This window comes from Nonomuraea sp. H19, assembly GCF_052068215.1.
In the GTDB taxonomy this organism is placed as follows: Bacteria; Actinomycetota; Actinomycetes; order Streptosporangiales; family Streptosporangiaceae; genus Nonomuraea.
On sequence record NZ_JBQHCV010000002.1, the window covers coordinates 114,272 to 170,511 of the forward strand.

Genomic DNA, 56,240 nt, shown 5'->3' on the forward strand with positions numbered 1-56,240 from the left:
ACCTTCCTCCTAGGCGGTCCCACCAAGGCCAACGCGGTGAAGCTCATCACCGCCACCACCGCCGGAACGGGATTCGGCGTGGCCGCCATTCTGCTGAACCGCGCGACGGGCGACATGTTCGGCACCGGGACGTTGGGCCGGACCGTGGCTCTGGGGCTGGTCATCTTCGTGGTCAACGGCACGTTGCTGGCGGCCGGCCGCATCGAGGCGCTCTCCCTCATACCCGGGATGTTCTTCGGCTTCGCGTCGCTGTTCGCCACCTACTTCGGCGGGTTCGGCTTCGCCTCCGACAACCTGGCCGCCTCTTTCGTCAGCTCTGCCGCGATGTGCGCCCTCGGCCCGCTCTGTGCCTTCCTCGGCCTGCGGCTGATGTTCGCCCCTCCCGCCCCGCAGGAAGAGCGCGAACCGCAGAGCGCACCGACCCCGGCCACGGAAGCCACCGCCGGCTGATCTCAAACGGCGAACGCCGCCAAAGCATCCAGGGAGCCGACTTCGGCCTCGGCATGAGCGGAAGCCGGAAGCTCAAACCACACGGCCTTGCCACGAGAGGTCCGCACACCGCCCCAGCAGCACGACAACACGTCGACCAAGAACAAACCGCGCCCGCCCTCGTCATCGACCTCGGCCCAGCCCATCCGCGGCAGCTCAGGATCCTCATCCTCAACCTCGCAACGCAGCAACCCGTCCTCAGCGACGAAACTCAGGCGAACCCGCCCGCAACCATGCTCAACCGCATTGCCGACCAGCTCACTGACCAGCAACTCCGCGACCTCCACCTGATCGCCGAAACCCCACGCCGTCAGCTTCCTCCGCGTCAACCGACGCGCCCTGCCCACCGAACTAAGCTCAGCCGAAAGCCACCACGAAGCCGTCCGGCGCGCCACACAACGCCCACCGGACACCGCCGCCACGATCCCGCTCCACGAAAATCTACTCATGCCACACTCTCCCCAGACCACAAGCATGCCTGCACAAGCCGCCACAAGGAGAGGTGAGAAATCCCCATATAGGTACCTATTCCACCTACTAGGTGCCTACGGGGAACGCCTGTGCGACGGCCCGGCTGTGGGGGTTGGGACGCCGGAGCCGCACTGGATAGGGGCAGGCCTGTACGGCTCCGGCGTCCCGGGGAGGGGGGTCAGAAAAGCTCAGAGATCAAACGGCGAACGCCGCCAAAGCATCCAGGGAGCCGACTTCGGCCTCGGCATGAGCGGAAGCCGGAAGCTCAAACCACACGGCCTTGCCACGAGAGGTCCGCACACCGCCCCAGCAGCACGACAACACGTCGACCAAGAACAAACCGCGCCCGCCCTCGTCATCGACCTCGGCCCAGCCCATCCGCGGCAGCTCAGGATCCTCATCCTCAACCTCGCAACGCAGCAACCCGTCCTCAGCGACGAAACTCAGGCGAACCCGCCCGCAACCATGCTCAACCGCATTGCCGACCAGCTCACTGACCAGCAACTCCGCGACCTCCACCTGATCGCCGAAACCCCACGCCGTCAGCTTCCTCCGCGTCAACCGACGCGCCCTGCCCACCGAACTAAGCTCAGCCGAAAGCCACCACGAAGCCGTCCGGCGCACCGCACAACGCCCACCGGACACCGCCGCCACGATCCCGCTCCACGAAAATCTACTCATGCCGCACTCCCCAGTGATCTCCCAAGGCCGGAACACCGCGCCCGGCCCGTGCAAGCTCACGTGCGTCGTCCAAAACACACCACCCCGTCGCGCAGCGAGCATGATGCGTCCCCTGATCTACCTTCCGGTGAGCCTTCACAACCCACGCCATGACAATGCCCGCACAAGCCACCACAAGGAGAGGTGAGAAATCCCCATATAGGTACCTATTCCGCATACCTAGGTACCGACCGTACCGTTGCCCGTGGCGGGAGGTCTGATCGTGGTCGAGGAGTTGGTCTCGTACGTGCGGGAGGCGTTCGGGTGGGATCAGGACGTCGTGGTCTCGCCTGGACCCCGGGGCGCGCTGGGGCAGATCTGGCGGCTGGACGTCGGCCCGGCACGCTACGCGCTCAAGGAGATCTTCGCTGAGCCCCCGTCGGAGGCGTTGATCGAGGCGGAGCTGGCGTTCGCGCGACAGGCGGCCGAAGCGGGGGTGCGGCTGCCGGCGAGCCACCCCGACCGCCAAGGGCGCCACTTGCTCACGGCGCCCGGCGGGATGTGGCTGCGCCTGTACGACTGGATCGACCTGCGACCGGTCGAGCTGACGGCGCCCGCCACGCCGCGCGAGCTCGGGGCGCTGCTGGCGCGCCTGCACCGGTGCGCCCCCGTCATGACCGCCGAGCCGGGCGGCGGGCCACCCGACCCCTGGTACGACCGGGTCCCCGACCCGCGCGCGTGGGCGCCGGCCGCCGCGTCGGGCGCGGCGTGGACCGCGCGACTCGCCGAGCGGCTGGCCACGCTGCCCGAGCTGTGCGCGGCGATCGCCCCCGCCGACCGCGCCGGGCTGATCGTCTGCCATCGCGACCTGCACCCGGAGAACGTCCTCGCCGAGCCCGCCGGTGCGCTGGTGGTCGTCGACTGGGACAACCTCGGACCGGCCGCACCGGGCCGGGAGCTGGCCCGGGCGCTGTTCGACTGGTTCTGCGACGGATCGGCCGACCTCGACGCCGTACGCGAGATGTACGCGGCGTACGTGGACGCGGGCGGGCCGGGGCGCATCACCGAGCCGGCGGACTTCTCGATGCTGATCGCGTCCCGGCTGAACTTCCTGCTGGTCCAGGCGCGCGTCGCGCTCGACCCGCGAGCCGAGCGGCGGCACCGCGAGTGGGCGGAACACGAGATCGACGAGGCGCTGCGCATCCTGCCGACGCCACGGCAACTGGCCGACGTGCTGGCGCTGACACGCGCCCGGCAGTGATCCGCTGCTCACAAGAGCACGGTGACGCGCCCGGCAGTGATCCGCTGCTCACAAGAGCACGGTGACGCCCCCGGAGGCGACTGCCAGATCGCCGGAGTACGACCGCGCCGCGGCGGCCAGCGCGGGCTCGGGCGGGGTGTCGGGCCACAGATGCGTGAGCAGCAGCCGCGCCACACCGGCCGCTGCCGCGGTCCGTCCCGCCCCGAGTGCGGTGGACAGGTATGGCGCGTCCTCTTCCGGCACCTCCTCCGGATAAGTCGCCTCGGCCAGCAGCAAGTCGGCATCTTTGGCGAGATCCACCAGCGCATCGGCCGGGCCGGTGTCACCGGTGTAGGCCATCACTTTGCCGCCGCCGGTCAGCCGCAGCCCGGCGTTCGGTACGTGGTGCGGCAACGCCCACGTGTCCACCCGGAACGGCCCGACCTCGAAGGCACGCGACGGCTCCAGGTCATGCGGCACGAAGCTGCCGGCCAGCATCCGTGCGTTGTCCAGCCGGAGAACGGCGTCCAGTGCCCCGGCCGGCGCGTAGACCGGCAGTGCGGGCGGCCGTACGTCCCCCAGAGCGCGGGCACGTAGCAGCGGGTTCAGATCGGCGCAGTGGTCGGGATGACCATGGCTCACGAGCACCGCATCGATCTCCGCGGCCGTGGCCAACTCCAGCAACCTGGGCAACGTGGCGTACCCCGGATCGATCAGCACCTTGAACCCGTCGGATTCGACCAGGTAACCGCTGCACGCCTGCCCCGCCGCGGGCCACGCCCCGCAGCCTCCCAACACCGTAACCCGCACACATCCTCCAAATCGAGCGCTGCGAACACTCAACCACAGCGTCTGATAGTGGAATGCGGCAAGCTGGGCAAGCCGACTCAGCTGAAGTCGCCGGCGTGGTCGGCCGCCCAGGTGGCGAACGTACGGGCGGGGTGGCCGGTCAGCCGCTCGACGGCGTCGGTGAGCTGGACGGGGCGGCCATCGGTGGACTGCCACCAGTCGAGCAGCCCGTCCGCGAACTGGGCTGGGATGTAGTCCGCCATTTCAGCCTTCCACTCCTCGCGGGTGACCGGCCGGGCCTCGATGGGGACGCCGGTCACTTCGGCGAGCACGGCGATCTGCTCGGCGAATGTGAGTGATTGAGGGCCGGTGAGCGTATACGGCTTGCCGGATATTTCATTGTTCGTCAGGACGGCCAGCGCGACATCGGCGACGTCCGCCTCGTGAATGGGGTCGGTGTGCGAACCGGGGTAGGGCAGGCTGATCGGCTTGCCCGACTTGATCGTCCAGGTCCAGGACAGGGCGTTGGACGCGAACGAGCCCGGGCGCAGCGTCGTGGCCTTGATCGAGCTCGCCCACAGGGCGTGCTCCACGTCGAGGTGGGACTTGGCCAGCGGCTGGGACTCCGCGTCGGGGGCGAGAACTGCCGACGACGACAGCAGCACGATGTGCTCGACGCCGGCCTCGGCGGCCTGCTTGACGAACGCGTCGATGTGGGCGGGGTCGGCGTACAGGAACACCGAGGTGGCACCCTTGAGCGCGGCCGGGAAGGTGCTGGCGTCGCCGAGGTCGCAGACGACGTCGGCGCCCGGGGATTTGGAGGCGGTGCGGATGTCGAGGCCGCGCTCGCGCAGGAGGGCGGCGAGGTGCTTGGCGACAGCGCCACGGGCGCCGGTGATGAGAATAGTCATGATTCCTACTAAAGTATATTCGTGGCGCATATATTGCGCCACGCACACAAGTTGGCAGACAGGGAGGGCTCATGTCAAACCGGCAGGAGCTGATGGAGCGGATCGTCGCCGAGAGTCAGCGGCACTATGCGGCGTACGTGCTGTTCAACCAGGCAATGGCCGATCATCTGCGGATGCATCCCACGGATCTGCAGTGCCTGTCCTTGCTCGACCGGGAGAGCGGGCCGGTCACCACGGGACGGATCGCCGAGATCACGGGGCTGACGCCGGGCTCGGCGTCACGGCTGGTGGACCGCCTGGAGAAGGCCGGGCTGGCGGTGCGGCAGGCCGATCCCAATGATCGCCGGCGGTCCCTGGTGGCGCTGACGCCGGAGGTGCGGGCGAGGGTTGCCGAGGCATGGGAACGCCCCGGCACGGCCTACGGCGAACTGCTGGCCGGCTACACCGACGACGAGCTGGAGCTCATCGCCGACTACCTGAACCGGGCCACCGGCGTGGCGCTCGGCAACGTCAAGCTGCTCGGCCCCGCCACGTCCTGACGCCGTCCCCGCGCTCCCGCAGCTCGAACGAGCAAATCGGTCGCAAAGATTGCCGCACCCTGCCGCGTCCTTATGACAGGTCAACGCCCGGCCACCGGGCCTGGCCGCCGTCCCGTAGGTCCGAACAAGTGGCAGGAAACATGCATCTACCTGATTGCCGACCTAATGCGTGATTTGTACTCGTTCGTCAAGAAGAGCGGAGCTCCGGCCGCGGTGAAACCCACGACATCCAAGCAGCGGCCATCGCTGTGGCGGAGCACTTGGCCGCTCGGCGGCGAGGTTTCCCGCTCCCGGACCGTTTTCAGCGGCATCGCTTCGGCGAGCGGCCAGAGGTGATCATGGATTCCGCGGACCAGCGAGAGTTCCACGAGTTCGTGTCGGCGCGCTCACCGGCGTTCATGCGTCTGGCGTACCTGCTGACTGCCGGCGATCAGCACGCGGCCGAAGACCTGCTGCAGACCAGCCTCGCCAAGACCGCCGTCAAGTGGAACCGGATCGACGATCCCGACAGATATCTCCGGCAGGTGATGTACCGCCAGCAGATTTCCTGGTGGCGACGCAGGAGGGAGTTCGCCGTCCCGGAGGTTCCCGACCGGCAGAGCGCGGACGGGACGCACGACGTCGAGCGCCGGATCATGGTCCAGCAGGCGCTCGGCAAACTCACCGCCAAACAACGGGCCGTGCTCGTGCTCCGCTATTTCGAAGACCATTCGGAGTCGACCGTGGCCGCCACGCTCGGCTGCAGCATCGGCACGGTTCGCAGCACCGCCCACCGGGCTCTGGCCCGGCTCCTGCAGCTGTGCCCCGAGCTCCACGACCTGTACAACCGCTCCAAGGCCGCACCGTGACCCCGCCCGGAAGGAACCACGACATGTCCCCTGACGAGCTGGTGAAAGACGCCCTCGGTACGGTGGCCGACCAGGCCAGGATGCCGGCCGGGATGGCGCATGCCGCGTGGCGGCAACGTACGCGCATGCGGATCAGGACGGCGACGACGGCCGCTGCGGCCTTGGTCGCCGCGGTCACCGTCGGCGTGCTCACGGTGCCCTCCCTCATCGGGCAGGATGCTCCACAGGTCGCGGACAGCGTGCTCCGCGACGTGCCCGGCGTGTCGGCCGATCCCGGCCGTCCCATCCCGCTGACCCGCGTCGCCGCCGGGCGTGCCACGCTCAGCGCGTACGCCTCCTGCGTTTCGGGCGACTGCTCCTGGAGCGTCATCGCCCCCGCCTCGGGCACCTACACGGCGACGCCGTGGGGATGGGTGGACGTGGCGCCCGGGGGCCGGACGGCCGCGGTGCTGGAAAAGGCATTGCCCGCGCGCCGGATCGGCCTGCTGGACACCGCCGACGGCACCGTACGGCGCTGGATCGACCTCGACGGGGCCGCCGCCGGGAGCGTCGTCTGGTCTCCGGACGGGCGGCGCCTGCTGGTCACCGCCTACGACAAGGTCCCCGGCCTCGACGCCGACCCCGGCGCGGAACCGGACGCGCGGGAGGTGAGAACCGGCTTCTACATCGTGGACACGGGCAGCGGCACGGCCACCTTCCACCGCCTGCCCGGCGGCCCGGACGCCGCCGGCCTGCGCGCCGATCTGTCCTGGAGCCGCGACGGCTCGCTGATCTGGGAGGACACCGGCGCCGCCCAGCAGCCCCGTAGCTATTACGACCTGACCGGGCAGCCCCGCACCGGCCCCGCCCAGGAGTCCTTCAGCGACCAGCCCGCAGGGCTGTCCCCCGACGGCCGGTGGCTGGCCGAGGGCGGCAAGAGCGGCTCGTCGCCCTTCGTCGTGGACGTCGTCTCCGGCGACACCACCCTGCTGAGGCCGTCCGGCGATCACCACATCATGCGGTCGCTGGCTTGGGCGGACGACACCCATCTGATCGCCTGGGCCAAGGACCGCGAAACAGGCGGCAAATCCCGGTACCGCCTGGTGCTGGTGAGTGTGGCAGGCAAGCAGGCGGTCACCCCGCTGACCGGCTGGACCGATGTACTCGACCGCCCGAACTGGATCCCGGCCTTCACCGCCGAGCCCTGACCCGGCCGCGGCAGTAAGGTCTCGCCATGGACTGGCAGGCGTGGCACGACGAATACGGGGCGGGCCGGGTTACGGGGCGTCCAAGCGCGCCTGGACGCCCGCCGACATCGTGAGACTCAGCCCGCCGCCAGTCGCTGCGCGATGTCCTCGCGCAGCGCCTTCTTGTCGACCTTGCCGATCTTGGTCAGGGGCAGCTCCGCGCAGTGCACGACCCGATCCGGCACCTTGTACGCGGCCACGCCCGCCTCGATCATGACCTCCCGCACGGCCTCCAGGCTCACCGGCTCCCCGACGACGTAGGCGCAGATCCGCTCGCCGAGCACGGGATCGGGCATGGCGACGACGGCGACCTGGGCGATGGCGTCCAGGCGGTAGAGGAAGTTCTCGACCTCCTCGGCGGAGATCTTCTCCCCACCCCGATTGATCATGTCCTTGTCGCGCCCCTCGACGATCAGATTGCCGTGCGGGTCGCGGCGGCAGATGTCGCCGCTGCGGTACCACCCGTCGGGGGTGAAGGCACGCGCGTTCTGCTCGGGCGCGCGGTAGTAGCCGCGCGGCGTGTACGGCCCGCGCGTGAGGAGCGAGCCCGGCTGCCCGTCGGGCACGGGCCTGTCGGATTCGTCCACGAGCAGCACCTCGTCGTCCGGACACATCGGCCGGCCCTGCGTGGTGCAGCAGATCTCCTCTGGATCGTCCAGCCGGGTGTAGTTGAGCAGGCCCTCGGCCATGCCGAACACCTGCTGCAGCGTGCACCCCAGCACCGGCCGCACCCGGAAGGCCAGCTCATCCGCCAGCCGCGCGCCGCCCACCTGCAGGACCCGCAGTGAGCCGGTCCACTCCCCCGGATGGTCGGAGGCGTATTCGAGCCAGCGCCCCGCCACCGCCGGCACGACCGAGGTGTGGGTGACGCCTTCGGCGGCCATGACGGGGAAGGCCTTGACCGGGTCCGGGGAGGGCGCGATCACCACGCGGCCGCCGGCGAACAGCGTGCCGAGCACGCCCGGGCAGGCCAGCGGGAAGTTGTGGCCCAGCGGGAGCGTCGCGAGGTAGACGGTGCCCGCGTCGATGCCGCTGACCTCGGCGCTGCGGGTGGCGTTGTAGGCGTAGTCGTCATGGGTGCGGGTGATGAGCTTGGGCAGCCCGGTGGTGCCCCCCGACAGCAGGAACACCGCCACGTCCGAGCCCTGAGGGGCCTGCGCGTCCCAGCGGGCCCGCTCGGCGTCCGGATCCGCGGCGGGCGCGCACAGCTCGATCAGGTCGATGCCGCCCTGCCCGAGCACGAGCACGTGCTCCAGCGAATCGACCTCGGCCATGAGCTCCTTGGCGAGCGGGCGGTGGTCGAAGCCGCGGTGCTGGTCGGGGATCGCGATGGCGACCGCCTCGGCGTGCCTGGCCAGGTGCAGCAGCTCATGGCGGCGGTGCGCGGGCAGCGCCATGACCGGCACGATGCCGCTGCGCAGGCAGGCCAGCGTGAGGACGACGAAGGGCCAGGCGTTGGGCAACTGCACGACGATGCGGTCGCCGCGGCGCAACCCCAGCGCGGCGAGCCTGGTGGCCGCACCGTCGGCGCGGGCGTGCAGGTCGGCGTACGTGAACCGGGTCGCACCGTCGACCAGAGCGACCTCGCCGGAGTCCGGGAGGTAAGAGGCGAGCGGGCGGCCACGCCAGTAACCCTTGGCCCGGTACGCGGCCGCGACCTCCTCGGGCCAGCCGACGACCCCGTCAGCGAGCGGATGAGGCATCGTTCGTCTCCTCAGCAGTCATGATCACGGCATCCAGGGCGACCAGGCCCCGGGATGTCAGTCGCAGCGGGTTGATCTCGATCTCCGCCAGCGCGGGCACGGCCAGCAGCAGGTCACCCAGGGTAGCCAGCACGTCGGCGAGCTCCGCCACGTCGAGGACCGGCCCGCCGCGCCACCCTCGCAGGAGCGCGCCGCCGGTCAGGTCGCCCAGCATGGCCTCGACGTCGGGGCGGCGCACCGGCGCGAGCCGTACGGAGACGTCGTCGAGCGCCTCGGCGACCACGCCGCCGAGGCCGGCCAGCACCACGGGACCGAAAACGGGATCCCGCCGGGCTCCGGCCACCAGATCGATGCCGTCGTCCGCCATCGATTCCACGAGGTAACGCGAGGCACCCACCCGATCGAGGGCGTCGAGCGCCGCACCCAGGGCCGCTTCGTCACGAACGCCCAGGTGCACCCCGCCGAGCTCCGTCTTGTGCTGCACGGCGGCGTCCAGCAGCTTGACCGCGACCGGCCCGGGCAGCTCGGCGAGCGCCTGGAAGGCCTCTTCCCTGGTACGGCACGCGCGCCGCGGCGGGGTGCGGACGCCGAGCGACTCCAACAGGCCCTTGGCCCGGTCCTCGTCCCACGGGCCCTCGTATTCGCCCGGGTATTCAGGGATTCGCGGCACCTCGCGCACGCCATGTCGCGCACGGGCGTCGGCGATCAGCGCGGTCACGGCGTTGGCCAGGCCGGTCACGTCGGCGTACGCGGGCACGCCGGCCTCGCGCAGCGCGGCCCGGGTGCGTGCGGGCTCCGCTCCCAGCCCGGCCGCGGCGGCGACCACCGGCATCGTGCCGGGCAGCCCCGCCTTGCGCAGGGCGGCAGCGAGATCGACGGCGTCCGGCTCGTCCAGCGCGTACACCGCGAGCAGGCCGAGCGACGGATCGCCGCCCAGTGCGGCGAGCACCTCGGGGAAGCTCTCGCCGGGGCGGCCGGTGTCGACCGGGTTGCCGAGGTAGGTCAGCGGCGGCAGCAGGCGGCGCAGCTCCCGGCCGGTCGGCTCGGCGAGCGGCGGCATGGGGATCCCGCGGGTCCGCAGCTCGTCCATGAGCATCAGCCCGGGGCCCGCCTGAGCGGTCACCACGCCGACCCCATCGGACGAGGCGGGCAGCCGGGTGATCGACAGCGCGCCTGCCGCGTCGACGAGCTCCCGCTCGCTGTCCACCACGACCGCGCCGGCCTGGGTGAGCGCCGCCCTGGTGGTCCGCCAGGAGGTCGCCAGGGCGCCGGTGTGCGAGCGTGCGAACTCGGTCACGTCGCCGCGGCCGACGACCAGCGCCACCACCGGCTTGACGGCGGCCAGCCGGGCCACGGACGCCACCAGGCGAGGGCCGTCGGCCACCGACTCGACGTGCAGCACCACGGCCGTGGTGCCGGGGTCGGCGGCCAGGTGGTCGAGCACGTCGGGCGCGCTCACGTCGACGGCGTTCCCGAGGCCGACCGCGAGGCTGACGCCGTGCCCCGCCTCGGCGAGCGCGAAGGCCAGCGCGTGGTTGACCCCGCCGCTGGCGGCCACGATCGCGATCTTCCCGACCGGCAGGCGGGCCGCGGCGGGCACGAAGCTGGCCCGCAGGTTCCTGCCCGGCACGACGAAGCCCGAGGTGTTCGGGCCGAGCAGGCGGATGCCGGTCTCGTCGGCGATGCGGCGCAGGGCCTCCTGCCTGGCGGCGCCTTCCTCTCCGGTTTCGGCGAACCCGCCGCCGCAGATCACCGCCGCCCCTGCTCCCGCCGCGGCCGCCTCGGCCACGGCTCCGGGTGTGGCCGCGGCCGGCACGCAGACGATGGCCAGGTCGACCGGGATGCCGTCGGCGGCGGCCGCGCGTACCGAGGCGTACAGTGCGGGGTCGCGGGCGTTCACCAGCGCGACAGGGCCGTCGTAATCGCCCAGCGAGCGGGCCATGGCGGCGCCCAGCTTGGCCGGGTCACGTGAGGCGCCGACGACGGCCACGCCGCGGGGCGCGAACAGAGCGTGCAACATCAGATCGCACTCCAAGCGGAGGAGACGGCCACCAGGTCGGCGCGGCCGGACAGGATCGCGGTCGTGGCGGCGTCCTCGTCCAGCCCGTCGTCCACGAGGATGGTGGGCAGGCCGCTGCGGAGGCGTACCTGCTCCGAGACGAGCGTGCGGGTCAGGGGCGTGCCGCCGTGCACCGCCACCGCGTGGCTCGGGGGGATCGCGGCCACGACCGCGGCGACGTCGCGCTCGTCCATGGGCGCCGCCACCGGTGTCGCCCACTCGGGCGGGCCGCCCGCGAGGACGCGCCCCGGCAGCATGTGCTCGCCCACGCGCAGCGGGCTGCGCAGGGGCGGCGCGCCGTGCCTGACCTGCCACTCCTCCAGCGCCGCCGCCACGAACTCGGGGGCTCGGCGGCGCAGTCTCCCGGCCGTGATGCTGCGCGACATGAAGTGGAAGGCGAACTGCCACGGCTCGAATGCATCGTGATATGTCGCGAAATGCTCCCACCACGACAAACTCGGCCGGGCGGCGTCCTGGATGCGGTCCACCGCGGGCCTGGCGGTCGCCTCATAGGCCGCCAGCGCCGCGTTCAGGTCGCCGGGGTGGGCCTCGATCGCGTCGGAGAGCGCGATCGCGTCCTCCATCGCCATCTTGGTGCCGGACCCGACGGAGAAATGCGCGGTGTGCGCGGCGTCACCGAGCAGCACGACGCGGCCGTGCCGCCAGCGGCGCGCCCGGCGGGTCCGGAAATTGCCCCAGCGCGAGTTGTTGACCAGCAGCCGATGGCCGTCGAGCTGCTCGCCGAACAGCTCCTGCAGGTAGTCACGGCTCTTGAGGTCACTGGCACCGGGCGGCCGGCCGGTGTCGAACTCGTCGAGCCCGGCGGCCCGCCACGACGCCTCGTCGGTCTCCACGATGAACGTGCTGACCTTGTCGCTGATCGGATAGCCGTGTACGGCGAACACTCCGTGGGGGCCGCGCTCGTGGACGAAGGTGAGCCCGTCGAACTGGTAGTCGGTGCCGAGCCAGATGAACTTGGCCGTCGCCGTCTCCACCGACGGCTCGAAGACCTCCTCGAACCGCTGCCTGATCCGCGAGTTCGCGCCGTCGCACGCCACGACCAGGTCGAAGCCGTCCAGGTCCGCGAGCTCGACCTCGGTGCCGAAGCGCACGTCGGCGCCCGCGTCCCGGGCGCGGTCGCGCAGCAGCGCCAGCAGGGTCTGGCGGGAGATGGCGGCCATGCCGTTGCCGCCGCACCGGATGCGCTCGCCCTTGACCCTGACCTCGATCTCCTCCCAGTGCCTGCCGTGCTCGGCCAGGGCGTGGCGGAGGACGGGGTCGGCCTCGTGGATGCCGTCCAGGGTGCGGTCGGAGAACACCACGCCGAAGCCGAAGGTGTCGTCAGCCTGGTTGCGTTCGAAGACCACGACCTCGTGCTCGGTTCGCGCGTGCTTGATCAGGGTGGCGAGGAACAGCCCTCCGGGTCCGCCGCCGACGCAGGCGATGCGCACGATTCACCCCACCACACAGGTATTGCGGCATTCGCCGATGCCGTCGATCTTGGTCACCAGCACGCTTCCCGGCTTGAGGTAGCGCGGCGGCCGGCGGGCGTGGCCCACGCCGCCGGGCGTCCCGGTGGCGATGAGATCGCCGGGCCGGAGCGTGATGACGGCCGACAGGTACGAGATCAGCTCGGCCGGGTCGAAGACCAGATCGCCGGTGCCGGCCCGCTGCACCTCCTCACCGTCGACGGCGCAGCTCAGCTCGTACGGCCCCGCGCCCTCGCCGACCACCAGCCACGGCCCGACCGGCGTGCTGGCCTCCCACGTCTTGCCCTGCAGCCACTGGGTGGTGCGGTATTGCCAATCGCGGGCGGTCACGTCGTTGACCACGGTGTAACCGGCGATCGCCGCCTGCGCCTGCTCGCGGGTGGCATGACGGACGGTGTCGCCGACCACCACGCCGAGCTCGGCCTCCCAGTCCACGGCCGTGGAGCCGGCCGGCAGGCGTACCTCGTCGTAGGCGCCGATGAGCGCGTCGGCGAACTTCGCGAACACGGTCGGGTGAGCAGGCAGGTCGCGGCCCATCTCCAGGATGTGCGCCCGGTAGTTCAGGCCGACGCAGAAGATCTTGCCGGGCTGCGGGACGACGGGCGCGTAGTCGAGGCCGTCCAGCGGGTGGCGCGCGCCGTCCCCCGCCGCGGCGAGCTCCCGCCAGCCGGGTGTGGCCAGCAGCTCTCCGAGGTCGCCGTGGCCGAGCTCGACCGCCTCGTCGTCGTCGACGCGGACGGCCCGCGTGCCATCGTTCGTGCGGATCGTGGCCAGCCTCATCGAGACAACCTCATCGATCCGGCCCGGTCGAAGCCGGCGTAGAGCCGGTCCAGCCCCGCCTCTTCCCGGGAGGAAACAGTCACGGTAATGCTCCTTACCTGATGAGGCAACCGCTCGAAAGCTACAACGCTTATGGGACGCTCGTCAATCAAATGACACACGTTCACCGGAAAGCCCCTGTTCACCAGGGCAAGGAGCTGTTTCAGCAGGACCTGATAAGCTGCGCATCGTGTACCCGAAGCCGCGATCGATCGTGTTCGACCTGTTCGGCGACTTCCTGCGCTACTCCGGTGGCGCCGCCCGCCTGCAGACGCTGACCGAACTGCTGGCGGCCTTCGACGTGCCGGAGGCCACGACGCGGGTGGTGATGGCCAGACTACGCAAGGAAGGCTATTTCGCGACCGAGAAGGACGGCCGGTCGACCGTCTACCGGCTGACCGACCGGAGCTGGCGGCTGCTCGACGACGGGCGCAAGCGGATCTTCGAGCGCGACCGCGACCCCTGGGACCGCCACTGGCGCATGGTGATCTACGACGTGCCGGAGAGCGACCGCTCGGCCCGTGACCGGGTGCGCAAGAAGCTGCGATGGTGGGGCTTCGGCCCACTCGCGCCGTCCACCTGGGTCTCGCCGCACGACCGGCTGGACGAGGTCGCCGCCGCCCTGTCCGAAGAGCCCGTCGCCCGGCTCGACCTGCTCACCTGCCGCTCCGCGGGGCAGGCGGCCGATCTCGACATGGCCTCGCGATGCTGGGATCTCGGCGCGCTGCACGCGGCACTGCTCCACAAGCGCGAGGCCTACCGCGCCAAGCTGGCCCGATACGGCTCCTCGCCGCCCAAGGGCCGGGACGCACTGGTGGAGCGCGTGGAGCTGGTCCACGACTACCGGCTGCTGCCCTTCGACGACCCGGACCTGCCTCCGGAGCTGGTTCCTTCCGGGTGGGTCGGCCGGGAGGTGCACGAGATGTTCCTGCAAGCCCACGAAATGCTGCGGGCCGAGGCCGAGGCCCACTGCGCCCGGGCGACGCGCGAGAGCCCCAGCCCTCAGCCGTAGCAGAGCACACTTGGGAGCGACATTAGATAGAATGATTGATCTACTGTCAAGCGTGCCAGAATCGACGAGATGACCATGACGCGACCCGGCCCCCGCGAGCGACTGCTCGAGACCGCCCGCGACCTCACCTACAAGCAGGGCGTCCACGTCGGCGTGGATGCCATACTCAAGCAGGCCGACGTCGCCCGACGCTCGCTCTACCAGCACTTCGGCGGCAAGGACGGGCTCATCGCCGAGGCGCTGCGCACCACCGCCACGCAGGACCACTATCACGCGGTCATGGACGCGGCCGGCGACGATCCTCGGGAGCGCGTGCTGGCCGTCTTCGACGAGCTGGACCAGATCACCACCGGCCCGTCGTTCCACGGCTGCCGCTACACCGCGGCCGAGCTGTCGCTGACCGATCCGGAGCATCCGGCGCACGCGGTGGTGCGCGCGTACAAGGACGGGCTCCACGAGCTGTTCGCCGCCGAGCTCACCCGTCGTGGGCATCCCGACCCCGCCTTCGGCGCCGATCAGCTTCTCGTGCTCATCGACGGGGTGCTGGCCCACGCCGTGACCCGCCCCGACGCCCGGCCCGCCCGCGCGGCCCGCGCGCTGGCTCAGCTCATCGTGGACGCCTGACGGCGACGTCGCACCGCCGGGGTGAGCGGGTACGCACCCGCGCGCGGCAGGGCGGCGGCCGGCACGAATTGACGTCCGATCTGACCGGGTTAGGGCGATCTGCCCTATATGCGAGACAAAGGTCATGACACCGTCGAAGAGACCGTGACGTACCCCCCTCTGGAGGAGCCGTGTGCGCGTTCCACATCATCGACATGGGCGCCATGCAGATCCTGGACTCGCGCGGACGCCCCACCCTCTCGGTCACCCTCACATTGGCCGGCGGCGCGACCGGATGGGCCGGAGTGCCCTCCGGCGCCTCCATCGGCACGAAGGAGGCGGTGGAGCTGCGCGACGGCGACCTGAGCCGGTATGGCGGAGCGGGCGTGACCCGGGCCGCAGCCACCATCACCGGCTCCATTTTCCACCGGCTCAAGGGCCGGCCGTGGCACTCGCTGGCCGACGTGGACCAGGCGCTGATCGAGCTGGACGGCACGCCCGCCAAGGCCAGGCTCGGCGGCAACGCCGTGGTGGGGGTGTCGATGGCGACCGCCCGCGCCGTCGCGGCCGCCCACGGCCAGCAGTTGTGGGAGTACCTCACTCCGTCCTCCGTGCGGCCCAGGCTGCCGGTGCCGCACTTCAACCTCGTCAGCGGCGGCGTGCTCGCCTCCAACCGGCTCGACTTCCAGGAATTCATGATCGCGCCGATCGGGGCGCCTTCGATGGCGGAGGCGGTACGGGCCGGGGCGGAGATCTACGCCGCGTTGCGCCACAACCTGGCCGCGGCCGGGCAGCCGACGGGGCAGGGCGACGAGGGCGGCATCGCGCCCGACCTCGTCGAGCCGCACGAGGTGCTGACCGCGATCGTGACCGCCATCTCCGACGCCGGATACGTCCCCGCCCGTGATCAGGTGGCCATCGCGCTGGACCCGGCCGCCTCCCACTTCCGCCGGGACGACGGCGCCTACCAGGTGGCGGGCGAGCGGCTGTCCAGCCTGGAGCTGATCGAGCTGTACGCGCGGCTCGCCGCCGAATACCCGATCTGGAGCATCGAGGACGGCCTCGGCGAGGACGACATCGACGGCTGGCGACACCTCACCGACCGGCTCGGCGAGCGGCTCCAGCTCGTCGGCGACGACGTGTTCGTCACCAACCCGGCCGTCATCGAGCAGGGCATCGCCAGGCAGCTCGGCAACGCGGCGCTCATCAAGGTCAACCAGGTCGGGACCGTCACGGAGACGTTGCAGGCGATGGAGCTGTGCCGTAAGCACGGGTACGCGCAGATGGTCTCCCACCGCTCCGGTGAGACCGTCGACGACTTCATCGCCGAGCTGGTCGTGGCCTCCGGCTGCGGGCAGGTCAAATGCGGCGCGCCGGCGCGCGGGGAGCGGGTGATCAAGTACAACCGGCTGCTGCACATCGCGTCACAACGCCCTGACCTGGCCTACGGACTGGCCGGCCGATAGGGCGGTGCCGGTGAGCGGCGCGCTCACCGGCACAAGAACGCCGGATGGTACGGGAATGTCATCCTGCGGGGGACATCGATCAGCCCCGGGCGGCGTCCTCCAGAGCCTGGATGTCGATCTTCTGCATACCCAGCATCGCCATCATGGCCCGCTGCGCCCTGGCCGGGTCGGGGTCGCTCAGCAGCTCGGTCAGCCGCCCGGGGATGATCTGCCACGACAGGCCGTACCTGTCCTGCAACCAGCCGCACTGCGACTCCTTCCCGCCCTCGGTGAGCTTCGCCCACAGCGTGTCGACCTCCTCCTGCGAGGCGCAGTCGACGTACAGCGAGATCGCCTCGGTGAACGTGAACCGAGGGCCGCCGTTCAGCGCGAAGAACCGCTGGCCCGCCAGCTCGAACGTGACCATCATGGCCGTCCCCGCCGGGCCGGGACCCCCCTCGCCGTTGCGCTGGACGTCGAGGATGCGTGAGTCGTCGAAGATCGAGGTGTAGAACTCGGCCGCCTCTTCGGCCTGGTTGTCGAACCAGAGGTACGTGGTGATCTTCTGCATGACGCGTTCCCTTCATGGGTGATGACCTGTGCTTTCATCAACGCGTCGAACGGCTCCCGGCCGGATCGACACGGCCGCGAAGAAATTTCCCGGAAAAATCGCGCGCTTCCGCCGGGGTCGCGTGGACCACGGGCGAGTTCAGCGCAGCCCGACCGTTTCCGAGGCGCCCTCCTGATCGGCCAGCCCGCGGAACGTGTACGCGGAGCCGGTCAGGAGGCCGCCGGGCCTGGCCCAGGTCACGGTCAGCTCGTCCAGGTCGCATCGGGGATCGGCCACGGTGAGCGTGGCCGGGCCGTCGGGGCGCTCACGGACCAGGACCGCGCACGGGGCGGAGGCGCTCAGCCCACCGGCGGCTCCGGCGTTCCAGAAGCAGGCCGCCGTGATCCCCAGCGAGGGCACGTGTACGGCCTGCAGCCGGGCGGTGTTGGCGAGCACCCGCACCCAGCCGGGGTCGGCGGCCCGCGCGCGGGTCTCCTCCCGTGACGCGCCCGGCAGCAGCAGGTAGACGTAGCCGGCCGAGCGGGGATCGACGCCGTGATCCAGCCACAGCGTCACGTAGTCGCGGGCGACGCCGCCGCCGGTGCGGCGCTCGCGTAGCGTGCGCAGCCCCTGATCCGCGAACGTCCCGACAACTCCGCCCCGCTCACCGTGGCCGACCGCCGGGACGACGTAGCCGCCGTGGCCCTCGAGGTGCGCCCAGCCCGCCTCGACCGTGAGCGGGGCGTCCGTCCTGCGGTTGTCCACGATCGTCTCGACGGCCGCCCGGTCCTCGGCGGTGATCCCCGCGCCCAGGCAGACCACGGCGTCGTCGAGGAAGAACCATGACTTGAACGCCTCCAGCGTGCTTTCCAGGCCGCTCAGGTGCTGGCCGACGGCCGCGTACGTGCCGTCCGTGGCGCCACCCACCCAGCGCCAGGGGGTGCGGGTGTCGCCCCACGCCTCCCCCGCGCCGTCGGGCAGCCGCCGGGCCGAGACGGTCGTGCCCGGGAGTCGGTAGGGGTCCACGGTCGGCCAGAACGCGTCGGAGTATTGGTCGCCGTGGCCTTCGGCCCACCAGTAGAGCATCCCCGAGCCGGTGTGCCAGCCGCGCGGGTTCTCGCCGTTGCCGTGCTCGTAGTGCCCGATCCGGTGCGAGGCCATGCTGAGCGCCGCACACCAGCCCGGCCTGCGATGCACGGCCCTGGCGCTCATCGGCAGCAGCCGGTGCCCGACCGGCTCGGGCGCGGCGGGCACTGCGGCGTCGTCCATGATCGCCGCGAGGCGGGCGTGGAAGGCGGGCTCGGCATGCTCCAGCATCGGCCGGGCCGTGTCCCGCCTGGCCCACCCCTTGACCATGGCGTGCCAGCGGGCCCGCTGGGTCTCCGGGGCCACGTCGCCGAGCAGCAGGATCGCGGCTGCGATCTCGCGTCCCTTGTCGTGGTCGCCGAAGGGCCTCCTGGCGACGCCGCGCCCGCGTACGAGGTCCATGCAGGCCCCGTCGCGGACGAACGGCGCGAACGACCGCTCTACCGTGTCGAACAGGAACCGCCCGCCGGGGACCTCCCACGGCGAGCCGCGCAACACCGCGAACAGCGTGGCCAGCCCCGACAGCAGCGACACGCCGTAGCCGCCCTGGTAGGGGACGTAGGTGTGCTGGAGGAACGAGCCGTCCCGGTAGAACCCGTCGCCCTCGCGCACGTGGCGGAGCACCGGCGAGAGCGCCGAGACCGCCAGCGCCGCCTTGCCGTGATCGGCCCTGAGCATGGCCCGCAGCAGCATCACCATGCACAGGTCCACGCGGTTGGCCGCGGTGCTGGTGCCGCTGTAGCCGCCGAGCCGGCGTTCGGGGACGAAGTGATCCACCGCGTCCCGCAGGGCCAGGCTCCGCCGCTCGCTCAGCTGCGGGCCGATCAGCACGGCCGCGTCGAGCAGCGCCTTCGGCACGCCGATCTCCCAGTGCCACCAGTTGCCCGCCGGGTCGGCGCCGGCCGCGTACACGTGCCGCCGGTAGTGATCCACTCCTGCGGCGACGGCCGCGGCCAGGCCCGCGTCGCCGGTCAGGCCGGTGCCCTCCAGCACGTACGCGTGCGCCATCGCCCGCAGCCGCCGCGGCGTCGCCGCGAAGGACGGGAACGCCTGATCCGGCCAGAGCGAGGTGCGGGAAGGCGCCATCGTGTCGCGGTGGCGGGCGGCCGTCCGGCCCAGCGCCGCCAGCCAGGTCCGGTAGGGCTCCGCCGCCGCATCGTACCCCGATCCCGCGATCAGCTCTCGCCAGCGGCGGCGTAGTCGTACGAAGGAGTCGTCCGGCGTGTGCGCGGCTTCCGCCTGGACCAGCACCCCGGCCGCCCCGGCCACGGCCACGCCGCCGAGCCGCAGTAACGATCGCCTCGATGGCCGCCGCACCCCTCGATTATCGCGTGGCCGGGCTCGTGACGATCGAGCCCCTGCCGTCGATCGTCACGGCTCGTGCCGCCAGGCCGGTGCCTCAGTCGCGGTCGCCGGGACCGACGCGGCGCCCCGGAGGGTCAGAGCAGGCGCCTGATGTCGCCGTACGCGCGGTAGAAGCCGCCCCGGCCGGCCGAGCGCAGGCCCTCGACGAGGTAACGGGCGCCCGCCTCGCGGATGTCCTTGGGGAACTGCACGTTCCAGGACTCGTAGCCGGGGCTGACCACGCGGACCCGCAGCCGCTCGCCCTCCCTGACGCACTCCACCACCACGCCGTCGCCGGCGTCGGTCACCGTCTCGACCACGGCGGAGGGCTCGACCACCTCCAGCGAAGCGGCCGCCTTGACGTCGAGCGGCTGCGGCACGCTGCCCGCGCGGGCCGCGGCGATGGCGGCCTCGCCGGCGTCGATGCACGACAGCGAGCCGTCGGTGGTGACGATGTAGAGCCGCTCCTCGAAGTACTGCATCGAGAACGCCGACCCGAACCCGGTCCCGAGCTTCCACAGCCGCTCGCCGGAGGCGTCGAAGCAGTAGACCGACGAGTGGTTGTCCCCGGCGAAGACGTGGCGGCCGCCCGGTGAGGTGGCGCAGGAGTAGACGGCGCCGTCGCACTGGTAGACGGCCTCGACCCGGCCGTCGCCCTTGGCCAGGCGGTACACACTGCCCACGGAGCCTCTGGCCGTGCCCGCGTAGACCGAGTGCTCCTCCTGCCAGCCGAACAGCACCTGGTCCGTCCGGGTGCTCCAGACGGGTGCGCCGTCGGAGATGTCGTAGCGGGCGACGCCGCCCGAATGGCCGTAGAAGACCGCGTCCTCGTCGCACCTGACCATCCACGCCGCGTTCCCGCCGTCGCTGCGCGCCCACTGGAACTCGTCCTCGTAGTCGATCGCGGTGACCCGGCCGGCCCGGTCCGAGACGCCGAGCACGCCGTCGCGGATGTCGAGCCAGTAGATGTCCACATCGGCGGCGATCTCGTACGCGGCCCGCGGCACCTTGCCGCTCAGGTCATACACGCGGCCGTCGTCGCAGCCGGCGTAGATCCAGAAGTCGTCGGCCACGATGCACTTGACGCCGTCCGGCAGCCGGAAGCGGCCGGTCACGGTGCCGGAGTGGGTGACGGTGTAGACGTCGCCGTTCTGGTTGCCGACCCAGCAGCGCTCGCCGTCCACGAAGATGCCGAACGCGGCCGCGCCGCTGTCGAAGCGCCACAGGACCGGCGCCTGCTGGGCGGTCGAGCGGGTGCTGGCGATGGCCCTGCGGGTGACGGCCCGGCGCAGGCGCATCCCGCGCACGGCCGGCGCGTACCCCTTGCGGGTCTTCTCGGCGATCTTCTTGGCGGCCGCCGCCTGGGCTTTGGCCGTGCTGGGAAAGGACGTGACCTTGGTCTGGCCGCTCTCGCCGATGCGCCCGTACGTGATCGTGACCTGTGTGTCGGCCACGGTCACCTCGTAGAACTTGTGCGATCCGCCGCCGTCCTCTGACAGCTCCAGATAGGTCATGTCCGCTCTTCTCCAGATATGCCGGGCGTGATCAATTGCTCGGAGAGTAGAGGACGGCGGCGACAAAACTTATTTGTCGTATTCGTAAGCTCCGGCGTCGACCGCGCCGTCGCTGCCGTCGATCGCCCGCCCGGTCACGTCGTTGCCGCTGACCTTCGTGATGCCGAGGTCGATGGCCGGGCTGCCGGCACGCAGCTTGAGCGGGTGCTGGGCGTTGGTCAGATCGAAACGCGGGTCGGCGGTGACGTTGTTCGCGCCGCCCATCTGGTGCTGCTGGGCGCCGAAGAACACGTTGTGATGGCTGTCGGTGACCCCGGGTCCGTAGGCGGTCTTCTTCACGGCCTGGATGATGTTCTGCGACATCGACAGGTGGGCGTCGGTGCAGCTCGCGTCGCAGATGACGCCCTGGGAGTCGGCGTGCGTCAGGTGCATGGAGTTGTTGCGGAAGACGGTGTTCAGGACCGGGCCGTTGGGGTCGGGGTCATTGCCGGGCTCCTGCGGGCCCCTGGTGACCACGCCCGCTTGGGTCTCGGGACCGTCGATCACGTTGTACTCGAAGACGTTGCCCGAGGTGCCGTCCGGGTCCACGGGGGTGCCGTCGTTGTTGACGTCCCTGCTGGTGCCCAGTTCGGTGAACGTCTCGTTGTCCACCGCGATGTTGTGGTGGATCCAGTTGTCCGAGCCGAGGAAGATCTCCACGGCCGCGCCGTCCATGCCGTAGTCGTAGCTGAAGGCGATCGAGCCGCGGATCTCGTTCCAGCCGATGTTGGAGCTGTCACCCTGGACGAGGATCGCGAACGCGCCCGAGTCGTCGTTGTCGTTCACCTCCTTCGGGGTGAGCTTGCTCATGTGGTTGTTGTCGAGGAAGTCGTTGGCCGTCACCGCGGTGTAGAGCACCTTGGGCGCGATGTAGACGCCGGCGGCGGCGCCGGTGATGAGGTTGCGCTCGATGACGTTGTCGCTGCCCGTCACCTTGATCCCGGCCCACGTGCAGCGCGCGCCGTCCTGGGCCAGGCCGACCTGCAGGTTGTAGACCTCGATGTGGGCGCCCTCCAGGCTCACGCAGGCCTCGGTGTGGCCGGTGATCACGGGCCTCTCGGTGGCCGTGCCGTAGGAGTCCACGACGATCGGCGCGGCGCCGGTGCCCGACGCGCTGATCCTGAGCTGCTGGCCGCGCCATGTGCTGCCGCGCTTCAGCAGCAGCTTGCCGCCGGGGACCAAGGGTGCGGTCGACGCCTTGGTGAGCGATTTCCACGCGGTATCGGCGGACGTGCCCGCCGCCGAGTCGCTGCCGTTGACGGCATCCACGTAGTAGATGGTCACGTCGGCGGCGGACGCGGTGCCCGTCGCGAGCGTCGTGGCCGCGAGCGCGAGCGTGGTGATCGCCGCGCCGGTACGCAGGTTCCAGCCAGACAATTCTGCCTCCAGAACGGCCGGGTCCCGTCCCTCGACGAAGATCATTCCCGGCTTGCGGCTGTCACTTTATCCGCGATCTTGCTGGATGTCCCGACTCTTGGGTGAACGCTGGATTTACGTCCCGGCCCTGATCGGGACGACGGTGCTGGAGACGCCCTGGTGCGGGAGCGCGAACCATGTGGCCTTGCCCACGAGGTCGGAATGGGTGACGTAACGCTGGGGGTGACAGCCGTAGAAGCCGTCGGACAGCCTGGCGATGATACGCAGGCCGCGCCCGTGCTCCGCCTCCACGTCCGGAGGCGACGGGGCGGGCAGGATCGGGCTGCTGTCGACCACCACGCACATGATCTCTTTGGCGTCTATGTGGAGGACGAGTTCGTAGGGGCCGTCGCCGTACATGAAGGCATTTGTCACTAATTCGCTTACCATGAGTACGGCGTCATCGACGAGATCAGCAGAAAGGGCCAGCGCCGACAATTCCGCGCGAATGATCTCTCGTGCGTGACCGACCGTCTGGGCGTCCTCGCGCAGCGGCCACGCGTACTGCATCCGGCTCCGGCGAGCTGACCGCAGCGTGGTCATGGCGTCTCTTTTCTGGGGGCGGCAAATGTTCAGCATGATTGCTCTGCCTGGGGTCGACGTGCGGCTGCTGTCGAAACTTGTACGCACGAGAAAGCACTTTGGCTCGAATCTCCGGCAAGAAATTCGCCATTCTTTTGACCCGGCCCGCCGGGGCCGGTAATGACGCAGGTCACGCCGTCAGGGCCGGTCCGCCGGAGGGACACGCTCCAGCGGACCGGCGACGCCTACAGCAGGGACCACAGGCCCGACGGGGTCAGCGGCACGTCGGTGATCTTGTCGGCCACCTGCGGGAGCGCGGCGGCGACCGCGTTGGCGATGGCGGCGGGCGGGCCGATCGTGCCCGCCTCCCCGACCCCCTTCATGCCGCCCGGCGTGAAGGGCGAGGGCGTCTCCAGCATCACGACCTCGATGTCCGGGATCTCTCTCGTGGTCGGCAGCAGGTAGTCGCTGATCGGCTGCCCGTCGTCGGTGTAGACGATCTCCTCGGTCAGCGCCTCGCCGATCCCCTGGGCCACGCCGCCGTGGATCTGCCCCTCCACCACCGCCGGGTTCACCAGCACGCCCGCGTCGTTGACCACCCAGTAGCGCTCGACCTCGATCGCACCGGTCTCCGGGTCGACGGCCACGGCCGCCGCGTGCGCCCCGTAGGCGTACGTGAAGCCGGCCGGGTCGTAGCTCACCCGCTCCTCCAGCCCGGGTGTGACGCCCTCCGGCAGGTCCCAGCCGCGCCAGGCGGCTGTGGCCAGCTCCCGCAGCGTCACGGACGCCTGCGGGTCGCCCTTCACGCGTACGGCGCCGTCGGCGATCTCCAGATCGGCGGGCGCGGCCTCCAGCCGGTGCGCGGCGATGGCCACGAGCTTGTCGCGCAGCCGGGCGGCGGCCTGGGTGAGCGCCCCGCCGCCGACCACCAGCGAGCGGCTGGCGACCGACCCGATCGACGAGTACGGCGTCGCCGCCGTGTCGCCCAGCACCACCCGTACCCGCTCGATCGGCACCCCGACCCGATCCGCCGCGAGCTGGGCCAGCGCCGTCTCGATGCCCTGCCCGATCGCCGCCACCCCGGCCGTCACGACCACGGACGCGTCCTGCTCCATGCGCAGGACGGCGGTCTCGTACCCGCCGGCCAGCATGCCCATGGCCTTGAGGTCCTTCGACGGGCCGAGGCCGGTGCTCTCCACGTGGCAGGCGTAGCCGATCCCGCGCCTGCGCCCGTCGTCCTTCTCCACCGGCATGACCAGGTGGCGCAAGGTACGCAGGGCGCGCGGGTAGTCGCCGGAGTCGTAACGCTGGTAGACACGCGTCGTGTACGGCATCTCGCCGGGCTCGATCAGGTTGCGCAGCCGCAGCTCGATCCGGTCGATCCCCAGCCTGCGCGCCGCCTCGTCGATCAGCCGCTCCCTGGTGAACGTGGCCTCGGGCTGGCCGAAGCCGCGGTAGGAGCCGATCGGCGTGGTGGTGGTGACGACGCCGCGCACGCGTACCGCGACCCGGTCGAAGCGGTAGGGGCCGGGGACCAGCGTGGCCGTCACCACGGCCGGTGAGGCGCCGACGTTGGACGGGTGGGCGCCGATGTCGGCGAGCACGTCCACCTGCAGCGCCACGAACCGCCCGGCTCCGTCGAGCGCCAGCCGCCCCCGGTGCACGGCGGCCCGCGCGGGCAGCGTGGCGAGCACCCGGTCGCCGGGCGTCTCGGTCCAGCGCACCGGGCGGCCCAGGCGCATCGCGGCCAGGCAGATGAGCGCCTCGTCGGGATAGAGGTGCTCCTTGCCGCCGAACCCGCCTCCAGTGTCGCCGCCGATGACGCGTACCCGGTCGTGGGAGAGCCCGAACGCCTCCGCCAGTTGCTCGCGCACGTGGTGCGGCGCCTGCGTGGAGGTGTGGAGGGTCAGCTCCTCGTCCACGTAGGAGGCCACCACGCCGCGCGGCTCCATCGGGTACGGCGAGACACGGCCCATCCTGAACGTCATCTCGACGACGTGCTCGGCGCCCTCGATGACGTCCGCGCAGTCGGCGTCGCCGAGCGTGAAGTCCGTGCACACGTTCGTGCCCCAGTCCTGGTGGAGCAGCGGCGCGTCGCCCTCCAGCGCCCGCTCCGTCCCGACCACGGCGGGCAGCTCGTCGAGCTCCAGGTCCACCAGGTCGGCGGCGTCCCTGGCGGCCCCCGGCGTACGGGCCACGACGACGGCGAGCGGCTGGCCGACGTACCTGATCGCGTCGTCCAGCACCGGATACGACGTCATCCGCTGGTCCGGCATCAGGTGCACGCAGGGCAGGCGCAGGTCCGCGGCGTCGGCCGGGATGATCACGTCGAGCACGCCCTCGACCGCCCAGGCCGCCTTGGCGTCGCAGCCGAGCAGCCGGCCGTGCGCGATGGGGCTGCGGACGACGTACGCGTGCGCGGCGTCCGGGGACCGGACGTTGCTGACGTACCGGGCCCTTCCCGTCAGAAGCTTGATGTCTTCCCGTCGCGGCGTCCTGGCGCCGACGTACGCGTCTCCCATGGCCCGATTGTGCGCGCCGCCCCGCGAACCGTCTATCGATCCGGGGAAGGAGCACGTCAGCGGGGGTGACCGATGCAGACCTTCCTTCCCTATCCGGATTTCGCCGCCACGGCCGCGGTCCTGGATCCGCTGCGGCTGGGCAAGCAGCGGGTCGAGGCCCTGCAGATCCTGCGCGCCCTCACGGTCCCCGGGTACGGCTGGCGCCACCACCCCGTCGTGAAGATGTGGGCCGGCTACGAGGAAGCCCTCGTGCGCTATGGCCTGGAGATGTGCGGCAGATGGTGCGCCATGGGACGTCCCGACACCTGTGCCGCCACGATGACGGCCGAGCTGTCGCGGCTCCGCGGCACCGCGACGGTACGCCGCCAGCCGGAGCTGGCCGCGGCCGGCGAGCTGCCGCCTTGGCTCGGCGACGAGGCCCTGCACCGCAGCCACCGATCCGCGCTGTTGCGCAAGGACCCCGGCCGGTACCGGCCGGTGTTCGGCGACGACGAGCCGGACGACCTTGAGTACGTCTGGCCGCGCTCGGACCGCCTTTGATCACACGACCTCGCCGGACGCCCGGTCACGGAGCGTCCGGGTGATCGAGTCAACCCGGCGGATGCGCCCGTCAGCGGCATACCGGGCGAACAGGTAGATCTCCATCGAGACGGTCTTGTCATTGCGCATGACCGCGTGCAACGTGTAGCGGGCCGCGGCCAGGTCCTCGCCCACGAGGCTTTCGTGCACCTCTATCCGCACGCTCACCGCGTTCTTGCGCGCCGGTTTCACATGGTCGAGCAGGCGCTGGCGGTCGAGGCGGATGCCGTCGTTCCAGTACTCGATCTCCGGCACGTAGTAGCGGTCGAGCACGGCGGCGGCGTCCCCGTCCTCCAAGCCGAGCTCGTGAGGCATCTCGGTCAGGAAGGCGTGGAAACGCCGCGCCAGATCGGTGGACATGCTCATCCCTTTCATACGACTTCGAAACTCGCCATCATCGCCATGTCCTCATGCTCGAGGTTGTGGCAGTGCAGCACGTAGCGGCCGCGGTAGTCGGTGAACCGTGTGACGATCTCCACGGTCTGGGCGTCGCGCAGCTCGACGGTGTCCTTCCATTCCGGCGGGCCGTCGGGGCGCTCGCCGTTGACCGACAACACCTGGAAGTGGTCGAGGTGCAGGTGCACCGGGTGGGCGACGTCGCTGGTCAGCCGCCAGATCTCGATGTCGCCGAGCTTCGGCCTGGCCTCCATCCGCTTCGGGTCGAACGGCCTGCCGTTGATCAGCCAGCCGGTGCCGCCGTGCATGCTCCCGCTGCTGAAGTCGAAGTCCCGCGTCACCGTGGCCTTGCCGGGGTCGAGCGCCTCGACGGTGGACAGCCGTTGCGGCACGGCCGAGTCGTCGGCCTCGTCGCGATCCACCGCGAACCGCATCACCCGTGCCTGCGCGCCCTCCCCCGCCAGGTTCCGCAGCTCGACGTACTGACCCACCTTGTACGCCGAGAAGTCCACGACCACGTCGGCGCGCTCGCCGGGGGCCAGCCGGATCTGTTCGACCGTGCGCGGGGCGCTCAGCAGCCCTCCGTCGCCGCCGATCCGGATGATCGGGCCGCCGGTCGCCAGCTCGTACGTGCGCGCGTTGGAGCCGTTGCACAGCCGCAGGCGGTAGCGGGCCCTGGCCACCCGCAGCTCCGGCCACGGCGCCCCGTTGACCAGGATCACGTCGCCGAGGACGCCGCCCATGTACCCCTCTTGCACCCCGGGCCGGTCGCCCAGCGCCGGGTAGAGCAGGGTGCCGTCGGCGGCGAACGACCGGTCGGAGATCAGCAGTGGCACGTCCCGTTCCCCGGCGGGCAGGGGCAGCGCCTCCTCCTCGGCGTCGCGGACCAGGAACATCCCGGCGAGCCCACGCCAGACCTGGGGACCGGTGTAGTCCATGCGGTGGTCGTGGTACCAGAGCGTGGCGGCCCGCTGCTCCAGCGGGAACGCGTACTCGCGCGAGGCCCCCGGCGCCACCAGGTCCGTGGGGTAGCCGTCGGACTCCGGCGGGGTGTGCCCGCCGTGCAGGTGCAGGACGGTCGGCTGGCCGAGCTGGTTGACCAGCTTCACCACGGTGCGCCGGCCGCTGCGGGCCTCGATGGTCGGCCCAGGGAATCGCCCGTCATATCCCCATATCTGGGTACGAAGTCCGGGCAGCACCTCCACCTCCGCCGCCCGCTCGGCCAGCTCGTAGTAGTCGGCCCCGCCCGCGCTCCTGACCGGCTTGGCGACCTCGGGAACGGGCAGCGGCACGGCGAACGGCTTGGGCAACGGGGCCGCGCTGGTCAGCAGCTGCGGCTGCGGGGTACCGGCGAGCAGCGAGCAGCCCGGCACCGCGGCCACCGCCACCGCGCCGAGACCCAGCAGCCGCAGCGCGTCACGTCGCGTCGGACTCATCGGGACATGACCCTGCCGAGCTGCGCGACGCCGCCCCCGAACAGCAGCACCCCGAGCGGCAGGTGCACGATCTTCACACCCGCGCTGCCGAGGACCGCCGCCACGACCGTGAGCGCCAGCAACAGCGCGGCCCCGGCGATGAACCGCGGCGACCCGCCGCCCGGCCTCCAGACCAGGATCGCCACGACGAGGTGGAGCAGCCCGATGATGGCCAGGGCCATCCCGGATGTGGCATGCATGGCCCGGCCGCCGGGTGAGGAGAGCAGCATGCCTGCCGTCACCGCCTGGAACAGCAGCGCGACGACATGCATCAGCACCACGGCCCGGAGCGCCTGCATGGTCCAGGAAGGGGCGGCGATGGTCGGGGGGGCGGTCATGATCGTTCTCCAATGAGTTGGACGTGGCGGAACTGGCCCTCGGTTCGGATCGGGTCCATACCGAAATGGTGATGTTCCGCTGGTCAGCGGTCGTCGTGCACGGGGAGACTCATCCGCTACCGCCCGGGAAGCAGGTTTCAGCCCCGACTACATCGCTGGGAGTAGTGATTTATTACGCCCTGCTGGGGAAGATCCCCGCGGCGAAAGACCCTAATCTGCTGGAATGAGCTCTCTGGACCGGTGGCGGCCGCTCGCCATGGACGGCGCGCTCGCCGCGGTGGTGGCCGTCCTGCTGTCGGTCACCGTGGCGGGCACCCCGGGTGCGGGAACGCTCGATCTCGTGGCGGTCCTCGCCGGGTCGCTCTCGCTCGTCGGCTGGCGCCGGGCGCCCCTGGTGTCGTTGCTCGTCAGCACGCCCTGCATGCTCGTCTACGCGACGCACGCCCAACCTGGCCCACCGGCGGCCTTTCCCGTGCTGGTGGCGGTGTTCGGCGCGGTCAGGGCGGGCCATCGGCTGCCCGCGGCGCTGGCGGGCGCGGTGTTCCTGGCCGCCGGCCTGGCGGTGAACCTGCCCGACGCCGACGGGTCCGGGGAGAATCTCCAGAACACCACACTGATGGTCGGCTGGTTCCTGGCGTCCGGCGTGGCGGCGACCGTGGCCCGGCACCGGCAGGCGTACCTGGAGCAGGTCGAGCAGCGCGCTGCCGAGGCCGAGCGCACCCGCGAGGAGGCGGCCCTGCGCCGCGCGGGCGAGGAGCGGCTGCGCATCGCCAGAGAGCTGCACGACTCGCTCACGCACAGCATCTCGATCATCAAGGTCCAGGCCGGGGTGGCCGTCCACCTGGCGCGCAAGCGCGGCGAGGAGGTGCCCGCGGCGCTGCTGGCGATCCAGGAGGCCAGCGCCGACGCCATGCGCGAGCTGCGCGCCACGCTGGAGGTGCTGCGCGACGCCGACGGCTGCTCCGATGGCGAGGCGCCGGCCAGCGGGCTCGACCGGCTCGACGACCTGGTGGAGCGGGCCCGCTCGACCGGCCTGCCGGCCGCGGTGACGATCTCCGGCCTACGCCGCGAGCTGCCCGCCGAGGTGGACCGGGCCGCGTACCGGATCGTCCAGGAGGCTCTCACCAACATCGCCAGGCACGCGGGCGGAGCCACGGCGGCGATCCGCGTCGACTACGCGGACGAGGAACTGATCGTGCAGGTGGACGACGACGGAACGGCCAGCAGGGACGCGCCACCCGTGCCCGGCGTGGGCCTGCTCGGCATGCGCGAGCGCGTCACGGCGCTCGGCGGCCGGCTGTGTGCCGAGCCCCGCCCCGAGGGCGGCTTCACCGTACGCGCCGAGCTCCCGCTGGAGGACAGATCGTGATCCGCGTGCTGCTCGTGGACGACCAGGCGCTCATCCGCGGCGGCTTCCGCGCCCTGTTGGAGGCCGAGGACGACATCGAGGTCGTGGCCGAGGCGGTGAACGGCGAGCAGGCCGTCGCGCGCGCTCTGGAGCACCTGCCCGACGTGGCCCTCGTCGACATCCAGATGCCGGTGATGGACGGCATCGAGGCCACCCGGCGGATCGCCGCCGACGAGCGGCTGAGCGGCGTCCACGTCGTGATCCTCACCAACTACGGTCTCGACGAGTACGTCTTCAACGCGCTCAAAGCCGGGGCCTGCGGCTTCCTGGTCAAGGACACCGAGCCCGCCGACCTGCTGCAGGGCGTCAGGGTGGCGGCCCGCGGCGACGCGCTGCTCTCCCCCGGCATCACCCGCCGCCTGATCGGCGAGTACGTCGCCCGCCGCCCCGAGCCGGCGCCCACCGGGCTCGACGTGCTCACCAACCGCGAGCGCGAGGTGGCCGCCCTGGTTGCCCGCGGCCTGTCCAACGACGAGATCGCCGCGCACATGGTGATCAGCCCGACCACCGCCAAGACGCACGTCAGCAGGGCCATGACGAAGTTGCGCGCCCGCGACCGCGCGCAGCTCGTGGTGTTCGCCTACGAATCCGGGCTCGTGACCCCCCGGCGTGGTGGAATGGGCATGGATCACCAACGCCCTGGCCCGGCTTAGTACACTCAGGCTCGATCAACGGCCAGCTCTTGGCCAGGGGCGGCTGCCCTTCGGCCCCGTCCTTTTTGGGAGTCACGTGAGCAGCGGGCTTGTCGACGCGCCGCCTTCCGGGCCCGGCACGCCGCCGCGACGGCGGCGCCGCTGGCTGCGCTGGACGATCGCGATCGCGGTGACCGTCGTCCTCCTCGTCGCGGGCATCGCGGTGGGCGCCATCGTCAAGCTCACCGGCAACGTCAAGCACATCGACGTCACCGCCGACGACCTCGGCGCCACCCGCCCGCCCAAGGTCGCGGGAACCGCGATGAACGTCCTGGTCGTCGGCTCCGACCAGCGCAACGGCAAGAACGCCAAGTACGGCCGTGTGGCGGGCGAGCGCACCGACACGATCATGCTGGTCCACGTGTCGTCCCAGCGCGACAACGCGATGGTCATCAGCTTCCCGCGCGACTCGCTGGTCCAGTTGCCCGCCTGCCGCGCCACCGGCGGCCTGCCCGGGCAGCGGCCGCATCTCGGCATGATCAACGAGTCGTTCAACTCCGGCGGCATCGCCTGCACCTGGAAGACGATCGAGACGCTGACCCACATCCACATCGACCACTTCGTCAAGGTCGACTTCACCGGCTTCAAGAGCATGGTGGACGCCGTGGGCGGTGTGGAGGTGTGCCTGCCACAGCGTGTGGACGACAAGAAGGCGCTGCTGCACCTGCCGGCCGGGCGGCAGACGCTCAACGGCGAGCAGGCGCTCGGCTACGTACGCGCCCGCTACAGCCTCGGCGACGGCTCCGACATCGGGCGGATCCAGCGGCAGCAGATGTTCATCGCCTCCATGGCGAAGAAGATCATGAGCGGTGAGACGCTCACCGACCCGGCCAAGCTCCTGGCCATCCTCGACGCCGCCACCAAAGCGGTGACCACCGACCGCGACCTGACCGTGGGCGTCATGAAGGACCTGGCCGTCAGCCTCCAGGGGCTGAACGCGGGCAAGATCCGCTTCATCACCACCCCGTGGCACTACTCACTCAGCCAGCCGGGCCGGGTTGAGTGGGTACAGCCGCAGGCGGGCAGGCTGTTCCAGATCGTGGCCAGGGACCAGAGCGTCGAGGGCGTCCAGGGCGGCCAGGCCAAGGTGGGCCGATCCAAGATCCAGATCGAGCTCCGCAACGGCACCTGGCGCAGCGGGCTGGCCACCGAGGTGGCGGCCTTCCTGGAGCAGCGCGGCTATCACATCACGGCGATCGGGGACTCGGCGCGCAAGCCGCAGTCCAAAACCACGATCCTCTACGGGCCGAACGGCGAGACCCGCGTCCCGACGCTCACCGCCGATCTGCTCGCCGCCACGACCAGGGCGGTCCCGGCGGCGCAGACGAACCGGCTGGTGCTCGTGATCGGCGACGACTGGAAGGGCCTTAAGCCGCTGCGGGCCGACGACACCGAATCGATCAGGGGCTTCGACGCCACGCACGACTCCTGCGCCACCTGACGGGCCGCGGCTGTCGTCCGGAACGTCACCCATTCCGCTATACATTCCTTTTCGTGCTGTACGGCAGAGCCACAGAGACCGCCGCGATCGCGGCCCTGATCGAGTCGGCCAGGGCCGGTGAAGGGCGCGCGCTGGCGCTGCGGGGCGAGGCAGGCGTCGGCAAGTCGGCCCTCCTGGACCTCGCCGCTTCCCTGGCCACCTCGCCGCCGCCCGGCTCTGTGCCGATGGCAGCGGCCGGCGCGCAGGCGGGGACGGCGGCCGGCCCTGGGGCAGGTGTGAGGGCCGGCCCGCAGGCAGCGGCAGTGTCCGGCTCGCGGACCGGGGCGATGCGGGTGCTGCGGGCCAGCGGTGCCGAGTCGGAGTCGGACCTGGCCTTCGCGGCGCTGCACCAGCTGCTCCATCCGGTGATCGGCCTGCTGGACGCGCTCCCCGAGCCGCAGCGCGACGCGGTCTCGGGAGCCCTCGGCCTGGCCTCCGCATCCGGCTCGGACCGCTTCCTGGTCTCGGCGGGCGTGCTGTCGCTGCTGGCCGAGGCGGCGGCGCCCGGCGGGCTGCTCTGCCTGGTCGACGACGTCCAGTGGTTCGACCGGGCCTCGGCCGACGCGCTGCTGTTCGCGGCCAGGCGGCTGCGTACCGAGGGCATCGCGATACTGCTGGCCGTGCGCGGCGACGCCGTACTGAAGGGCGTTCCTGAGCTGCGCGTCGGCGGGCTGGACGGGGCGAGCGCCGCCCTGCTGCTCGACGCCGCCGCCGCCATCGCGCCCGAGGTCAAGGCGCAGCTGGCGGCGCTCACCGGAGGCAACCCGCTCGTGCTGCGCGAGACCGCCGCGTCGCTGTCGCCGGAGCAGCTCACCGGCCGGGCCCCGCTGCCCGACCCGCTGCCGGGTGGCGAGCAGTTGTTCGGGGAGCAGGTGGCCCGGCTGTCCCCGGCCGCGCGCCGGCTCGTCCTGCTCGCCTCCGTGGAGAGCGACCTCGCCCTGGTCCTGCGCGCCGCCGCCGGGCCGAGCGCGGCCGATGAGGTGCTTCATGAGGCGGAGGCCGCGGGGCTGGTGACGGTGTCGGGCGGGGTGGTCCGGTTCCGGCATCCCCTCGTCAGGTCGGCCGTGCACGCCGCCGCCACCTCCGTACAGATCCGCGCCGCGCACGCCGCCCTGGCTGAGCTGGTTGACGACGACCGGCGCGCTCTGCACCTGGCCGCCGCCACCGTGGGCAGGGACGAGGCGGTGGCCGCCGCGCTGGCGGCGGCCGCCGGCCGGGCCCGCGCCAGGGGCGGGTACGGCGACGCCGCGACGGCCCTCGCCCGAGCGGCCGAGCTCACCGCTGATCCGCTCGTCAGGGCCAGACGTCTCACGGACGCCGCCACCGCCGCCTGGCTGGGTGGCCGCCCGGGTCGGGCCCAGACTCACCTCACCGACGCCCTGGAACTGGTCGAAGCCCAGTCGGATGCCGGTGACGGTGCCGAGCGGGCCGGTGGGCCGGAAGACGCCCGGCCGGCCGGGCGGCACCGGCTGCTCGATGAGATCTCCCAGTTGCGCGGGCGGTTCGAGCTCAACTCCGGGGACGCGGCCGAGGCGATGCGGATCCTCGCCGCGGGCGGCACCATCGAAATGCTGGCGGACGCCTCCGAGGCGGCGAGCTACGTCGGGGACGTGGCGGCCATCGTCGAGCTGGGCCGGCGGGCCAAGGCGCACCCACCCGGCTTCCTGAGGGACGTGCTGGCCGGGATCGGCGCCATGCTGGACGACGGCACGGGCGGCGAGCTGCTGCGCGGCGCGCTGGCCCGTACCGGCGAGCTGAGCGGGGCGGCGGAGCTGCTGTGGGCGTCGGCGGCGGCCAGCTATCTGGGAGAGGCCGACGTCTCCGCGGAGCTCGTCGAGCGGGCCGGGCGCGCGGCCAGGGTGTCGGGCATGGTGGGGCAGCTCCCGGTCGTCCTGGAGTTCGTCTCGACGGCCGAGCGGATCAAGGGCAGGCTCGCCGAGAGCGCGGCCGTCGCCGAAGAAGGCTTGGAGCTGGCCCGCGAGGCCGGTTACCGCAACTCCGTCGCGGCCCACCTGGCGAATCTGGCCGTGGTGGCGGCCCTGCGGGGCGAGGAGGAGCAGTGCCGCCGCCAGGCCGAGGAGGCGCTGGCCATCGCGATCCCGCACCGCATCGGGCTGCGCGCGGGCGTGGCCGCGTACGCGCTGGCGATGCTGGACCTGGGCATGGGACGGTACGCGGCGGCACACGCCCGATTCGCCGCCCTCACCACGGCCGGCCCCGGCGCGGGACACCCGACGGTGGTCTGGCGCTCCACGCCCGACCGCGTGGAGGCGGCCATGGGAGCGGGCGAGCACGAGGCGGCCAGGGATGCGATGGCGGGCTACGAGCGGTGGGCGGCGCACGCCACCACGAACGAGCCCCTGGCGCTGCTCGCCCGCTGCCGTGCCCTGCTCGATGGCGACGCCGAGCTGTTCGAGGAGGCGCTGAACCGGCACGGGGAGCCGTTCGAGCGGGCGCGTACCGCCCTGCTGTACGGCGAGCGCCTGCGCCGTGCCCAGCAGCCCGGCCAGGCGCGGCAGCACCTGCGTGCGGCGCTGGAGACGTTCGAGCGGCTGGGCGCGCAGCCGTGGGCCCAGCGGGCGCATGGCGAGCTGCGGGCGGCGGGCGAGGCGGCGGCCAGACCGGAGAGCGCCGCGCTGGCGGCGCTGACCCCTCAGGAGCTGCGGATCGCGCGCCTGGTGGCGGAGGGGGCCTCCAGCAAGGAGGTGGCGGCGCGGTTGTTCCTCAGCCCGCGCACGGTCGAGTACCACCTGTACAAAATCTATCCCAAGCTCGGCATCACGACACGTACTGAACTGGCCCGGCTGCTCTGAAGCCCAGTAGTCCTACGGAAGGCATCCGTAGCCGTCCCGGGCAGGCTTTGAGTCATGCAAACGAACATGATCAACGTTGCCGGTGTGGAGCTCTGGACCGAGGAGTTCGGAGACGTCACGCACCCGCCGATCCTGCTGGTGATGGGATCGATGACGCAGGGGATCCTGTGGCCGGACGAGTTCGTCGGGCGGCTGGTCGCCGCGGGCCGGCGGGTCATCAGGTACGACCACCGCGACACCGGTAAGTCGGCCACCTTCGACTTCGAGAAGCAGCCGTACACGTGGCACGACATCAAGGACGACGTGCTGCGCGTGATGGACGCGTACGGGCTGGACAGCGCGCACCTCGTCTGCCACTCGGCAGGCGGGCTGCTCGGCCAGCTGATCGCCGTCGAGCACCCGGAACGGGTGCGCACGCTCACCGTGATCGGCTCCTCGCCGCTCGGCGGGCACGAGGGCGCGGTGCTCATGCGGGCGCTGACCGGACAGCCGCAGCCGGAGGGGAGCCTGCCACCGCCCAGGCCGGAGTTCGTGGAGTTCTACACGAAGCTGATAGCCGCGCCTCCGCCGCCGCCGGCCGACCGGCGCGAGCAGGTGGAGCGCATGATCGAGGAGGCGCGGGTGTTGCACGGCACGGCGTTGCCGTTCGACGAGGACGCCGAGCGGCGCCTGCAGGAGCGGGTGCTGGAGCGGGCCCGCGACCTGTCGGCCGTGGTCAACCACCGCCTGGCGCACGCGGCCGGCCCGGACTTCGAGCCGGAAGGCGTGCTGGACCGGATCAAGGCGCCGACGCTGGTCATCGAGGGCACGCACGAGCCCGCCAAGCCCGGCCACGGGGCGATCATCGCCGAGCGGATCCCGGGCGCCGAGCTGCGGATGATCGACGGGATGGGGCACATGCTGCCGCCCCACGCGTACGAGGAGCTGGCCGCCGCCATCATCGCCCACACCGGGTGATGAGCGCCCGCCGGGCGACGCGACCCCGCCGCCTGCCTGCGCAGGCGGGGTTTCGCCCGGAGCGCTCACTCGCCGCTCGACCGAGCACGACCTGGATGCCGTCCTGCGCCGGCGCGCAGCTCGCGCTCCCGGAGACGCGGGTCATCACTCGCGAGGTGCCGTGCCGCCTGGAACTCCCGGCGCCCGATCAGGCGCCGGAGGCCAGGCGGCCGAAGAACGTCACCCATGCCCTCGCGAGGCTGACCCGCGTCATTGCGCGCGCTCGGACTCCTGATCGGACGCGGTAGACGAGTAGCTCTCCTCGTGTCGCGTGTCTGCGCCCAGCTCCTCGCGAAGCCGGTCGTAGTCGATGTTGTGGTTGGCGTACTTCAGCTGGCGAGCGACCTTCGTCTGCTTCGCCTTGGCTCTTCCTCGGCCCATGGCTACTCCCTAGTCCCCGCTGTCATGCTATCCAACAACGTTACGACTTGAAGAATTATGCAACTGCGCTGGATTAGTCTGGGCTATATGCACGTGGAGGTCTACCAGGCCAAGGCCGACTTCTTCCGAACGCTCGGCCACCCCGCTCGCATCCGAGTGTTGGAGCTACTCCAGGAAGGGCCGCTACCCGTCAGGGATCTGCTGGCCCAGATCGACATCGAGGCCTCGAGCCTCTCCCAGCAGCTGGCGGTCCTGCGCAGGGCGGGAATCGTGAGCGCCATCCGCGAGGGCAGCACCGTGGTCTACACGCTGGCCACGCCCGAGCTGGCCGACCTGCTCGGCGCCGCCCGCCGCATTCTCACCGACATGCTCGCCGACCAGGGAGAGCTGCTCGCGGAGCTGAGAGCGGAGGTCACATAACTCCTGGCGGCCCGGCGCCGCCGCACCAGCTTCGGATACCGCGCCGTGAAGCCGGCGGGCACGGCGAACGTGAGCACCTTGATGGCGACGACCGGCGCCCTCGCGTGGACGACCTCCCGCGCCGTCATCGTGCGCGCGATGCCCAGCGTGAACGGCTGGCCGTTAGGCTTCCTCCCATGGTCTCCGAGCTGTTCGATCCCAAGGCGTGGCAGGCGGTCGAGGGATTCGATTTCACCGACATCACCTACCACCGGGCGCTGGACCAGGGCACGGTGCGCATCGCCGTCAACCGCCCGGAGGTGCGCAACGCCTTCCGTCCGCAGACGGTCGACGAGCTCTACCGCGCGCTCGACCATGCCCGGCAGACCACCGACGTCGGCTGCGTCCTGCTCACCGGCAACGGCCCCTCGCCCAAGGACGGCGGCTGGGCCTTCTGCTCCGGCGGCGACCAGCGCATCAGGGGCAAGGACGGCTACCAGTACGCCGACGGCTCGCCCTCGACCGGGCGCCTGCACATCCTGGAGGTGCAGCGCCTGATCCGCTTCATGCCCAAGATCGTGATCTGCGTCGTGCCCGGCTGGGCGGCTGGCGGCGGCCACAGCCTCCACGTCGTGGCCGATCTCACACTGGCCAGCGCGGAGCACGCCCGCTTCAAGCAGACCGACGCCGACGTGGCCAGCTTCGACGGCGGCTTCGGCTCGGCCTATCTCGCGCGGCAGGTCGGGCAGAAGTTCGCCCGCGAGATCTTCTTCCTCGGCGACACCTACACCGCGGCCGACGCCCACCGCATGGGCATGGTCAACGCCGTGGTCCCGCACGAGGAGCTGGAGGTCACCGCCCTGGAGTGGGCGCGCAAGATCAACGGCAAGTCGCCGACGGCGCAGCGGATGCTGAAGTTCGCGTTCAACATGATCGACGACGGGCTGGTGGGGCAGCAGGTGTTCGCGGGCGAGGCGACGCGGCTGGCGTACATGACGGACGAGGCCGCCGAGGGGCGTGACTCCTTCCTGGAGAAGCGCGCCCCCGACTGGTCGCCGTTCCCCTGGCACTACTGACCAGGCCCATACGGCCGGGGTGCGATCAGCCGCAGGCCCGGCCGATGGGTGTGGCCACCGTGCGGTGGCCGAGGTAGCGGTCGATGGCGTGCGGCGCGTCGCGGTTCTCCACCTCGACCTGGCTCAGCGGCGTGCCCCACGCCCCGTCCAGCGGGTGGCCGAGCGCGACGATGTCGTTGACGTCGTACGTCGTGAGCCACTCCACCCTGGGATGCACCGTGCCCCTGGCCAGCAGGTTGCGCTGGATCGTGGGCAGGCCGAGCGGCGAGCCCGCCGTCACCCACAGCACGACCCGCCGCCGCAGGCCGTCGTCAACGAGCAGGTCCCTGGCCACCACCGTGCCGAGGCTGTGCGAGACGAGCACGATCCGGTCCGTGGTGGGCAGGGATCGACGTACCTCGGCGAGCACCGGCTGCCTGCCGTGGCTGAGATAGACGGCGACGTCCTGCAGGAAGATCTTGATGATCTCCTTGTCCACGCTGGTGTGCCGGGAGATCCAGGCGAGCATCCGGCGGGCCAGCGACCACGACAGGACGTCCTCGATCCCCGTCCGCACCGGCGGGGCGCCTGCCGAGGCGGCCATGTCCGCGAGGAGCCGGCGTTCGAGCTCCCCGGTCTCCCCAGGGAGGTAGGGGTGGAACGGCACCTCCTCGGGGCGGTCCTCCGGGATGCTCTCCAGCGGTTCGGGACGGCGCGCGACCTCGGCGGTGACCCGGTGCAGGACGTTGCCGTAGTACGGCAGCACGGCCTCGGTGGGCAGGCGCTGTGTGCCGAGCCCGGCGGCCAGCGCCTGCCGCCATTCGTCCAGCAGCTCCCGAGGGTCCTTGCCCTCCTGGCCCCGCCCGTGGATGAACACGATCGTCGTCATGGTCATCACTCCAAACGCCGACGTGACCAGTGTGACCACCGGATTCCGCGGCGGCCTCAGGGCTCGGGTAAGGGGAAGCCCTAGGTCTTGACCCCAGGGCAGACTGGGGGCATGAGGATCAAGGTGCCTGAGGCGTTGACCGAGTCGCATGTGAAGTACGACGGTGAGGCCGGGCGCGCCTGGTCGGCCGGACTGCCCGCGCTGGGCGAGCGCTATCTGGCGGAATGGGGGCTGCGGCTCGACGGCGAGCCGCGGCACGGAGTCGTGTCCCTGGTGCTGCCCGTGGTGCGCGAGGACGGGACGAAGGCCGCGCTCAAGCTGCAGCCCGTCACCGACGAGAACGCCACCGAGGGCCCGGGGCTGCGCACGTGGGCGGGGGACGGGTCGGTGCTGCTGCTCGACTCCGCCCCGGAGACCGGAACCCTGCTGCTGGAACGGCTGGAGGCCGACCGTTCACTGGCCGACGTGCCGGACGACCTGGAGGCGCTGGGCATCCTGACCGAGCTGCTGCGCCGGTTGGTGGCCTACCCCGCGCCGGAGGGGATGCGCCGCCTCGGCGACATCGCGCAGGCCATGCTGGAGGACGTGGACGAGGCGGTGGCGAAGCTGCCGCGCGAGCGGGATCGCCACTGGCTGAAGTATTGCGCGGGAGCGGTCGCCGAGCTCGTCTCCGAGCCCGGCGACCGGCTGCTGCACTGGGACCTGCACTACGAGAACGTGCTGGCCGCCGACCGCGAGCCGTGGCTCGCCATCGACCCCAAGCCGCTGGCCGGCGACCCGGGGTTCGACCTGTGGCCCGCCCTCGACAACCGGTGGGACGACGTGGTCGCGACCGGTGACGTGACGCGAGGGGTCCTGCGGCGCTTCGACTTCATGGTGGACGGGCTCGGCCTCGACTCCCAGCGGGCGGCCGGCTGGACGCTCGGCCGGGTGCTGCAGAACGGGCTGTGGGACGTCGAGGACGGCGAGAGCGAGCTGAACGAGATCCAGCTCGCCGTGGCCGAGGCCGTACGCCACCGCCTCTAGATGATGGGTTCCTTGAAGATCCCGCCACCGGCGACAGCGCGATCTTCAAGGAACCGTTGCCGACGGGACGGTGAGTAGGTCGTGGGCGGCCTGGGCGAAGGCGCGCACCCGGGCGGTGGCGCCGTCGGCTCGCCAGAGCAGGCCCCATCGCAGCGGCGGGGCGTCACTGATGGGGATGTAGGCGACGTCTGGGCGGGCGTAGTAGCGCCTGGCCTGGGCGCCGACGGGAAAGGCTCCCTGACCGGCGCTGATGAGGGTGAGCATCTCGTTGAACGTCGAAGCCGAGGAACCGGGCTCGATCGGCCGCCCCGCGGGGGTGGTACGCGGGGTGCGGTCCTCTCGCAGGGAGTCCGGCAGTGAACCGGGGAGCTGAAGAAGCTTGACCCTCGCCAGGTCCTCCATGCAGACCGAGGTACGGCGGGCGAAAGGATGCTGGAAGTGGACGGCCAGCATCCGTCCTTCGGACACCAGGACCGGCCCAGTGACAATGTCGGGCTCGTCGATGGGGAAGGTGCCCAGCGCGAGGTCAACCTCGCCGTCGCGCAGCCAGGGCATGAGGTCGACCATCTGCGCTTCGCGAAGGTGAACGTCGCAATCGGGCTGACGCCGGCGGAACAGCTCGGCGGCCCCGACGAGCAACTGTCCACCCGCGGCGCCGACGAAGGCCACCCGCAATGTGCCAGTCAGTCCGCGGCCGATGTCGATTGCCCGCTCGAACGCGGCCGTGATCTGGTCCCAGGCAGGGCGAATCTCCTCATACAACTGTCGCCCCACCGCGGTCAGCTCCACCCGGCGGCTGGTGCGGGTGAACAGCGGGACTCCGGTCCGGCGTTCCAGTTTGGCGATGGTCTGGCTGATCCGGGCGGTGGACACGTGCAGGCGGTCGGCGGTGCGGCCGAAGTGCAGTTCCTCGGCGAGGGTGAGGAACGCCTCCAGCTCGTGTCGCTCCAGCATGGCACTCCTCCGAATCGTTAACTCCAGCTTCACGATCCTTGCACGGTCGCGCATTGATCGATCCCTCGCCCCGCCCGAGAGTAAGAACCGCTCAAATCATCCTCTGACCTGCACGGGAGCAAGCCATGTACGTCACTGCCGAGCAGGCCCTGTCCGCTTCGGTCGCCGATGTGGACGCGGTCGTCCGAGAGCTGCGGGACCGCGCCGAGATCCTGGACGCGCTGTATCGGTTCGGCCTGGGCCAGGACCTGAAGGACAAGGCGCTGTTCGCCTCGGCCTTCGCCGCCGACGCCGAGCTGGACTTTCGCCCCGCCGCCGCCCGGTGGGGCGGCCGCCCACCGGTGATGTCCGGGCGGGACACCATCGTCGACACCATCCTGACCATGTTCACCGGCCGGGTGGACACCACCCACCAGGTCACCAATGCGCGCATCGTCGTGGATGGCGACACCGCGCGGCTGACGGCGCTGGTGGAGGCCCAGCATCTGCTTACCGCCGACCATGCCGTCTTCGCCCTGCTGAAGAACCCCTACGACGTCGACCTGGTCCGCGACGGCGAGCGTTGGGTCATCCGCCGCCTGCGCATCGACAACGCCTGGTACACCGGCGACCCCACCGCCATCTTCGGCGGCTGACGACCATCATCCTGGCCCCCGGGGCCGCGCAGCGCCGCGTCCTCCCCCTCACCACAGTGCCCACCGCCTAGATCGGAAGAAAGATGATCAATAAGCTGAACGACCTGCGCACCCTCGTCCGCGGACGGGTCCTGCTCTCCGGAGATGACGGCTTCGACCAGGCCCGGCGTCCCTGGAATCTGGCCATCGAACAGTCCGTGCCCGCCGTGGTCGAAGCCGCCGACGCCGCCGACGCCGCGGCTGTGGTCCGCTTCGCCCGTGCTCGCGGCCTGACGGTCTCAGCCCAGCCCAACGGCCATGGCGCCACCGCAAACCTGGACGGCGCAATCCTGCTGCGTACCCGACGGCTGGACACCCTTCAGATCGACCCGGCCGCCCGGCGGGCCCGTGTCGGCGCGGGAGTGGCCTCGGGCCGCCTCCAGGCCGCCGCCGTACCGCACGGCCTGACCGGCCTGCCCGGCAGCTCCCCGGTCGTCAGCGTCACCGGAGTCGCCCTCGGCGGTGGGCTGAGCTGGTTCGGCCGCACGTACGGCTGGGTTGCCGACAGCGTCACCGCGTTCGACATCGTGGACGCCGAAGGGCGGCAGCGGCGCGTCACCGCCGGCACCGACCCCGACCTGTTCTGGGCCCTGCGCGGCGGAGGCGGCGACTTCGCGATCGTCACCGCCCTGGAACTGTCCCTCCATCACGCGCCGCACCTGTACGGCGGCCGGATGCTGTGGCCCGCCGAACACGCCCCGGCCGTGATGGACGCCTATCGGCAGATCACCGCCACCGCCCCCGGCGAACTGACCCTGTGGCTGGACCTCCTGCACTTTCCTGGGTCCGACCCCATGGTGGCGATAGACACCACCTACCTCGGCGACACCGCAGAGGTCCGCGACCTGCTGAGCCCGCTGGACCGGCTCCCTCGCCCTCTCGCCGACAGCAGACGGACCATGACGGTCGCCGAGGTCGGCACCATCACCGCCGAACCCACCGACCCCGGCGCGGGCTCCTCACGCGGCGAATTGCTCACCGGCCTGGACGACGCCACGGCCAAGACACTGCTGGCCGACCCCATCGCCCCGCTGCTGAGCGTGCAGATACGCCACCTTGACGGCGCGTTCGCCCGCCCGTCCGACAGCCCTCACGGCCCGCTGACCGAACCGTACGCCCTCTACCTGTTCGGCGTGCCGACCGACCCCGCGACAGCCGCGGCCATAGCCACCAAGCAGCGCACGCTCACCGACGCCCTCCCGGTGAGCGGCCGCAAACCCTTCACCTTCCTCAGCCCCGGAGATACCGCGGCCGACGCCTTCACCCCGGCTGCGCTGAACCGCCTGCGCGAGATCAAACGCCACTACGACCCGCACAACACCGTCCGCAGCAACTTCCCCATCCCCACCGACCAACCGGCGGCCGCTGTCCCCGCCAACCCCCGGTAAAGCCCCCGCACCCGGCGCGGTCGCCGCCGGCAAGGCCTACTCCTCCCGCGCCTGCCTACGCAGGCGTGGCATCCGCGCGGTCATCCCTGAGAAGAGGGACCAGGCGGCCAACCGCAAGCAGCGGGGCTCTCGCGGAGGCCGCCGAATCAATGCCAGACGGTCAGGACGATCTTGCCGCGGCCGTGCCCGGCCTCGATCTCCCGGTGCGCCTCCGCGGCCTCCTCCAGCCGGTACGCCCGCCGCACCGGGAAGGAGAACCGGCCCTCGGCGTACAGCGCGGCGTAGCGCCCGAGCCGCTCGGCTGAACGCTCGCCCTGGACGAGCTGGACGCCCAGCTCCGCGGCCCTGCCGTGCTCGACCAGGGTGACGATGCGCCGCCGGTCGGCGACCAGCTCCATCGAAACCTCCAGCGCGTGCCCGCCGGCCCCGTCGAGCGCCGCGTCTATCCCGCCGGACGCGAGCTCGCGGACCCGGTCGGCGAGCCCTTCCCCGTAGACGACCGGGACGGCGCCGAGTTCGCGCAGGTAATCGTGGTTGACCTCGCGGGCGGTGCCGATCACGGTGGCCCCGCGCATCCTGGCGATCTGCACGGCCGCCGTGCCCACCGACCCGGCCGCGCCGTGCACGAGCAGCGTCTCGCCCTCCTTGACGCCGAGCCCGTCGAGGGCCAGCTCGGCCGTCTGCACGCCCGAGGTCAGCCCGCCGGCCGCCTCCCATGGCACGCCCGCGGGCTTGGGCGCCACGTTCGCCGCCGCGACGACGACGTACTCGGCGTAGGAACCCAGCAGCGAGAACCCGAGCACCTCGGCCCCGGCGGTCACGCCGGTCACGCCCTCCCCCACCTGGTCGACCACACCCGCGAACTCGTTGCCCGGGATGCGCGGCCACGGCATGTCCCCGGCGAACGCCGGTAGCCACCCCGCCCGTACGGCCGCGTCGAACGGCTGCACGCCGGCCGCCCGCACGCGTACGCGTACATCTCCCGGACCCGCCTGGGGCGCCGGCAACTCCATCGTTTTCAGGACTTCAGGGCCGCCCGGTTCGGCGACGGCCGCGGCTCTCATCACTTCGCTCATGCGCCCAAGCCTGCTACCTCAAGCTTGGTTGAGGTCAACCCGCGAGACCGTTCGGGAACTTTTTCGTTTACTCATGCTTTATCTCGATATAGTCCGACAGGACACACACGGGGATGGGGCACACCGAGGCGGATGACCGAGTTCTTACACACCGCATTGAGTTTTCCGACTGTCATTTTCAGTTTCCTTCTCGCAGTGGTCGCCGGTTATTGGCTGATCGTCATCACCGGACTGTTCGAGTTGGAGGACGACGCCGCCTGGCTGGGTTTCGGGGGAGTCCCCGCCGGGATCGCGCTCTCGCTGCTGATCGCCATGGCCTGGCTGCTGTGCCTGATCGGCAGCGTGGTGGTGAGCGGCGGCCTGCTGGTCGCCGTGCCGTTCGCCGCCGCCGGGGCCGCCTGGCTCGCCACCCGCGGCCTGCTGGTGCCGCTACGCAGGCTCTTTCCCGAGGGGGACCGGCACTCGCGCGGCGACTTCGTCGGCCGGCAGTGCGTCATTCGCACCGGCGCGGCCACCCCTGAGTTCGGCCAGGCCGAGGTCACCGCCGCAGACGGCTCGTCAGCGGTCGTGCAGGTCCGTACGACGGGGCAGGACCGCCTCTCTCGCGGCGACAAAGCACTCATCTTCGAATACAACGCAGACGGCGAATTCTTCTGGGTCATGCCCTACGAAAGCGAGCTCTGATGGACGTCATCTCCACCGGCTTCGGCGTTTTCCTGGCCGTCGCCCTGATCATCGTGATCGGCCTGCTCATCCTCATAGCCCGGCTTTTCCGCAAGGTCGAGCAGGGCAAAGCGCTGATCGTGTCGAAGGTCAACAAAGTCGACGTGACGTTCACCGGCGCCGTGGTGCTCCCTGTGGTCCACAAGGCCGAGATCATGGACATCTCGGTGAAGACCATCGAGATCGAGCGCACCGGCCGCGAGGGCCTGATCTGCCGGGACAACATCAGGGCGGACATCAAGATCACCTTCTTCGTCCGGGTGAACAAGACCGCCGAGGACGTCATCAAGGTCGCCCAGGCCATCGGCACCGCCAGGGCCAGCGACGAGGCCACGCTGCAGGCGCTGTTCAACGCCAAGTTCTCCGAGGCGCTGAAGACCGCCGGCAAGCACCTCGACTTCGTCGACCTCTACACCAAGCGGGACGAGTTCCGCGACGAGATCGTCCGGATCATCGGCACCGACCTCAACGGCTACAGCCTGGAAGACGCCGCCATCGACTACCTGGAGCAGACCGCGCTCCATCAGCTCGACAAGAGCAACATCCTCGACGCGCAGGGCATCCGCAAGATCACTGAGCTGACGGCCATCGAGCACGTGCGCACGAACGAGTTCCAGCGCCACGAGGAGAAGGAGATCACCCGCCAGAACGTGGACGCCCGCGAGGCCATCCTCGAGCTGCAGCGCCGCCAGGCCGACGCCGAGCTGAAGCAGCGGCGCGAGATCGAGACCGTCAAGGCCCGCGAGGAGGCGGAGATCACCCGCGTGCAGGCCGAGGAGCGGCTGCGCGCCCAGGCCGCCCACATCAAGACCGACGAGCAGCTCGGCATCCAGAACGAGAACAAGGCCCGCGAGATCGCCGTCGCCGAGAAGAACCGCGAGCGCGTGATCGCCATCGAGAGCGAGCGCATCGAGAAGGACCGCGTCCTTGAGGTCATCGCCCGCGAGCGGGAGACCGAGCTGTCGCGCATCGCCAAGGACAAGGAAGTCGAGACCGAGAAGCGGGCGATCGCCGAGGTCATCCGCGAGCGCATCGTGGTCGACAAGACCGTGGCCGAGCAGGAGGAGGCCATCAAGCGGCTGCGCGTGGTCGAGGAGGCCGAGCGCACCCGCCAGCAGGTGATCATCTCCGCCGAGGCCGAGGCCCAGGAGAACCTGGTCAAGGACATCAAGGCGGCCGAGGCCGCCGAGGCCGCCTCCAAGTTCAAGGCCCGCGAGGAGCTCGTGCTCGCCGAGGCCCGTCAGCAGGCCGCCGAGCTGGATGCCCGGGCCAAGATCCGGCTGGCCGAGGGCATCCAGGCCGAGACCGCGGCGAGCGGTCTCGCGCAGGTCCAGGTCAAGGAGCGCGACGCCGAGGCCATCGAGAAGGTCGGGCGCGCGGAGGCCCTGGTGCTGAAGGAGAAGCTGACGGCCGAGGCCGAGGGCGCCAAGGTCATGGCGCTGGTCGAGGGCGAGCGGCTCAAGGCGCGGGCCGAGGGCGAGCAGGCGATGGCCTTCGCCGGCGCGGCCGCGGTGGGCGAGAAGCTGAAGGCCGAGGCCGAGGGTCTCACCGAGAAGGCGGCCGCGCTGGCGGCGCTGGACGAGGCCAGCAGGGAGCACGAGGAGTACCGCCTGCGCCTGGAGGCCGACAAGGAGATCCGCCTCAAGCAGATCGACGTCTCGCGGCAGGTGGCCGAGTCGCAGGCGAGCGTCCTGGCGGCGGGCCTGGCCAAGGCGAACATCGACATCGTCGGCGGCGACACGATGTTCTTCGACAGGGTGGTCGGCTCCATCACCGCGGGCAAGGTCGTGGACGGGTTCGTGGACCACTCGCAGGTCGCGGGTGCGATCGTCGGGCCGTACGTCAACGGGACGGCCAACCTGGCGGCCGACCTGGCGAACGTGGTGAGCGGCGTACGCACGGAGGACCTCAAGAACCTGACCGTGTCCGCCCTGCTCATGCGGCTCATCCAGGACGGCGGCCCGCAGTCGCCGGCGCTCGGCGAGCTGCTGGAGACGGCCCGCCGCCTGGGCGTGGCCGACTCGCCGGTGGCGGCGCTGGCCGGGGCGAAGGGCTGACATATCCGTGAGCACGGTGGAAAAGGGCGCGGAGCTGGAGGCGGGGACGTACGAGGTCCTCAGGAACCGGCTCCGGGCCCAGGCCAAGGCCCTGGCCGCGGCGGCCGAGGCGGTCAACGGGGAGCGGCTGAAGGTGTTCGGCGGCGCGGAGCTGCGCCTGCTGGGCACCGAGCGGATCCGTACCGAGAACAACTGCGTCCCCAGGGACATCGTTTCCCTGGGTGACGTGATGCTGTTCGGCTACAACGTCTTCATCGGGCTCAAGCCCGAGACGGCGGTGGCGGACGTGTTCGCGGTGCACCGCTTCTCCAGGGACGGCGACGCTTTCAGGTTCGACGCCGACAAGCTGGAGGCGCTGGACGATCCGGCGTTCAAGAAGGACTTCGCCGAGCTCTACCGCTACTACAAGGAGACCCGGCTCCAGCAGCTCAGGCGGGTCGAGGGCAAGCTGCTGGCGGTGTTCCAGACGGGGCCTGCCGACCTGCGGGTGCTCTGCTGGGCGGTCGACCACGGCGGGGTCCCGAAATATCTCGACAACAGGGGCGAGCGCGACCACGTCTTCCCGCCGTCGCACGATTTCGAGTGGACGCCGACCACCCGCGACGACCACGTGCTCGGCCGCCACCCGCACATCTCCATCGGTGGCGAGGTGTTCGTCGAGACCGTCGGCGGCGACCTCACCATCAAGATCGAGGACAACACGGAGACCGGCGCCGGCATCTACGCCGAGCCGGTCACCGAGCGGCTGCAGAGCCTGGCCGACGCCGACGTCGAGTACGCCAGGGTGGGGCCGCTGATCCTCATGCGGATCAGGCCGTACAAGGAGCCGGACTGGCGCCACCTGGTCTTCAACACCCGCACCAAGGCGGTCATCAGGCTCGACGGCATCGGCCAGGCCTGCCAGCGCCTGCCCGAGGACCAGGGCCTGATCTTCCCCGGCGGCTACTACCTGACGACCGGGGTCAGCAAGACGTTCGACACGGACGTGACGGACCTGGAGTTCGAGCGGGTGGTTCGCGCGCCCAACGGCGAGGACGTCCTGTACGTCTTTCACGCCAGGGGCGACGGCCGCTCGCTGCTGCTGCCGTACAACGTGATCAGGAAGGAGGTGGCCACCCCGATCGTCTGCCACGGGTACTCGCTGTTCGACGACGGCACGATGGTGGTCTTCCGCGCCACCTCCGAGGAGCCGACCCGGGTCCACCCGATGCAGGTGTGGCAGACACCGTACGTCTCCGACACGTACGCCGCCGCCCAGCCCGCGGGAACCGGCCCCCTGGACCGCATCGGCAACGCCGAGCTCGTACGCGGCATCTCCGACTGCCTGTCCGTCTCCCGCATGGTCGAGGAGATGGCGCCCTCGGCCGGGACCTTCGAAGCGCTGATCGCCGCCTGCACCCGGGCCTTCGACTCCTATCACTGGCTGGGCGAGCACGGCCTGCGCGGGCCGCTCGCCGACGTGCGCGCCACCGCCGAGCAGGTCCTCGACGAGTACGAGAACGTCGAGCAACTCACCCGCCAGGCCGCCGACACGCTCGCCGCGGTGACGGAGGAGACGACCGGGCTGGTACGTCAGGCGCGCGCCGACAGCCCGGTCACCGCCGACGCCTGGGTCACCATGCTGGCCACGCTGCGCCGGGCCCAGGGCCGCCTGGTGACGTCGCGCGAGACCCGCTACATCGACCTGGCCGCGCTGGACGCGCTGTCCGCCTCCGTGGCGGAGGAGCTGGACTCGGCCGGTCGGCGGGCGGTGGCGTTCCTGGAGGGCGCGGACGCGTTCACCTCCTACCACGCGGCCGTGGACCAGCTCGCCGCCGACGCGGGCGCGATCACCACGGTCGCCGCGGCCGCCCCCGTCGCGGACCGGCTGGCCGAGCAGGCCGAGGGGCTGGAGGTCGTCACCGAGGTCGTCGGCTCGCTCGACATAGCCGACGCCACCGTGCGCACGTCCATCCTGGGCCGCATCGCCGAGGTCCTCGCCGGCGTGAACCGGGCGCGGGCGGTGCTCGAGGGGCGCCGGCGGGAGCTGCTCGGCGCGGAGGGGCGGGCCGCGTTCGCCGCCGAGTTCGCGCTGCTCGGCCAGGCCATCACGGGCGCGCTGGCGATGGCCGACACGCCGGACAAGTGCGACGAGCAGCTCGGCCGGCTCATGCTCCAGCTGGAGAACCTGGAGTCGCGCTTCGGCGAGTTCGACGACTTCGCCGCGCAGCTCGCGGCCAAGCGGGACGACGTCTACGAGGCGTTCTCGGCCCGCAAGCAGACCCAGCTCGACGACCTGGCCAGGCGCGCGGACCGGATCTTCGCCTCGGCCGAGCGCATCCTGGGCACCGTCGCCCGCCGGCTCGGCTCGCTGGCCTCCCTGGACGAGGTCAACACGTATTTCGCGACCGACCCGATGGTGGCCAAGATCCGCTCGGCCGCCGCCGAGCTGCGGTCGCTGGGGGACGCCGTACGGGCCGAGGAACTGGACGGGCGCGTCAAGTCCGCGCAGCAGGAGGCCGGGCGGGCGCTCCGGGACCGCCAGGACCTGTTCTCGGACGGCGGCGAGACCCTGCGCCTGGGCCACCACCGCTTCGCCGTCAACACCCAGCCCATCGACCTGACGCTGGTGCCGCATGTGGAGCGGAGGAGCTCCGGGGGAGAGAGCGAGGGACGAGCCAACGAGCCCGGAAGCGGCCGCGACCATGAGCGCGTCTCCATGTATTTCGCGATCACGGGCACGGACTACCGGTCTCCCGTGCCGTCCTCCTTCGCCGACACCCGCCCCTTCTGGGACCAGCTCCTGGTGTCGGAGACGCCGGAGGTCTACCGCGCCGAGCACCTGGCGACCTCTCTGCTGGACGCGGCCGGCCCCGGCGTGGTGCCGGCCGACCTCGTACGGGCGGCCGCCGAGTCCCGCTACGACGAGGGCTACGAACGCGGAGTGCACGACCACGACGCCACACTCATCCTCGACACACTGGTGCGCCTCCGGGAGGGTGCCGGGCTGCTGCGCTATTCGGCGGAAGCGCGGGCGGCCGCGCAACTGTTCTGGGCCTTCGGGGTCGAGGAGGTTTCACGTAAAACATTCGCCACCCGGGCGGTGTCCTTGGTGCGAGCGCGCTCGGTCTTCGGCATCACCCCTGCCTTGGACTCGCTGGCCGAGGAACTGGGCGGGTTGATCGGCGGCTTCGTGGCCGGCCTGCGTACCAGTGCGTTCGGCGCGACGAGCGCGAGCCTGGCCGGTGAGTACCTCGTCGAGGAGCTGGGCGGCAATCCCGTCGGGTTCGTCACCAGCAAGGCGGCTCTCGACCTCCTCGACGGCTTCCGCCAGGAGCTGGGCCCGGTGAAGGTGCGGGAGTTCGAGGAGGAGCTCAAGGCCGTCCCCCTCCCCGAGCGCCTCCAGCTCGCCCACGCCTGGATGACCGCCTACCGTCAGGGGCTCGCGGTCGCCGAGGCCGTCGCCGTGCAACTGTGCGACCTCCCCCGCCACGACTCCAGCGCCGCCACCACCGCGACCGTGGACGGCCTCCTGGGCACGCACCCCCGCATCAAGGACCGCAAGCTGGACGTCCGCCTGGACGAGATCCTCGCCAGGACCCGCCAGTTCAGGCAGGAGCGCGTCCCGGCGTACCGCGCCTACCAGCGCCGCAGGAACGAGCTGGTCGCGGCCGAGCGCGACCGCCTGCGCCTGGACGAGTACAAGCCCAAGGTCATGAGCGCCTTCGTCCGCAACCGCCTGCTCGACGAGGTGTATCTGCCGCTGATCGGCGACAACCTGGCCAAGCAGCTGGGCGCGGCGGGCGCGGGCAAGCGTACCGACCAGATGGGCCTCCTGCTGCTCATCTCGCCGCCCGGCTACGGCAAGACGACGCTCATGGAGTACGTCGCCAGCCGCCTCGGCCTGGTCTTCGTCAAGGTCAACGGCCCCGCGCTCGGCCACGAGGTGACCTCGCTCGACCCGGCGGACGCGCCCGACGCGACGGCCAGGCAGGAGGTGGAGAAGATCTCTTTCGCCCTCGAAACGGGCAACAACACGCTGCTCTACCTGGACGACATCCAGCACACCTCACCGGAGCTGCTGCAGAAGTTCATCTCCCTCTGTGACGCCCAGCGCCGCATCGAGGGCGTCTGGAACGGCCGCACCCGCACCTACGACCTGCGGGGCAAGCGGTTCGCTGTGTGCATGGCGGGCAACCCGTACACCGAGTCCGGTCAGCGCTTCCGCATCCCCGACATGCTGGCCAACCGGGCCGACGTGTGGAACCTGGGCGACGTCCTGTCCGGCAGGGACGACCTGTTCGCGCTGAGCTACATCGACAACGCCCTCACCTCCAACCCGGTCCTCGCGCCGCTCTCCGGCCGCGACAGGGCCGACGTGGAGCTGCTGGTACGCCTGGCCAAGGGCGACACCACGGTCCGGGCCGACCAGCTCAAGCACCCGTACAGCAGGCCCGAGCTGGACCAGATGCTCAGCGTGCTGGCCAAGCTGGTACGCGTGCAGGAGGTCGTGCTGGCCAACAACCAGGCGTACATCGCCTCGGCCGCCCAGTCCGACGCCGCCCGCACCGAGCCGCCGTACCGGCTGCAGGGCTCGTACCGGAACATGAACAAGCTGGCCGAGCGCATCGTCCCCGCCATGAACGACGCCGAACTGGATGCGGTGATCGACGACCACTATCGGGGCGAGGCGCAGACCCTCACCACGGACGCCGAGGCCAACCTGCTCAAGCTGGCCGAGCTGCGCGGCCGCCTTACCCCCGCCCAGGCCGAGCGCTGGGCGCAGATCAAGAGCGCCTATCTCAGGGCCAAGGCGCTGGGCGGCGGGGACGACGACCCGATGGCCCGGGCGGTGGGCGCCATCGGCCTGCTGGCCGACCGGGTGGGCGAGGTCGGCACGGCCATCAGGGAGGCCGACCGCTAAGAAGGGTCGCTGAGAGACGCCGTGGCCTCGCGCTGCGCGGCCGTGGAGCGCTGGAGGAAGTCCAGGATCACTTCGAGCTGTTCGTCGGTGTAGCGCTCGTAGAGCTGCGCCAGCGCGGCCACGAACGGCTCGAACAGCTCGCCGAACCCGGCCAGCTGCTCGTGGTTGATCTCGACGATCACCCGCCGCCGGTCCTTGGTGTCACGGACGCGCCGCACCAGCCACTTGCCCTCCAGCCGGTCGATCAGGCCGCTTACGCTCGCCGGCGCCAGCCCCGTGTGCTGTGAAATCTCGCCCGCCGTCAGCGGTCCGAGTCGTTGCAGCAGGTCGAGGGTCTTCTCCTCGGTCATGCCGACGCCCATCCGCTCGCCCATGGCGCTGTGGTACATCACGGCGGCGTTGCTGCTCTCCCTCCCCGCGGCGCCGAGCTCCTCCAGCAATTTCTTTCGGTTCTCCGAAATATCTCTCGACACGGCCCCACCTTTCGCATATATTTCGTTCGAGCGAACGAAAGGTTATCATGATGAAGGCTTTGATCATAGGTTGTGGCATCTCGGGCCCGGCCACCGCCATGGCCCTGCGCGAGGTCGGCATCGAGGCCGAGATCTTCGAGGCATACGGGCAGGGCGCGCAGGACGTGGGCTCGTTCCTGAACCTCGCCTCCAACGGCCTGGCCGCCCTGCGCGAGCTCGGCGCGCACCGTGCTGTGCTGGACTCGGCCATCCCCACGCCGCGGATGGTCATGTGGAGCGGCACCGGCAAGAGGCTCGGCGAGGTGGCCAACGGCCTGCGGCTCGACGACGGCACGGTCAGCCACACCGTCCTGCGCTCCGACCTCTACCGCACGATCAGGGACGAGGCCGGGCAGCGCGGCATCAAGGTGACGTACGGCAAGCGCCTCGTCTCGTTCGACGACCGCGGCCACGAGGTCACGGCCAGGTTCGAGGACGGCACGGAAGCGACCGGCGACCTGCTGATCGCCTGCGACGGCGTGCACTCGCGCACCCGCGCCGTCCTCGACCCGCAGGCCCCGGCGCCGCGCTACAGCGGCCTCTACAACTTCGGCGGGATCGTGAAGGACGGCGAGCTCGAAGGCGAGCCGGGCGTGTACAACATGGTGTTCGGCAAGCGCGGCTTCTTCGGCTACACGGTGGCCGAGTCTGGTGAGACCTGGTGGTTCGCGAACCTGCCCAGGCAACTGGGCGACGTGCCCGAGGACTGGAAGCCGGCACTGGTCAGGGCGTTCGAGGCGGACGCCAACGCCTCCGCCGAGCTCATCCGACGCAGTGACATCGGCCTCGCGCTGCCGATCCACGACCTGCCGCCGATGCCCGTGTGGCATCGCGGACGGGTGCTGCTCACCGGGGACGCCGCGCACGCCACCTCGCCCAGTTCGGGCCAGGGCGCCTCGCTGGCCATCGAGGACGCGATCGTGCTGGCCAGGTGCCTGCGCGACAGCAAGGACCACCGGGAGGCGTTCGAGCGCTTCGAGGCCGAGCGGCGGCCCAGGGCGGAACGGGTGGTGGCGTACTCCAGGAGGATCAGCAACAGCAAGGCCGCGGGCCCGGTGGCCCGGGTCTTCCGCGACCTGATGCTGCCGATCTTCCTCAAGCAGAGCGCGAGCCAGGAATCACTCGCCTGGATGTACCGCTACCAGGCCAGCCTGTGAGACCGCCGCCGCGTCGGCGGGCACCAGCGGCAACCGCACGTCCGGGGTCGGGATCAGGCCCTGGGCGTGCAGCACGCCCTTGATGACGGTGGGGTTCGGCGCGGCGAAGAGCGCGGCGGAGAGCCTGGCCAGCCGGTGCCCGAGCGCCCTTGCCAGGGCCACGTCGCCGGCCTGCCAGGCGTCCACCAGCTCGACGAAGCTCCTGGTGTGCAGGTGTGCGGAGGCCAGGATGCCGCCGGAGGCGCCCAGCGCCAGCAGCGGCGAGATGAAGACGTCGTCGCCGCCGGCGACCTCGAACCCGTCGGGCAGGTCCCCGAGCAGCTCCACCGCGTCCTGGTCGATCCCGCCTGCCGCGTACTTCACGCCCGCGATCATCGGGTGCGCGCCCAGTCGGCGCAGCGTCGCGGCGCCGACCGCCTGCCCCGTCCGGTAGGGAATGTGGTAGATCACCAGCGGCACCGGCGTCTCCTCGGCCAGCGCCTCGAAGTGCGCGACGACCCCCTGCTCGCCGGGCCGCAGGAAGTACGGGACGGTGACCAGCGCGGCGCCGACGCCCGGCGGCAGGCTCCGCAGCGCCTGGGCCGTCGAGCGCGTGTCGTTCCCGGTCACCCCCACGGTCAGCAGCGCCTGCCGCTCCCCGCAGACCCGCGCGCACACCTCGATGACCCGCGCCCGCTCCTCGGGGTCGAGCGCGGCGACCTCACCGGTCGTGCCGAGCGCGACGAGCCCGGCCGCACCTTCGTCGAGCACCTGATGAGCGAGCTTCTCGATGGCGTCCAGGGCGACCTCGCCCGCCTCGGTGAACGGGGTGATCAGCGGTACGTGGATTCCTCTCAACATACTCAGAGCCTGGCCCGCCGGAACCCATTAGGTCCAGCTCCGATTTCTTCGTTTGAGCTTAAGCTCGACTTATGCTCGATCCGCGCAAGCTCCACCTGCTCCGCGAACTCGCCAGACGCGGCACGATCGCCGCGGTCGCCGAGGCGGTGACGTTCACGCCTTCCGCCGTCTCCCAGCAGCTCAGCGCACTGGAGCGGGAGGCGGGCGTGCCCCTGCTGGAGCGCACGGGCCGCACCGTGACGCTGACCCCGGCGGGCCACCTCCTCGTGGAGCACGCGCAGGCCGTACTCGAACAGCTCGAACGCGCCTCCGCGGCGCTCGCCGCCACGCGGGGCGGCCCCTCGGGACCGCTGCGCATCGGCGCGTTCCCCACGGCGGCCCGCGTGCTCCTGCCGCCCGCCCTCGCCGGCCTGACCGGCGCGCACCCGGGGCTGGAGCCGATGGTCGCCGAGATCGACCCCGCCGACGTCTCGGCCGCGCTGCGGGCGGGGGAGCTGGACGTGGCGCTCGTGCACGAGTACGATTTCGTCCCGCCCGTCACCGACGCGTCCATCGAGACTGAGCCGCTGTTCAGCGAGGCGATGTACCTGACGAACCGGGCCTCGGTCGCCGAGGCCCGCGAGGACGCCTGGATCACCAACAAGCCCGGCACCCTCTGCCACACCATGGCGATCAGGGCCTGCCAGGCGGCGGGCTTCGAGCCTCGCGTCCGGCACCACATCGACGATTTCGACACCGTTCTGGCCTTCGCGGCGGCGGGTCAGGGCGTCGCGCTCGTGCCTCGCCTGGCCGCGACCGCCCCGCCGCCCGGCGTCACGCTCACCCGCCTGCCCTTGAGCCGCCGCACGCTGGCCGCGTTCAGGAGAGGGTACGGCGAGCACCCCGCCGTCCGGGCCGCCGTCGCGGCCTTCCGTGCGGCGATCACCCGGCTCCCCCTCTGATCAGCCCCTTCACCAGGTCCGCATAGCTCGCCGCGAGCCTCTTGTGCTCCCCGGCCCGCAACTGGCTCGCGATCGGCTCCATGTGCAGGACGCCGAGCAGCATGTGAGCGATCTGCTCGGCGTCCACGTCAGGGCGCGCCTCGGTGACCAGCTCGGACACGTGCCGGTGCCAGAAGAGGTAGATCGGATTGGCCTCCCTGGGCTGCTCGGGGGCCTTTCTGGTGACCATGGCGTGCTCGTGTGCCGCCATGAGGTTGCCGTTGCGCGCCGCCAGCGCGGCCACCGCGTCGAAGAACGCGACGAGCCGCTCAACCGGTGGCGCGCCCGGCCCGAGCGGCGGCGGTCCTTCGGTGACGGCCTGCTCCAGCTCGCGCACCCGCTCCGTCATCAGCTCCAGCATGAGCCCGGTACGGCTGCCGAACCGATGGAAAACGGTCCCTTTCCCCACGCCGGCGGCGGCCGCGACCCGCTCGACGGAGACCTGCTCGGGCGGGTGCCGCCGCAGGAGTTCCTCGGCCGCCCGCAGGATCGCCTGCCTGTTGCGCGCGGCGTCGGCCCGCTCTCGACGTTCCATCCGGTCATTCTTTCCCATGGACAAACTTGACCAGTGGTCCACATATTAAGTGGACCACTGGTCAGATTGAAGGAGTGAGCATGCGTGCGATCGTCCTGCCCCGGACAGGCGGACCGGAGTTGCTCGAGGTGGCGGAGCTGCCACGGCCGAACCCCGGCGAAGGGCAGGTCCTCATCCGCGCCCAGGCCGTCGGCGTCAGTTACGCGGAGACCCGGATCCGGGCCGGCGCGTTCCCGTTCCCGCTGGCCCTGCCCACCGTGATCGGCGCGGAGGCGGCCGGCGAGGTGGTCGAGGTAGGAGAGGGGGTCGATGCGAAACTGCTCGGGAGCACGGTGGTGGGGGTGACCGGCGGCGTCGGGGCGTACGCGGAGTACGTGGCGCTTCCTGCCGCCATGACGTGCCCGGTGCCGGAGGGCGTCGCGCCGGAGGAGGCGCTGGCCGTGGCCGCGCCCGGCGCGATCGCCCTGGGCCTGCTGCACCGGGCGAGGCTCCAGGGCGGGGAGACCGTCCTGGTGGAGGCGGGCACCAGCTCGATCGGGACCCAGCTGGTGCGGCACGCCAAGGAGTTCGGGGCGGCGAAGGTGATCGCCACCGCCGGGTCCGCCGTCAAGCGGGAGCTGGCCGGCGAGCTGGGCGCCGACCTCGTGATCGACCACAGCTCACCCGGCTGGCCCGGTGAGCTACCTGACGACGTGGACGTCGTCTTCGAGTCCATCGGCGGCACGTCGGCCCGGGGAGTCCTCGACCAGCTGACCCCCGGCTCCGGCCGGATGCTCTACTACGGGCTGCTGAGCGGGGAGCCCGCCGCCGTCACCGCCGCGGACCTCATGGAACGCGGCGTGACGATGGTCGGCTGCAGCGGCCCGGGGTGGGCCGGGGAGGTGTTCGGGACGCGTTACCCGGAGATGCTGGCCAGGCTGGGAGCGGGGCGCAGCCGCGCGTTCATCGACCGGAGGCTGCCGCTGGAGGAGGCCGCGGAGGCTCACCGCCTCCTGGAAAGCCGCGCGGTCACCGGCCGGGTCCTGCTCATTCCCTGACGAGGACCGCGTCGATCACGGCCCTGGAACTGACCGCCTCCTGGTCGTATTCCCCGGCCGTGATCGCCACGACCAGCTCTTCCTCGGGCATGACCACCACGTGCTGCCCGCCGTTCCCGTGGCCCGCGACCTGGTGACGCTCACTGATGTCCACGTACCACTGGTAGCCGTACTTGAATG

At 71.1% G+C, this 56,240-nt stretch carries 51 protein-coding genes and 1 pseudogene (2 of these 52 running past the window's edge); 27 read left to right on the plus strand and 25 right to left on the minus strand.

The window, feature by feature from the left end:
• Positions 1-450, plus strand: the 3' portion of a protein-coding gene (locus tag ACTMTI_RS04065) for a DUF1097 domain-containing protein (protein ID WP_441118249.1). Its footprint begins 117 nt before the window's first position; only the last 450 of its 567 coding nucleotides appear in the window; its start codon lies beyond the left edge, outside the window; the stop codon is at positions 448-450.
• 2 nt (positions 451-452) lie between these two features.
• Here the strand turns inward: ACTMTI_RS04065 and ACTMTI_RS04070 are convergent, their stop codons facing one another.
• The gene (locus ACTMTI_RS04070) at positions 453-938 is read right to left on the minus strand and encodes an ATP-binding protein (protein WP_441118250.1); all 486 of its coding nucleotides are present in this window, start codon (positions 936-938) and stop codon (positions 453-455) included.
• Between the two features lie 217 nt (positions 939-1,155).
• Positions 1,156-1,641: an ATP-binding protein gene (locus ACTMTI_RS04075; protein ID WP_441118251.1), complete on the minus strand. Its 486-nt coding sequence runs from the start codon at positions 1,639-1,641 to the stop codon at positions 1,156-1,158.
• 244 nt (positions 1,642-1,885) lie between these two features.
• Between ACTMTI_RS04075 and ACTMTI_RS04080 the strand changes: the two genes are divergently transcribed.
• Positions 1,886-2,881 carry a phosphotransferase enzyme family protein gene (locus ACTMTI_RS04080; RefSeq protein ID WP_441118252.1) on the plus strand — a complete coding sequence of 332 codons (996 nt, stop codon included), beginning with the start codon at positions 1,886-1,888 and terminating at the stop codon, positions 2,879-2,881.
• 48 nt (positions 2,882-2,929) lie between these two features.
• On the opposite strand, the gene ACTMTI_RS04085 is transcribed toward ACTMTI_RS04080, so the two are convergent.
• Positions 2,930-3,670 (minus strand): MBL fold metallo-hydrolase, encoded by a 741-nt coding sequence (locus ACTMTI_RS04085; protein WP_441118253.1) that lies wholly within the window; start codon positions 3,668-3,670, stop codon positions 2,930-2,932.
• Between the two features lie 77 nt (positions 3,671-3,747).
• The gene (locus ACTMTI_RS04090) at positions 3,748-4,560 is read right to left on the minus strand and encodes an NAD(P)H-binding protein (protein WP_441118254.1); all 813 of its coding nucleotides are present in this window, start codon (positions 4,558-4,560) and stop codon (positions 3,748-3,750) included.
• 71 nt (positions 4,561-4,631) lie between these two features.
• Between ACTMTI_RS04090 and ACTMTI_RS04095 the strand changes: the two genes are divergently transcribed.
• From ACTMTI_RS04095 to ACTMTI_RS04105, 3 genes are all read left to right on the plus strand, one after another.
• Positions 4,632-5,099 (plus strand): MarR family winged helix-turn-helix transcriptional regulator, encoded by a 468-nt coding sequence (locus ACTMTI_RS04095; RefSeq protein ID WP_441118255.1) that lies wholly within the window; start codon positions 4,632-4,634, stop codon positions 5,097-5,099.
• Positions 5,100-5,437: 338 nt separating this feature from the next.
• On the plus strand, positions 5,438-5,947 hold the full coding sequence (locus tag ACTMTI_RS04100; RefSeq protein WP_441118256.1) for a SigE family RNA polymerase sigma factor: 510 nt from the start codon (positions 5,438-5,440) through the stop codon (positions 5,945-5,947).
• Between the two features lie 23 nt (positions 5,948-5,970).
• Entirely contained in the window at positions 5,971-7,134 is a 1,164-nt protein-coding gene (locus ACTMTI_RS04105) for a hypothetical protein (RefSeq protein WP_441118257.1), read from the plus strand.
• A gap of 116 nt (positions 7,135-7,250) precedes the next feature.
• Here the strand turns inward: ACTMTI_RS04105 and ACTMTI_RS04110 are convergent, their stop codons facing one another.
• Genes ACTMTI_RS04110 through ACTMTI_RS04125 form a run of 4 tightly spaced genes read right to left on the minus strand, consistent with a single transcriptional unit; the run spans position 7,251 to position 13,205 of the window.
• On the minus strand, positions 7,251-8,876 hold the full coding sequence (locus ACTMTI_RS04110) for a (2,3-dihydroxybenzoyl)adenylate synthase (protein WP_441118258.1): 1,626 nt from the start codon (positions 8,874-8,876) through the stop codon (positions 7,251-7,253).
• Entirely contained in the window at positions 8,857-10,896 is a 2,040-nt protein-coding gene (locus tag ACTMTI_RS04115) for an acetate--CoA ligase family protein (protein WP_441118259.1), read from the minus strand. The genes ACTMTI_RS04110 and ACTMTI_RS04115 overlap by 20 nt, the downstream gene beginning before the upstream one ends.
• Positions 10,896-12,386 carry an FAD-dependent monooxygenase gene (locus ACTMTI_RS04120; RefSeq protein WP_441118260.1) on the minus strand — a complete coding sequence of 497 codons (1,491 nt, stop codon included), beginning with the start codon at positions 12,384-12,386 and terminating at the stop codon, positions 10,896-10,898. Before ACTMTI_RS04120 ends, ACTMTI_RS04115 begins: the two co-directional genes overlap by 1 nt.
• Before the next feature lie 3 nt (positions 12,387-12,389).
• Entirely contained in the window at positions 12,390-13,205 is an 816-nt protein-coding gene (locus tag ACTMTI_RS04125; protein WP_441118261.1) for a fumarylacetoacetate hydrolase family protein, read from the minus strand.
• Positions 13,206-13,434: 229 nt separating this feature from the next.
• Between ACTMTI_RS04125 and ACTMTI_RS04130 the strand changes: the two genes are divergently transcribed.
• The 3 genes from ACTMTI_RS04130 (at position 13,435) to eno (ending at position 16,325) form a co-directional block, all read left to right on the plus strand.
• On the plus strand, positions 13,435-14,256 hold the full coding sequence (locus tag ACTMTI_RS04130; protein WP_441118262.1) for a PaaX family transcriptional regulator: 822 nt from the start codon (positions 13,435-13,437) through the stop codon (positions 14,254-14,256).
• A gap of 69 nt (positions 14,257-14,325) precedes the next feature.
• The gene (locus ACTMTI_RS04135; RefSeq protein WP_441118263.1) at positions 14,326-14,880 is read left to right on the plus strand and encodes a TetR/AcrR family transcriptional regulator; all 555 of its coding nucleotides are present in this window, start codon (positions 14,326-14,328) and stop codon (positions 14,878-14,880) included.
• 170 nt (positions 14,881-15,050) lie between these two features.
• Positions 15,051-16,325 (plus strand): phosphopyruvate hydratase, encoded by a 1,275-nt coding sequence (gene eno, locus ACTMTI_RS04140; RefSeq protein ID WP_441118264.1) that lies wholly within the window; start codon positions 15,051-15,053, stop codon positions 16,323-16,325.
• A 79-nt stretch (positions 16,326-16,404) separates the two neighbouring features.
• On the opposite strand, the gene ACTMTI_RS04145 is transcribed toward eno, so the two are convergent.
• The 6 genes from ACTMTI_RS04145 to ACTMTI_RS04170 form a co-directional block, all read right to left on the minus strand.
• On the minus strand, positions 16,405-16,875 hold the full coding sequence (locus ACTMTI_RS04145) for a VOC family protein (protein ID WP_441118265.1): 471 nt from the start codon (positions 16,873-16,875) through the stop codon (positions 16,405-16,407).
• 138 nt (positions 16,876-17,013) lie between these two features.
• Complete coding sequence (locus ACTMTI_RS04150; protein ID WP_441118266.1) at positions 17,014-19,257, minus strand: polysaccharide lyase 8 family protein; 2,244 nt, start codon at positions 19,255-19,257, stop codon at positions 17,014-17,016.
• 122 nt (positions 19,258-19,379) lie between these two features.
• Positions 19,380-20,798, minus strand: a complete 1,419-nt coding sequence (locus ACTMTI_RS04155; protein WP_441118267.1) for a WGR domain-containing protein — start codon at positions 20,796-20,798, stop codon at positions 19,380-19,382.
• A 69-nt stretch (positions 20,799-20,867) separates the two neighbouring features.
• Positions 20,868-22,214, minus strand: a complete 1,347-nt coding sequence (locus ACTMTI_RS04160; protein WP_441118268.1) for a choice-of-anchor Q domain-containing protein — start codon at positions 22,212-22,214, stop codon at positions 20,868-20,870.
• Positions 22,215-22,328: 114 nt separating this feature from the next.
• Positions 22,329-22,796, minus strand: coding sequence for an ATP-binding protein (locus ACTMTI_RS04165; RefSeq protein ID WP_441118269.1), 468 nt, complete (start codon positions 22,794-22,796; stop codon positions 22,329-22,331).
• Between the two features lie 224 nt (positions 22,797-23,020).
• On the minus strand, positions 23,021-25,297 hold the full coding sequence (locus ACTMTI_RS04170) for a xanthine dehydrogenase family protein molybdopterin-binding subunit (RefSeq protein ID WP_441118270.1): 2,277 nt from the start codon (positions 25,295-25,297) through the stop codon (positions 23,021-23,023).
• A 72-nt stretch (positions 25,298-25,369) separates the two neighbouring features.
• Between ACTMTI_RS04170 and ACTMTI_RS04175 the strand changes: the two genes are divergently transcribed.
• On the plus strand, positions 25,370-25,837 hold the full coding sequence (locus tag ACTMTI_RS04175; protein WP_441118271.1) for an MSMEG_6728 family protein: 468 nt from the start codon (positions 25,370-25,372) through the stop codon (positions 25,835-25,837).
• Here ACTMTI_RS04175 and ACTMTI_RS04180 read toward each other — a convergent pair whose 3' ends face one another.
• From ACTMTI_RS04180 to ACTMTI_RS04190, 3 genes are read right to left on the minus strand one after another with little or no spacing between them, the layout of a single operon-like run.
• The gene (locus ACTMTI_RS04180) at positions 25,838-26,236 is read right to left on the minus strand and encodes a nuclear transport factor 2 family protein (RefSeq protein ID WP_441118272.1); all 399 of its coding nucleotides are present in this window, start codon (positions 26,234-26,236) and stop codon (positions 25,838-25,840) included.
• Positions 26,237-26,247: 11 nt separating this feature from the next.
• Positions 26,248-27,708, minus strand: a complete 1,461-nt coding sequence (locus tag ACTMTI_RS04185; RefSeq protein ID WP_441118273.1) for a multicopper oxidase family protein — start codon at positions 27,706-27,708, stop codon at positions 26,248-26,250.
• On the minus strand, positions 27,705-28,085 hold the full coding sequence (locus tag ACTMTI_RS04190; protein ID WP_441118274.1) for a hypothetical protein: 381 nt from the start codon (positions 28,083-28,085) through the stop codon (positions 27,705-27,707). Before ACTMTI_RS04190 ends, ACTMTI_RS04185 begins: the two co-directional genes overlap by 4 nt.
• 23 nt (positions 28,086-28,108) lie before the next feature.
• Here ACTMTI_RS04190 and ACTMTI_RS04195 point away from each other — a divergent pair, with 23 nt between their 5' ends.
• From ACTMTI_RS04195 to ACTMTI_RS04220, 6 genes are all read left to right on the plus strand, one after another.
• Positions 28,109-28,312 carry a hypothetical protein gene (locus tag ACTMTI_RS04195; protein WP_441118275.1) on the plus strand — a complete coding sequence of 68 codons (204 nt, stop codon included), beginning with the start codon at positions 28,109-28,111 and terminating at the stop codon, positions 28,310-28,312.
• Positions 28,309-29,454, plus strand: a complete 1,146-nt coding sequence (locus ACTMTI_RS04200) for a sensor histidine kinase (RefSeq protein ID WP_441118276.1) — start codon at positions 28,309-28,311, stop codon at positions 29,452-29,454. Before ACTMTI_RS04195 ends, ACTMTI_RS04200 begins: the two co-directional genes overlap by 4 nt.
• Positions 29,451-30,146: a response regulator gene (locus tag ACTMTI_RS04205; RefSeq protein WP_441118277.1), complete on the plus strand. Its 696-nt coding sequence runs from the start codon at positions 29,451-29,453 to the stop codon at positions 30,144-30,146. Before ACTMTI_RS04200 ends, ACTMTI_RS04205 begins: the two co-directional genes overlap by 4 nt.
• Positions 30,147-30,222: 76 nt before the next feature.
• Positions 30,223-31,626 carry an LCP family protein gene (locus ACTMTI_RS04210; RefSeq protein ID WP_441118278.1) on the plus strand — a complete coding sequence of 468 codons (1,404 nt, stop codon included), beginning with the start codon at positions 30,223-30,225 and terminating at the stop codon, positions 31,624-31,626.
• Positions 31,627-31,679: 53 nt separating this feature from the next.
• Entirely contained in the window at positions 31,680-34,478 is a 2,799-nt protein-coding gene (locus tag ACTMTI_RS04215; RefSeq protein WP_441118279.1) for a LuxR C-terminal-related transcriptional regulator, read from the plus strand.
• 54 nt (positions 34,479-34,532) lie between these two features.
• A complete protein-coding gene (locus tag ACTMTI_RS04220; protein ID WP_441118280.1) occupies positions 34,533-35,435 on the plus strand; it encodes an alpha/beta fold hydrolase in 903 nt (300 codons plus the stop codon).
• Between the two features lie 249 nt (positions 35,436-35,684).
• Here ACTMTI_RS04220 and ACTMTI_RS04225 read toward each other — a convergent pair whose 3' ends face one another.
• Positions 35,685-35,855 (minus strand): DUF3073 family protein, encoded by a 171-nt coding sequence (locus ACTMTI_RS04225; protein WP_441118281.1) that lies wholly within the window; start codon positions 35,853-35,855, stop codon positions 35,685-35,687.
• A gap of 87 nt (positions 35,856-35,942) precedes the next feature.
• Between ACTMTI_RS04225 and ACTMTI_RS04230 the strand changes: the two genes are divergently transcribed.
• Both ACTMTI_RS04230 and ACTMTI_RS04235 read left to right on the plus strand, forming a co-directional pair.
• Positions 35,943-36,275 carry an ArsR/SmtB family transcription factor gene (locus tag ACTMTI_RS04230; protein WP_043615149.1) on the plus strand — a complete coding sequence of 111 codons (333 nt, stop codon included), beginning with the start codon at positions 35,943-35,945 and terminating at the stop codon, positions 36,273-36,275.
• Between the two features lie 176 nt (positions 36,276-36,451).
• Positions 36,452-37,330: a 1,4-dihydroxy-2-naphthoyl-CoA synthase gene (locus ACTMTI_RS04235; RefSeq protein ID WP_441118282.1), complete on the plus strand. Its 879-nt coding sequence runs from the start codon at positions 36,452-36,454 to the stop codon at positions 37,328-37,330.
• A gap of 25 nt (positions 37,331-37,355) precedes the next feature.
• Here ACTMTI_RS04235 and ACTMTI_RS04240 read toward each other — a convergent pair whose 3' ends face one another.
• Entirely contained in the window at positions 37,356-38,198 is an 843-nt protein-coding gene (locus ACTMTI_RS04240; RefSeq protein WP_441118283.1) for a hypothetical protein, read from the minus strand.
• A gap of 111 nt (positions 38,199-38,309) precedes the next feature.
• Here ACTMTI_RS04240 and ACTMTI_RS04245 point away from each other — a divergent pair, with 111 nt between their 5' ends.
• Positions 38,310-39,224, plus strand: coding sequence for an aminoglycoside phosphotransferase family protein (locus ACTMTI_RS04245; RefSeq protein ID WP_441118284.1), 915 nt, complete (start codon positions 38,310-38,312; stop codon positions 39,222-39,224).
• Positions 39,225-39,269: 45 nt separating this feature from the next.
• On the opposite strand, the gene ACTMTI_RS04250 is transcribed toward ACTMTI_RS04245, so the two are convergent.
• Positions 39,270-40,178 (minus strand): LysR family transcriptional regulator, encoded by a 909-nt coding sequence (locus tag ACTMTI_RS04250; RefSeq protein ID WP_441118285.1) that lies wholly within the window; start codon positions 40,176-40,178, stop codon positions 39,270-39,272.
• A gap of 125 nt (positions 40,179-40,303) precedes the next feature.
• Between ACTMTI_RS04250 and ACTMTI_RS04255 the strand changes: the two genes are divergently transcribed.
• The 3 genes and pseudogenes from ACTMTI_RS04255 to ACTMTI_RS04265 form a co-directional block, all read left to right on the plus strand.
• Positions 40,304-40,813 carry a nuclear transport factor 2 family protein gene (locus tag ACTMTI_RS04255; RefSeq protein ID WP_441118286.1) on the plus strand — a complete coding sequence of 170 codons (510 nt, stop codon included), beginning with the start codon at positions 40,304-40,306 and terminating at the stop codon, positions 40,811-40,813.
• A gap of 83 nt (positions 40,814-40,896) precedes the next feature.
• A complete protein-coding gene (locus ACTMTI_RS04260) occupies positions 40,897-42,240 on the plus strand; it encodes an FAD-binding oxidoreductase (protein ID WP_441118287.1) in 1,344 nt (447 codons plus the stop codon).
• Positions 42,241-42,250: 10 nt separating this feature from the next.
• Positions 42,251-42,391 (plus strand): annotated as a pseudogene (locus ACTMTI_RS04265) (IS5/IS1182 family transposase); the annotation flags it as partial.
• Here ACTMTI_RS04265 and ACTMTI_RS04270 read toward each other — a convergent pair.
• Entirely contained in the window at positions 42,387-43,304 is a 918-nt protein-coding gene (locus ACTMTI_RS04270; protein WP_441118837.1) for an NADP-dependent oxidoreductase, read from the minus strand. The pseudogene ACTMTI_RS04265 and the gene ACTMTI_RS04270 overlap by 5 nt on opposite strands.
• Before the next feature lie 207 nt (positions 43,305-43,511).
• On the opposite strand from ACTMTI_RS04270, the gene ACTMTI_RS04275 reads away from it, so the two are divergent.
• The 3 genes from ACTMTI_RS04275 to ACTMTI_RS04285 are packed head-to-tail and all read left to right on the plus strand — an operon-like array spanning position 43,512 to position 50,999.
• Positions 43,512-44,000, plus strand: a complete 489-nt coding sequence (locus ACTMTI_RS04275; protein WP_441118288.1) for a hypothetical protein — start codon at positions 43,512-43,514, stop codon at positions 43,998-44,000.
• A complete protein-coding gene (locus ACTMTI_RS04280) occupies positions 44,000-46,096 on the plus strand; it encodes a flotillin family protein (RefSeq protein ID WP_441118289.1) in 2,097 nt (698 codons plus the stop codon). Before ACTMTI_RS04275 ends, ACTMTI_RS04280 begins: the two co-directional genes overlap by 1 nt.
• Positions 46,097-46,103: 7 nt before the next feature.
• Positions 46,104-50,999: a DNA repair ATPase gene (locus ACTMTI_RS04285; protein ID WP_441118290.1), complete on the plus strand. Its 4,896-nt coding sequence runs from the start codon at positions 46,104-46,106 to the stop codon at positions 50,997-50,999.
• On the opposite strand, the gene ACTMTI_RS04290 is transcribed toward ACTMTI_RS04285, so the two are convergent.
• A complete protein-coding gene (locus ACTMTI_RS04290) occupies positions 50,996-51,472 on the minus strand; it encodes a MarR family winged helix-turn-helix transcriptional regulator (RefSeq protein ID WP_441118291.1) in 477 nt (158 codons plus the stop codon). The genes ACTMTI_RS04285 and ACTMTI_RS04290 overlap by 4 nt on opposite strands.
• Before the next feature lie 50 nt (positions 51,473-51,522).
• Here ACTMTI_RS04290 and ACTMTI_RS04295 point away from each other — a divergent pair, with 50 nt between their 5' ends.
• A complete protein-coding gene (locus ACTMTI_RS04295; RefSeq protein WP_441118838.1) occupies positions 51,523-52,668 on the plus strand; it encodes an FAD-dependent oxidoreductase in 1,146 nt (381 codons plus the stop codon).
• Here ACTMTI_RS04295 and ACTMTI_RS04300 read toward each other — a convergent pair.
• On the minus strand, positions 52,630-53,508 hold the full coding sequence (locus tag ACTMTI_RS04300) for a 4-hydroxy-tetrahydrodipicolinate synthase family protein (RefSeq protein ID WP_441118292.1): 879 nt from the start codon (positions 53,506-53,508) through the stop codon (positions 52,630-52,632). The genes ACTMTI_RS04295 and ACTMTI_RS04300 overlap by 39 nt on opposite strands.
• A gap of 71 nt (positions 53,509-53,579) precedes the next feature.
• Between ACTMTI_RS04300 and ACTMTI_RS04305 the strand changes: the two genes are divergently transcribed.
• Positions 53,580-54,449 carry a LysR family transcriptional regulator gene (locus tag ACTMTI_RS04305; protein WP_441118293.1) on the plus strand — a complete coding sequence of 290 codons (870 nt, stop codon included), beginning with the start codon at positions 53,580-53,582 and terminating at the stop codon, positions 54,447-54,449.
• Here ACTMTI_RS04305 and ACTMTI_RS04310 read toward each other — a convergent pair.
• A complete protein-coding gene (locus ACTMTI_RS04310; protein WP_441118294.1) occupies positions 54,430-55,023 on the minus strand; it encodes a TetR/AcrR family transcriptional regulator in 594 nt (197 codons plus the stop codon). The genes ACTMTI_RS04305 and ACTMTI_RS04310 overlap by 20 nt on opposite strands.
• An 80-nt stretch (positions 55,024-55,103) precedes the next feature.
• On the opposite strand from ACTMTI_RS04310, the gene ACTMTI_RS04315 reads away from it, so the two are divergent.
• Positions 55,104-56,060 (plus strand): quinone oxidoreductase family protein, encoded by a 957-nt coding sequence (locus ACTMTI_RS04315; RefSeq protein ID WP_441118295.1) that lies wholly within the window; start codon positions 55,104-55,106, stop codon positions 56,058-56,060.
• On the opposite strand, the gene ACTMTI_RS04320 is transcribed toward ACTMTI_RS04315, so the two are convergent.
• Positions 56,050-56,240: the final stretch of a serine hydrolase domain-containing protein gene (locus ACTMTI_RS04320; protein WP_441118296.1), read on the minus strand. The gene runs 766 nt beyond the window's last position; only the last 191 of its 957 coding nucleotides appear in the window; its start codon lies beyond the right edge, outside the window — the gene reads right to left on this strand; the stop codon is at positions 56,050-56,052. The two genes, ACTMTI_RS04315 and ACTMTI_RS04320, sit on opposite strands and share 11 nt — an antisense overlap.

Bases quoted from the DNA above. Each gene is read 5' to 3' on its own strand.
- ACTMTI_RS04280 (WP_441118289.1), top strand. From the start codon at position 44,000: ATGGACGTCATCTCCACCGGCTTCGGCGTTTTCCTGGCCGTCGCCCTG.
- ACTMTI_RS04135 (WP_441118263.1), top strand. From the start codon at position 14,326: ATGACCATGACGCGACCCGGCCCCCGCGAGCGACTGCTCGAGACCGCC.
- ACTMTI_RS04305 (WP_441118293.1), top strand. From the start codon at position 53,580: ATGCTCGATCCGCGCAAGCTCCACCTGCTCCGCGAACTCGCCAGACGC.
- ACTMTI_RS04300 (WP_441118292.1), bottom strand. From the start codon at position 53,508: ATGTTGAGAGGAATCCACGTACCGCTGATCACCCCGTTCACCGAGGCG.
- ACTMTI_RS04250 (WP_441118285.1), bottom strand. From the start codon at position 40,178: ATGCTGGAGCGACACGAGCTGGAGGCGTTCCTCACCCTCGCCGAGGAA.
- ACTMTI_RS04185 (WP_441118273.1), bottom strand. From the start codon at position 27,708: ATGAGTCCGACGCGACGTGACGCGCTGCGGCTGCTGGGTCTCGGCGCG.
- ACTMTI_RS04245 (WP_441118284.1), top strand. From the start codon at position 38,310: ATGAGGATCAAGGTGCCTGAGGCGTTGACCGAGTCGCATGTGAAGTAC.
- ACTMTI_RS04170 (WP_441118270.1), bottom strand. From the start codon at position 25,297: ATGGGAGACGCGTACGTCGGCGCCAGGACGCCGCGACGGGAAGACATC.
- ACTMTI_RS04155 (WP_441118267.1), bottom strand. From the start codon at position 20,798: ATGACCTATCTGGAGCTGTCAGAGGACGGCGGCGGATCGCACAAGTTC.
- ACTMTI_RS04295 (WP_441118838.1), top strand. From the start codon at position 51,523: ATGAAGGCTTTGATCATAGGTTGTGGCATCTCGGGCCCGGCCACCGCC.
- ACTMTI_RS04240 (WP_441118283.1), bottom strand. From the start codon at position 38,198: ATGACGACGATCGTGTTCATCCACGGGCGGGGCCAGGAGGGCAAGGAC.
- ACTMTI_RS04180 (WP_441118272.1), bottom strand. From the start codon at position 26,236: ATGTCCACCGATCTGGCGCGGCGTTTCCACGCCTTCCTGACCGAGATG.
- ACTMTI_RS04260 (WP_441118287.1), top strand. From the start codon at position 40,897: ATGATCAATAAGCTGAACGACCTGCGCACCCTCGTCCGCGGACGGGTC.
- ACTMTI_RS04310 (WP_441118294.1), bottom strand. From the start codon at position 55,023: ATGGAACGTCGAGAGCGGGCCGACGCCGCGCGCAACAGGCAGGCGATC.
- ACTMTI_RS04220 (WP_441118280.1), top strand. From the start codon at position 34,533: ATGCAAACGAACATGATCAACGTTGCCGGTGTGGAGCTCTGGACCGAG.
- ACTMTI_RS04165 (WP_441118269.1), bottom strand. From the start codon at position 22,796: ATGACCACGCTGCGGTCAGCTCGCCGGAGCCGGATGCAGTACGCGTGG.
- ACTMTI_RS04175 (WP_441118271.1), top strand. From the start codon at position 25,370: ATGCAGACCTTCCTTCCCTATCCGGATTTCGCCGCCACGGCCGCGGTC.
- ACTMTI_RS04230 (WP_043615149.1), top strand. From the start codon at position 35,943: ATGCACGTGGAGGTCTACCAGGCCAAGGCCGACTTCTTCCGAACGCTC.
- ACTMTI_RS04145 (WP_441118265.1), bottom strand. From the start codon at position 16,875: ATGCAGAAGATCACCACGTACCTCTGGTTCGACAACCAGGCCGAAGAG.
- ACTMTI_RS04235 (WP_441118282.1), top strand. From the start codon at position 36,452: ATGGTCTCCGAGCTGTTCGATCCCAAGGCGTGGCAGGCGGTCGAGGGA.
- ACTMTI_RS04110 (WP_441118258.1), bottom strand. From the start codon at position 8,876: ATGCCTCATCCGCTCGCTGACGGGGTCGTCGGCTGGCCCGAGGAGGTC.
- ACTMTI_RS04190 (WP_441118274.1), bottom strand. From the start codon at position 28,085: ATGACCGCCCCCCCGACCATCGCCGCCCCTTCCTGGACCATGCAGGCG.
- ACTMTI_RS04100 (WP_441118256.1), top strand. From the start codon at position 5,438: ATGGATTCCGCGGACCAGCGAGAGTTCCACGAGTTCGTGTCGGCGCGC.
- ACTMTI_RS04315 (WP_441118295.1), top strand. From the start codon at position 55,104: ATGCGTGCGATCGTCCTGCCCCGGACAGGCGGACCGGAGTTGCTCGAG.
- ACTMTI_RS04095 (WP_441118255.1), top strand. From the start codon at position 4,632: ATGTCAAACCGGCAGGAGCTGATGGAGCGGATCGTCGCCGAGAGTCAG.
- ACTMTI_RS04225 (WP_441118281.1), bottom strand. From the start codon at position 35,855: ATGGGCCGAGGAAGAGCCAAGGCGAAGCAGACGAAGGTCGCTCGCCAG.
- ACTMTI_RS04090 (WP_441118254.1), bottom strand. From the start codon at position 4,560: ATGACTATTCTCATCACCGGCGCCCGTGGCGCTGTCGCCAAGCACCTC.
- ACTMTI_RS04105 (WP_441118257.1), top strand. From the start codon at position 5,971: ATGTCCCCTGACGAGCTGGTGAAAGACGCCCTCGGTACGGTGGCCGAC.
- ACTMTI_RS04270 (WP_441118837.1), bottom strand. From the start codon at position 43,304: ATGAGAGCCGCGGCCGTCGCCGAACCGGGCGGCCCTGAAGTCCTGAAA.
- ACTMTI_RS04115 (WP_441118259.1), bottom strand. From the start codon at position 10,896: ATGTTGCACGCTCTGTTCGCGCCCCGCGGCGTGGCCGTCGTCGGCGCC.
- ACTMTI_RS04125 (WP_441118261.1), bottom strand. From the start codon at position 13,205: ATGAGGCTGGCCACGATCCGCACGAACGATGGCACGCGGGCCGTCCGC.
- ACTMTI_RS04200 (WP_441118276.1), top strand. From the start codon at position 28,309: ATGAGCTCTCTGGACCGGTGGCGGCCGCTCGCCATGGACGGCGCGCTC.
- ACTMTI_RS04070 (WP_441118250.1), bottom strand. From the start codon at position 938: ATGAGTAGATTTTCGTGGAGCGGGATCGTGGCGGCGGTGTCCGGTGGG.
- ACTMTI_RS04255 (WP_441118286.1), top strand. From the start codon at position 40,304: ATGTACGTCACTGCCGAGCAGGCCCTGTCCGCTTCGGTCGCCGATGTG.
- ACTMTI_RS04075 (WP_441118251.1), bottom strand. From the start codon at position 1,641: ATGAGTAGATTTTCGTGGAGCGGGATCGTGGCGGCGGTGTCCGGTGGG.